The 44905-nt window shown below is 69.3% G+C and carries 40 protein-coding genes and 2 pseudogenes; 14 read left to right on the top strand and 28 right to left on the bottom strand.

The window, feature by feature from the left end:
• Positions 1-290 precede the first annotated feature (290 nt).
• A complete protein-coding gene (locus tag RIF68_RS01210) occupies positions 291-1115 on the bottom strand; it encodes an IS5 family transposase (protein WP_309049214.1) in 825 nt (274 codons plus the stop codon).
• A gap of 472 nt (positions 1116-1587) precedes the next feature.
• On the opposite strand from RIF68_RS01210, the gene RIF68_RS01205 reads away from it, so the two are divergent.
• Positions 1588-2427, top strand: a complete 840-nt coding sequence (locus RIF68_RS01205) for an IS5 family transposase (protein ID WP_309049213.1) — start codon at positions 1588-1590, stop codon at positions 2425-2427.
• A 51-nt stretch (positions 2428-2478) separates the two neighbouring features.
• On the opposite strand, the gene RIF68_RS01200 is transcribed toward RIF68_RS01205, so the two are convergent.
• Together RIF68_RS01200 and RIF68_RS01195 are read right to left on the bottom strand one after the other, a co-directional pair.
• Positions 2479-3287, bottom strand: a protein-coding gene (locus RIF68_RS01200) for an IS5 family transposase (RefSeq protein WP_375165656.1) whose coding sequence is annotated in 2 segments (ribosomal slippage) — positions 2479-2945 and positions 2945-3287 — 810 coding nt in all. Because the reading frame shifts where the segments join, the coding sequence is not laid out codon by codon here.
• A 665-nt stretch (positions 3288-3952) separates the two neighbouring features.
• Positions 3953-5761 (bottom strand): NAD(P)/FAD-dependent oxidoreductase, encoded by a 1809-nt coding sequence (locus RIF68_RS01195; RefSeq protein ID WP_309049211.1) that lies wholly within the window; start codon positions 5759-5761, stop codon positions 3953-3955.
• Positions 5762-5935: 174 nt separating this feature from the next.
• On the opposite strand from RIF68_RS01195, the gene RIF68_RS01190 reads away from it, so the two are divergent.
• Positions 5936-6958 (top strand): SMP-30/gluconolactonase/LRE family protein, encoded by a 1023-nt coding sequence (locus RIF68_RS01190; RefSeq protein ID WP_309049210.1) that lies wholly within the window; start codon positions 5936-5938, stop codon positions 6956-6958.
• Between the two features lie 6 nt (positions 6959-6964).
• Here RIF68_RS01190 and RIF68_RS01185 read toward each other — a convergent pair whose 3' ends face one another.
• The 7 genes from RIF68_RS01185 to RIF68_RS01155 all read right to left on the bottom strand — a co-directional run bounded on the left by RIF68_RS01185 (position 6965) and on the right by RIF68_RS01155 (position 17137).
• Positions 6965-7555, bottom strand: a complete 591-nt coding sequence (locus RIF68_RS01185; protein ID WP_309049209.1) for a helix-turn-helix domain-containing protein — start codon at positions 7553-7555, stop codon at positions 6965-6967.
• Positions 7556-8535: 980 nt separating this feature from the next.
• Positions 8536-9213, bottom strand: a complete 678-nt coding sequence (locus tag RIF68_RS01180) for a response regulator transcription factor (RefSeq protein ID WP_309049208.1) — start codon at positions 9211-9213, stop codon at positions 8536-8538.
• Complete coding sequence (locus RIF68_RS01175; RefSeq protein WP_375165657.1) at positions 9210-10394, bottom strand: sensor histidine kinase; 1185 nt, start codon at positions 10392-10394, stop codon at positions 9210-9212. The genes RIF68_RS01180 and RIF68_RS01175 overlap by 4 nt, the downstream gene beginning before the upstream one ends.
• 95 nt (positions 10395-10489) lie before the next feature.
• Positions 10490-12727, bottom strand: a complete 2238-nt coding sequence (locus tag RIF68_RS01170) for an MMPL family transporter (protein WP_309049206.1) — start codon at positions 12725-12727, stop codon at positions 10490-10492.
• Between the two features lie 919 nt (positions 12728-13646).
• A complete protein-coding gene (locus RIF68_RS01165; protein WP_309049205.1) occupies positions 13647-14972 on the bottom strand; it encodes a glycosyl hydrolase in 1326 nt (441 codons plus the stop codon).
• Between the two features lie 529 nt (positions 14973-15501).
• A complete protein-coding gene (locus RIF68_RS01160; protein WP_309049204.1) occupies positions 15502-15831 on the bottom strand; it encodes a hypothetical protein in 330 nt (109 codons plus the stop codon).
• Between the two features lie 19 nt (positions 15832-15850).
• Positions 15851-17137, bottom strand: coding sequence for an aromatic ring-hydroxylating dioxygenase subunit alpha (locus RIF68_RS01155; protein WP_279562157.1), 1287 nt, complete (start codon positions 17135-17137; stop codon positions 15851-15853).
• A gap of 213 nt (positions 17138-17350) precedes the next feature.
• Here RIF68_RS01155 and RIF68_RS01150 point away from each other — a divergent pair, with 213 nt between their 5' ends.
• Genes RIF68_RS01150 through RIF68_RS01140 form a run of 3 tightly spaced genes read left to right on the top strand, consistent with a single transcriptional unit; the run spans position 17351 to position 19177 of the window.
• Positions 17351-18661, top strand: a complete 1311-nt coding sequence (locus RIF68_RS01150; RefSeq protein WP_309049203.1) for a cytochrome P450 — start codon at positions 17351-17353, stop codon at positions 18659-18661.
• Positions 18658-18849, top strand: coding sequence for a ferredoxin (locus RIF68_RS01145; protein ID WP_279562159.1), 192 nt, complete (start codon positions 18658-18660; stop codon positions 18847-18849). Before RIF68_RS01150 ends, RIF68_RS01145 begins: the two co-directional genes overlap by 4 nt.
• A gap of 22 nt (positions 18850-18871) precedes the next feature.
• Positions 18872-19177, top strand: a complete 306-nt coding sequence (locus RIF68_RS01140; protein ID WP_279562160.1) for a DUF1330 domain-containing protein — start codon at positions 18872-18874, stop codon at positions 19175-19177.
• 64 nt (positions 19178-19241) lie between these two features.
• On the opposite strand, the gene RIF68_RS01135 is transcribed toward RIF68_RS01140, so the two are convergent.
• Complete coding sequence (locus RIF68_RS01135) at positions 19242-20693, bottom strand: MFS transporter (protein ID WP_309049202.1); 1452 nt, start codon at positions 20691-20693, stop codon at positions 19242-19244.
• A gap of 198 nt (positions 20694-20891) precedes the next feature.
• Here RIF68_RS01135 and RIF68_RS01130 point away from each other — a divergent pair, with 198 nt between their 5' ends.
• A complete protein-coding gene (locus RIF68_RS01130; RefSeq protein WP_279562273.1) occupies positions 20892-21323 on the top strand; it encodes a MarR family winged helix-turn-helix transcriptional regulator in 432 nt (143 codons plus the stop codon).
• A gap of 103 nt (positions 21324-21426) precedes the next feature.
• Here RIF68_RS01130 and RIF68_RS01125 read toward each other — a convergent pair whose 3' ends face one another.
• From RIF68_RS01125 to RIF68_RS01100, 6 genes are read right to left on the bottom strand one after another with little or no spacing between them, the layout of a single operon-like run.
• Entirely contained in the window at positions 21427-22728 is a 1302-nt protein-coding gene (locus tag RIF68_RS01125) for an amidohydrolase family protein (protein WP_191887587.1), read from the bottom strand.
• 29 nt (positions 22729-22757) lie between these two features.
• Entirely contained in the window at positions 22758-23075 is a 318-nt protein-coding gene (locus RIF68_RS01120; protein ID WP_309049201.1) for a hypothetical protein, read from the bottom strand.
• A complete protein-coding gene (locus tag RIF68_RS01115) occupies positions 23041-23460 on the bottom strand; it encodes a hypothetical protein (RefSeq protein ID WP_309049200.1) in 420 nt (139 codons plus the stop codon). Before RIF68_RS01115 ends, RIF68_RS01120 begins: the two co-directional genes overlap by 35 nt.
• Positions 23457-24176, bottom strand: coding sequence for an ABC transporter ATP-binding protein (locus RIF68_RS01110; protein ID WP_279562164.1), 720 nt, complete (start codon positions 24174-24176; stop codon positions 23457-23459). Before RIF68_RS01110 ends, RIF68_RS01115 begins: the two co-directional genes overlap by 4 nt.
• Before the next feature lie 2 nt (positions 24177-24178).
• On the bottom strand, positions 24179-24889 hold the full coding sequence (locus RIF68_RS01105) for an ABC transporter ATP-binding protein (RefSeq protein ID WP_279562165.1): 711 nt from the start codon (positions 24887-24889) through the stop codon (positions 24179-24181).
• Complete coding sequence (locus tag RIF68_RS01100) at positions 24870-26978, bottom strand: ABC transporter permease (RefSeq protein WP_309049199.1); 2109 nt, start codon at positions 26976-26978, stop codon at positions 24870-24872. Before RIF68_RS01100 ends, RIF68_RS01105 begins: the two co-directional genes overlap by 20 nt.
• Positions 26979-27085: 107 nt before the next feature.
• On the opposite strand from RIF68_RS01100, the gene RIF68_RS01095 reads away from it, so the two are divergent.
• From RIF68_RS01095 to RIF68_RS01080, 4 genes are read left to right on the top strand one after another with little or no spacing between them, the layout of a single operon-like run.
• The gene (locus tag RIF68_RS01095) at positions 27086-27502 is read left to right on the top strand and encodes a nuclear transport factor 2 family protein (protein ID WP_279562167.1); all 417 of its coding nucleotides are present in this window, start codon (positions 27086-27088) and stop codon (positions 27500-27502) included.
• Positions 27499-28593, top strand: coding sequence for an acyl-CoA dehydrogenase family protein (locus RIF68_RS01090; RefSeq protein ID WP_309049198.1), 1095 nt, complete (start codon positions 27499-27501; stop codon positions 28591-28593). The genes RIF68_RS01095 and RIF68_RS01090 overlap by 4 nt, the downstream gene beginning before the upstream one ends.
• Before the next feature lie 6 nt (positions 28594-28599).
• Positions 28600-29388, top strand: a complete 789-nt coding sequence (locus tag RIF68_RS01085) for an acyl-CoA dehydrogenase family protein (RefSeq protein WP_309049197.1) — start codon at positions 28600-28602, stop codon at positions 29386-29388.
• A gap of 10 nt (positions 29389-29398) precedes the next feature.
• Positions 29399-30196, top strand: coding sequence for an acyl-CoA thioesterase domain-containing protein (locus RIF68_RS01080; RefSeq protein WP_309049196.1), 798 nt, complete (start codon positions 29399-29401; stop codon positions 30194-30196).
• 54 nt (positions 30197-30250) lie between these two features.
• Here RIF68_RS01080 and RIF68_RS01075 read toward each other — a convergent pair whose 3' ends face one another.
• Positions 30251-31384: a thiolase family protein gene (locus tag RIF68_RS01075; RefSeq protein WP_309049195.1), complete on the bottom strand. Its 1134-nt coding sequence runs from the start codon at positions 31382-31384 to the stop codon at positions 30251-30253.
• The gene (locus tag RIF68_RS01070; RefSeq protein WP_309049194.1) at positions 31377-32819 is read right to left on the bottom strand and encodes an AMP-binding protein; all 1443 of its coding nucleotides are present in this window, start codon (positions 32817-32819) and stop codon (positions 31377-31379) included. The genes RIF68_RS01075 and RIF68_RS01070 overlap by 8 nt, the downstream gene beginning before the upstream one ends.
• A 53-nt stretch (positions 32820-32872) precedes the next feature.
• On the opposite strand from RIF68_RS01070, the gene RIF68_RS01065 reads away from it, so the two are divergent.
• Positions 32873-33640, top strand: a complete 768-nt coding sequence (locus RIF68_RS01065) for an SDR family oxidoreductase (RefSeq protein WP_309049193.1) — start codon at positions 32873-32875, stop codon at positions 33638-33640.
• Positions 33641-33836: 196 nt separating this feature from the next.
• On the opposite strand, the gene RIF68_RS36370 is transcribed toward RIF68_RS01065, so the two are convergent.
• A complete protein-coding gene (locus tag RIF68_RS36370) occupies positions 33837-34139 on the bottom strand; it encodes a peptidase inhibitor family I36 protein (protein WP_375165655.1) in 303 nt (100 codons plus the stop codon).
• 117 nt (positions 34140-34256) lie between these two features.
• Positions 34257-34640: a helix-turn-helix domain-containing protein gene (locus tag RIF68_RS01060; protein ID WP_279562174.1), complete on the bottom strand. Its 384-nt coding sequence runs from the start codon at positions 34638-34640 to the stop codon at positions 34257-34259.
• Between the two features lie 84 nt (positions 34641-34724).
• Here RIF68_RS01060 and RIF68_RS01055 point away from each other — a divergent pair.
• Both RIF68_RS01055 and RIF68_RS01050 read left to right on the top strand, forming a co-directional pair.
• Positions 34725-35375 (top strand): annotated as a pseudogene (locus RIF68_RS01055) (NADPH-dependent F420 reductase); the annotation flags it as partial.
• A gap of 7 nt (positions 35376-35382) precedes the next feature.
• Positions 35383-35670 (top strand): annotated as a pseudogene (locus tag RIF68_RS01050) (ISL3 family transposase); the annotation flags it as partial.
• 140 nt (positions 35671-35810) lie between these two features.
• Here the strand turns inward: RIF68_RS01050 and RIF68_RS01045 are convergent.
• Genes RIF68_RS01045 through RIF68_RS01015 form a run of 7 tightly spaced genes read right to left on the bottom strand, consistent with a single transcriptional unit; the run spans position 35811 to position 44078 of the window.
• A complete protein-coding gene (locus RIF68_RS01045) occupies positions 35811-36854 on the bottom strand; it encodes a CoA transferase (RefSeq protein ID WP_309049192.1) in 1044 nt (347 codons plus the stop codon).
• Positions 36851-37807 carry a TIGR03564 family F420-dependent LLM class oxidoreductase gene (locus tag RIF68_RS01040; protein ID WP_279562176.1) on the bottom strand — a complete coding sequence of 319 codons (957 nt, stop codon included), beginning with the start codon at positions 37805-37807 and terminating at the stop codon, positions 36851-36853. The genes RIF68_RS01045 and RIF68_RS01040 overlap by 4 nt, the downstream gene beginning before the upstream one ends.
• A 1-nt stretch (position 37808) precedes the next feature.
• Positions 37809-38231 (bottom strand): cobalamin B12-binding domain-containing protein, encoded by a 423-nt coding sequence (locus RIF68_RS01035; RefSeq protein ID WP_279562177.1) that lies wholly within the window; start codon positions 38229-38231, stop codon positions 37809-37811.
• Positions 38231-39808, bottom strand: coding sequence for a methylmalonyl-CoA mutase family protein (locus RIF68_RS01030; protein WP_279562178.1), 1578 nt, complete (start codon positions 39806-39808; stop codon positions 38231-38233). Before RIF68_RS01030 ends, RIF68_RS01035 begins: the two co-directional genes overlap by 1 nt.
• Before the next feature lie 51 nt (positions 39809-39859).
• On the bottom strand, positions 39860-41305 hold the full coding sequence (locus tag RIF68_RS01025) for a FadD3 family acyl-CoA ligase (protein WP_309049191.1): 1446 nt from the start codon (positions 41303-41305) through the stop codon (positions 39860-39862).
• A complete protein-coding gene (locus RIF68_RS01020; RefSeq protein WP_309049190.1) occupies positions 41302-42480 on the bottom strand; it encodes an amidohydrolase family protein in 1179 nt (392 codons plus the stop codon). Before RIF68_RS01020 ends, RIF68_RS01025 begins: the two co-directional genes overlap by 4 nt.
• Positions 42481-42515: 35 nt before the next feature.
• Positions 42516-44078: an AMP-binding protein gene (locus RIF68_RS01015; protein WP_279562181.1), complete on the bottom strand. Its 1563-nt coding sequence runs from the start codon at positions 44076-44078 to the stop codon at positions 42516-42518.
• A gap of 76 nt (positions 44079-44154) precedes the next feature.
• Between RIF68_RS01015 and RIF68_RS01010 the strand changes: the two genes are divergently transcribed.
• The coding region (locus RIF68_RS01010) for an FAD-binding oxidoreductase (RefSeq protein WP_375165654.1) at positions 44155-44905 on the top strand (751 nt) is incomplete at its 3' end.

Below are 44905 nucleotides of genomic sequence, written 5' to 3'. Positions count from 1 at the left end.
CGCCCCATCCGCGACGAGATCCGGACCCGCATCGAGGCCCTCGTCGCCGAGATCGACGCGCAGCGGGAGGCATGACCTCAGCGACCGACGGGACACCGCACCCGGGACGGTGACAGCCTCTCGGGGCGCGGCCCGGCGTACGACAGTTCCGAGGCTCGGCCGCATCTGCCAGGTCGGTGCTTCCCCGCCTCTCCGGACGTCGCCTCGCGTGACCTTCGCGGTCGCAAGGCCGATACTGCCCCTGCAGGACTAAGTGAGCGTTTGGTTCTCGGTTGTCTGTTTCATTTGGTTTAGCTGTCGCGCCAGTTGTGGGTGGTTTCGTGGGTGAGGCGGCGGGTCATGAGGTTGATGGCGGCGAGTTGGATCATGGCTGCGGATCGGTGGGGGTGGGTTTCGTAGTCGCGGGCCAGGCGGCGGTGGTGCATGAGCCAGCCGAGGGTGCGTTCGACGACCCAGCGGCGGGGTTGGACGTGGAAGCCGCGGGTGGTGGGGTCGCGTTGGACGATCTCGAGGTCGATTCCGAGGTGGGCGGCGTGTTCGACGGCTTTGGTCTTGTAGCCGTTGTCGGCCCAGGCTTTGGTGACGGTCGGGTGGAGTGCGGCGACCTTGGTCAGGAGCTGAGTGCCGGCCGCGGAGTCGTGGACGCTGGCGGCGGTGACGGTGACGGCCAGGAGGAGGCCGAGGGTGTCGGTGACGATGTGCCGTTTGCGTCCGATGATCTTTTTGGCTGGGTCGACGCCTTGGCTGGTCAGGGGGACGGTGGCGGAGGTTTTGATGCTCTGGCTGTCGATCAGGCAGGCGCTGGGTTCGCTGGTGCGGCCTTCGACCTGGCGGACTTTGCCGCGGAGCAGGCCGGTGAGCTGGTCGAAGATGCCGTCGGCTTCCCAGCGGGCGAAGTAGCCGTAGACGGTCTGGTGGGGTGGGAAGTCGTGGGGCAGGTAGCGCCAGGGAATGCCGGTGCGGTCGACGTAGAGGATGGCGTTCATGAGGGCGCGCAGGTCGTGGGTGGGTTTGCGGATGCCGTTGCGGGCCTGGCGCCAGGCTTCGAGGGTGGGGCGGATGAGTTCCCAGCGGGCGTCGGACAGGTCGCTGGGGTAGGGCCGTGAGGGCTGCATAAGGTCTGCGTACGTGGCGGCGGCTGGCTTGGGCAGGGCGTGTGCGGGGGTGCTGGTTGCGGGGGGCGTGCGCTCTCAACTCGGCGTGAACCGGTAGGTTTCTGAATGAGACAAGAGCTCTTGGAAGGAAACCGGCGCATTACTGCTTCGCTGATTGCTGCATAAGCCGTGTTTCCGGCGAATCGCTTCGCTGAGCTCTCAAACGGCTCCTGGAATTCCCCCTGAAACATCCAATATCAGAATCAAACGCTCACTAAAAGAGCGTTTTGTCCCGGCAAGGTTGTTTGGTGGCCCTTAGGTCGCGGACCGCCGTGGGGTCGTTGAGACGCTAGGGTCCTGCGAAGGCTGTGTGACTACAGAGGCGAGACCTCGGCCCGTTTCGATGTACTCGCTCCTGTCTGATCCCAACACGCCCCTGGTTGACGCCGTTTGCGCCCTGGGCCGGTGCCGCTCCTGACGCTACTACCGAAACATGACGCGACAGCGCCCGTATCCCAGCGACCTGTCCGACGCCCGCTGGGAACTGATCGGACCCACGCTCACCGCCTGGCGGGCCGAGCGCAGGGGCAAGGGCCTGGACATTGGCCGTCCATCCGAGCACGACCTGCGCCGCATCATGGACGCCATCCTCTACGTCGACCGCACCGGCATCCCATGGCGGTACCTGCCGCACGACTTCGCCCCCTGGGAAACCGTCTACGGCTACTTCGCCGCATGGCAGAAGGAAGGTGTCTTCGACCGGCTCAACGGCCTGCTGCGGCGCCTGGTCCGTCAGGCCGAGGGGCGGGACGCCGAACCAAGTGCCTGTGTGCTGGACGCGCAGAGCATCAAGACCTCCGCCAACGTGCCCGCAGCCGGCCAGGGCATTGACGCAGGCAAGAAGATTGCAGGTCGTAAGCGTCACCTCGGGGTCGACGCCCTCGGGCTGCTCCTGGCCGTCTGGGTGAGCGCGGCCAGCGTCTCCGACAATGCCGGCGGCATCCACCTGCTCTCCCAGATCGCCGGCACAAGCCCCCACGTGACCAAGGCATGGGCCGACACCGGATACCGCACGAAGGTGATCGACCACGGCGCCCGCCTCGGCATCGACGTCGAAGTCGTCCAGCGCAACCCTGGAACCAAAGGCTTCAAGGTGATTCCCCGGCGATGGGTGGTCGAGCGGACCTTCGGCTGGCTCATGCACCACCGCCGACTGGCCCGCGACTACGAAACCCACGCCCACCGGTCCGAAGCCATGATTCACATCGCGATGATCGACCTCATAAGCCGACGACTCACCCGCGAATCGACCCCGAACTGGCGCGATACCTGAACCTCGAACCAAACAACCTTGCCGGGACAAAACGCTCTTTAAGACGTCGTTTCACTTGGCGAGTCGACGGTGGGCGATGAGGGCTGCGGCTATGCCGACGAAGGCGAGGAAGTGTTCGGCCTTGCGTTCGTAGCGGCGGTGCAGGCGGCGGCAGCCGGCCAGCCAGGAGACCGTTCTCTCGACGACCCAGCGGTGTCGGCCCAGCCGGGTGGAAGACTCGATGCCCTTGCGGGCGATGCGGTGGCGGATGCGACGCTCGCGAAGCCATTTCCGCAGGCGGTTGTAGTCGTAGCCCTTGTCGGCGTGGAGCTTGGCAGGACGCCGGCGGCGCGGTCCGCGGCGGGATCGGATGGGCGGGATCCCGCGCACGAGCGGCTGCAGGCCGAGGCTGTCGTGCATGTTCGCGCCGGAGATGCCCAGCGACAGCGGCACGCCGTTCCGGTCGGTGATGAGGTGGATTTTCGATCCGCTCTTGCCACGGTCGGTCGGATTCGGTCCGGTCAGAGGCCCCCTTTTGCCGCCCGGACGCTGACCGAATCGATCGCGCACCGCGACCAGTCCAGCTCGCCCCGCGCACCGAGTTCGTCGAGGACGACCCGGTGGAGCCTGGCCCACACCCTGGCCTGGCTCCACTGGGCGAAGCGCCGGTAGACGGTGGGCCAGGCCGGCCCGAACACCGGCGGCAGCTGCCGCCAGGTGCAGCCCGAGGTGGCCACGAAGATGATCGCTGCCAGGCATTCGCGGTCACCGGCCCTCCGTTTGCCGCCGCCCTGCGGACGTATGACCTCCGTCGGCGGGACCACCCGCCGGAACAGCGTCCACAACTCGTCCGGCACCAACCGCTCAACCAGATCCGTCATGCACTGCTCAACGAATGATCACGCCATCAGAAACGGCCTCTAAGCGCCTGCTCTACAAACCCGAGCGTGACTGTCGTTGCTGATACCGGCAGTGACATTGGCTAGGGACGAAGCATGCAGTCGGCATCACGTTGACGTCTCCAAACCCTGCGGCGTGCGTGGCTCCACGAAGGCCCACGGTGGCTGGCGTCATCCGGGCTGACGAACCGGCCGACCATCTGGCCAGGGCGATGTTGGCGCTCCTGGACGGCCTACAGCTTCGGTGAATGCACGAACCCACCGTAGACATCGTCGCCATCGCCGAGACATTCACGCGGATACTCGCACCATCATCCGGCGTCCAGCAGGAAGAGGAGACAGCCGAATGACGCCGCCCCCCTGCGAGGATGACCGATTCGTTCGCGCTCCAAGGACCGTCCTCGGTGTGGGTGCTGGTTCCGCCCCCACATTGCCTGTTGTGTCACTGGGGTGGCTGGGGTCGCCTCAGTTCGGTGGTGCAGCCCGCTAACCGCGGCGGTGGACCGGTTCGCCACCCTCGACCGTGTGTCACAACCGGAGGAGCTGGTCGCAGCGATCCTGCTCCTTACCTTCGGCGTCACCCCGTGCCGCTCACCGGCAGCCCGGTGAGCGGCGCACCTAGACGGACGGTGGTCCGAAGACCTTCCCTACAGCTGGACAGTCCTCCTGGTCTGCAGCGCTTCGCCCATGGACTGTGCACGCCACTGCTTCAGGAGCGCGTGGAAGGCGAAGGCTCCGTGGGGGTAGGCGGTGGGGCCGTTCGGCCGGCCGCGTCCCTCGCCGTTGTAGTAGCCGGGGGTGCACTCGGCGTGGAACCACGCGTGGTCGGGGGCGTCCTCGGCCAGGGTGGCGAGCCAGGCGTCCTCGGCCTCGCGGGAGGGTTCGATGAGGGCGCCCTTCGCCTCGGCGGCCGCGACGAGTGCCGCGGCGTGGACAGCGTGCTCGTCCAGGACATGCGTGAAGTTGACGCTTGCCGCGCTCTGCGTCCCTCCCAGCTGGATCAGGTTCGGGAAGCCGTTGCTGGTGAAACCGTGCAGCGTGCGCGGTCCTCGCGCGGCCCACGCGTCCCGCAACCGGGTGCCGTCCCGGCCGCGCACGGGCAGCCGGCCCGAGTGGATGCCGGAGACGCCGACGGAGAAGCCGGTGGCGAAGATCAGGCAGTCCAGTTCGTACTCGCTTCCGCCGACCACGACGCCGCGCTCGGTCATCCGCTCGATGCCGTGGGTGTCGGCGGTGTCGACGAGGGTGACGTTGTCCCGGTTGAACGCCTGGAGGTACAGGTCGGAGAAGGTGGGGCGCTTGCACGCGTACCGGTACCAGGGCTTGAGCCTGTCCGCGGTCTCCGCATCGGCGACGATCTCCTCGACACGGGCACGGATCTCGTTCATCTTGGCGGCGTCCGCGACCTCGTAGGCCGCTTCGAAGGCTGCCCGGTCGCCAGGACGGCGGAAACTCGGCAGGAGCTTCTCCAGGAGACCGGCCGACCGGGTCCACCGGTCCGCCACCAGATCCTCCTCCGCGCTCTCGCCCGAGACGATGCGCAGGAAGTTGTCACGGCGCTCGGTCGCCCAGCCGGGTCGGTCGGCGCCGACGTCCTGGGCGGTTGTGCGGCGGTTGGCGCGCACGTCCACCGTGGAGGGAGTGCGCTGAAATACGTAGAGGTGCCGAGCGTCCTCGGCCAGTTTCGGGACGACCTGGATGCCGGTGGCGCCGGTGCCCACGATGCCCACGCGCTTGTCCGTGAGGCCGGTCAGGCCGCCGTCCGGAGTGCCGCCGGTGTAGGCGTAGTCCCAGCGCGAGGTGTGGAAGGTGTGGCCCTCGAACTTCTCGATGCTGGGGATGCCGGGCAGCTTCAGCTCGGTCAGGGTGCCGGTGGCCGTGACGACGTACGTCGCCCGGAACTTGTCACCCCGGTCGGTCGTGACGATCCACGCCTCGGACGTGTCGTCCCAGGTCAGTGACGTGACCGCCGTGGAGAACAGGGTGTCCGCGTAGAGGTCGAACTTCTCCGCGATCCGCACCGCGTGCCGACGGATCTCCTCGCCGGGCGCGTACTTCCACTCCGGCACGTAACCGGTCTCGTCGAGCAGCGGCAGGTACACGTGTGACTCGATGTCGCAGTGGATGCCCGGGTAGCGGTTCCAGTACCAGGTGCCGCCGAAGTCACCACCCTTCTCGATCACGCGGACGCTGCCGATGCCCCGCTGCCGCAACCGTGCCCCTGCGAGGATGCCGCCGAAGCCGCCGCCGACGACCGCGACGTCCACCCGGTCCCGTACCGGTTCGCGTTCGGTCGGCTCTTCCGTGTAGGGGTCGGCGGCGTAGTAGCCGAACTCGGCGTCGGCACCGAGATACTGCCGGGTGCCGTCGGGGCGCACACGCCGCTCCCGCTCGACCCGGTACCGCTCTCTGAGCTCAGCGAGTACCTCGGGAGTCAGCTCCTGTGAACGTGCCATGTGGGGGGACCTCGTTCCTTCCGGTTCGCTGGCAAGAAGCCACCTCGTCCATGAACTGAGATGCAGGGCATAGGACTTGAGCAGCCATGCACTACGGTAACAAGGACCGGACAGTGTTGTCCGGTTGGCCCTCAGGTTGCTTCCGCATACTTTCGGACAGGAAAAGTGATTCGCATGCGACGACTCCCGATCCGCCCGCTCGCCGGGCTCGCCGGCCTCGCTGTACTGGCCCTCACCGGATGCGGTACGCAGACGGCCGACGCCACGGCGGACCCGGGCGCCATCGGAGGGGACCGGACCCTCCGCGCGCAGCAGGTCATGCGCCTGACCGAGGTGCACGAGCAGACCGGGATGACCCTGCTGGAGGGCCCGGTCTTCGACAAGGACGGCAGGCTGCTCGTCGTCGACGTCACCGCGCCGGCCGGCGCGCCGAAGGTGCTGCGCGTGAATGTCCGGAAGAACACGTCCGAGCAGTTCCACACCGACGACCGAGGAAACTACACCTCGGCCCAGTTCAGCCCGTACGACGGACGGATCTACCTGACCGACTTCTCCAGCGGCGACATCGTCAGTCTCGCCCCGGACGGCGGTGATCCGCGGACCTTCTTCTCCGGCGGGGTCGACGGAGCGCCGATGAATCCCGACGACCTCGCCTTCGATCGGGAGGGAAACCTGTACGTCAGTGACTCGCGCGGCATGTCGGAGGGCGAGGCGAAGGGACGCGTGGTGCGCATCGACCGCTCGGGGAAGGACGCCACAGTCCTGGCAGACGGCCTCGCCGCGCCGAACGGCATCTCCTTCGACGCGGACTACCGAGGGCTGTGGTTCAGCGAGCTGACGCAGAACCGCATCTCCTACCTTCTCCTGGACAAGGAGGGTGCCGTGGCCTCCCGGCACACCGCGATCCGGGTCGACGGCGGCATCGCGCAGACCGACTCCATCGCCGTGGACGCCGACGGCAACCTCTACCAGGGACTGCACGGCCGGCCAGCGATGGCGGTCTACAGTAAGAACGGTGAGCGCGTGGCGACCGTGGAGGTCCCGGGCCGTGCCGCCGATGGGCTGGAGTCGGCGACCAACGTGGCCATCACGCCCGGCGGGACCCGGGCCTACATGACCGTCAGCGGGCCGGACGGGGGCTACCTGTACGCCTTCGACGCGCTCGCGGAGGGAGTACGGCAGTCCAATGGCGGCTGACGTCGGTCACTCTTCGTAAGGCCGCACCGGCCCCACCTCGACGCCCAGCAACCGCCAGGCCGCCTGTGCCCGGCGTTCCCGGTGCTCGCGGGTGGGGCCGGTGGCAGCCCCGGATACCATGGCGATGGCGATCATCAGGTCATCAGGATGGCCAGCAAGCCGGTGACCGCCCGGCAGGCGTGCCCGCACAGCCTGTTCAACACGCTTCGACAGCGCGGCGGCATACGCGAGGGCACTAGAGCGGCTGGATGCACCATGCGTGTGGAGAATGCCCAGGAAGGCCGTCGACTCGGTCACATGCCAGGTGAGCACACCCAGAATTCTCACGATGTCCGAGGCGTCCGCCGCCGCAACCTGCTCGATCTGCCTGACATTCTCTTCCAGCACCGCGGTGCCTATGGCGGCCCGGTCGGGGAAGTGCCGGTACAGCACTCCCTGACCAACGCCGGCACGGCGCGCGATCGCGGACAACGGTGCGTCCAGACCGTGCTCCGCGTAAATTTCCCGGGCGGCGGCGATGAGAGCAACGCGGTTGCGAGCGGCGACCTTACGTCCCTGATTGCCGGAAGGCTGTTCGTCAGACAGAGGTCGTGTCACGCGAAGAGGGTACTCCCGCAAGGCGCCGCATCGCGCCCGCACCAGAAGCACCAGGAGGCACGCCGACTCCAAGCTGCTGCCATGGTCAGCGCCCCCCTCCCCTGCCACCGCACCAGCACCAGCACCGAGTGCCGCGTCACCATCGCGGTCCGTCCAGGACAGCCCCGGCGCCGATCGAGACCAGGCGTGAGGACCGGCTCCTGCTTCAACTCCGGAGCCTACGTACAGCAACGGCGAAGAAGTGGGCTTGTTCGCGGACAACCCGCCGGCCTCGAGCGATCCACTCCCGGCGCCTGCGCAACGGGCGGTCCTCGCGGCCCTGGTCTCCGTCCTCATCATCGCCAGCCGGCCCCAGAACTCGAACGACCAGCCCGAGACCGCGACCCCGCGGGCAAGTCCGGCAGAGCGCGGCACCCGGGGGACCGAGTTCCCCGCACACCGGTCCGATGGCTCGGGTGGAAGTCCGGCACACGCCGCGGTCATCACCTGCCCCGGCATCGACCGCACCCGCATCGAGCAAGCCCGAGGTAGCACAGCCCTGGGGCGGTGGAGCCGGCATCGTGGTCCCAACCGCCAGCCACCTCTACCGCATCAACGCCGATAGGCAGGCACAGGAGTACACCGGCAAAGCCAGCGTCTGGACCGTGCTGCGCAAATATACCGAGCGGGTCTTCACCAGCCCCACGAAGCCCAACACCACCGACACCATCAGCGGGAACTCCAGGAACAGAACGGTCCACAAAGACCTGGACCGTCATCGGTGACCCCGCCGATCGGGGTGAACGAGGGTGATGGCCAGAACGTTGTGCGCACCCCACCGGCAGTGCACGTGCACCCCGTCCACGGATGCCCGCCCACCGCTGGCACCAGCACCCCCGCGAACGCGGCGGCCGAGGCCCGGGCGAGCGGGACAGTACGGCCCATGTAGCGCAGCACGGCCGTGTCATCGGGGCGACCGGGCAACAACGCTCGGGAGGTGGTCAACCGCCGAGGTCCGGTCGGACAAGGCCGCTCTGGTAGGCGATCACGACCAGTTGAGCCCGGTCGCGTGCGTCGAGCTTGGTCATCGCGCGGGAGATGTGGGTGCGTACCGTCAGATGGCTGAGGACCAGCTGGTCGGCGATCTCATGGTTCGACTTGCCCAGCGCGGCCAGTGCCATGACCTCACGTTCACGCTCGGTGAGCAGGGTGAGACGCTCTGGCGCGGCGAGGGGCACGTGGTCGGCCGGGGAGGCCAGGAAGCGGGTGATCAATGCCCGGGTGGCCGTAGGGGAGAGCAGGGAGTCTCCCGCCGCCACGGTACGGATGCCCGCCAACAGGACGTCGGGGCCGACGTCCTTGCCGAGGAATCCGCTCGCCCCGGACCGCAGGGCGAGGGCGACATTCTCGTCGTTCTCGAAGGTGGTGAGGATCAGGACCCGGGTGCTCGACAGCTCGGTCCGGGCGCAGATGTCCGCAGTGGCGGCCAGTCCGTCGGTGCCCGGCATGCGGATGTCCATGAGGACGACGTCGGGGTGGTGCTCGAGGGTCAGTTGCACGGCCTGCTGCCCGTCAGTTGCCTCTGCTACGACCGTCATGTCCGGGTCGGAGTCGATAAGGATGCGGAAGGTGGCCCGGAGCAGCGCCTGATCGTCGGCGAGCAGAACGCGGATGGTCATGAGGTGCTCTCCTCGGAGCTGGGAAGGGGAAGCGCGCAGGCGACTTCGAAACCGCCTCCGGGCCGCGGGCCGGCGTGGAACGTTCCCCCTGCCGACAAGGCACGTTCGCGCATGCCGAGCAGTCCGAAGCCACGAGAGGCGGCAGCAGCCGAGGGAGGTGAGCCGGCTTCGTTGGTGATGGTGAGTGTCAGGTAGTGAGCGGTGTAGTCCAGCCGCACCCGCGCGGAGGGTGTGGCGGCGTGCTTGGTGACATTGGTCAGTGCTTCCTGGACGATCCGGTATGCCGTGAGGTCCAGGCCGGGCGTGAGTGCTTGTGGCTGGCCCTCGGTGCTGACGGATACGTCCAGGCCCGCTGACGCGCACGTTTCGACGAGCTGCGGCAGCTGGTCGAGGCCCGGTGCGGGAGCCAGCTCCTGGGAGTCGGTGTCCTGACGCAGCAGGCCGACGGTGGCCTTGAGCTCACGGAGGGCCGCGGCGGTCACTTCCGGCAACTTCTCGATCATGGCGATGGCCTGGTCGGGACGGGTCCGGGCCAGATGGGCGGCGGTGCCGGCCTGGGCATTGGCGAGCGCGAGGTGGTGGGCGACCACGTCGTGCAGTTCGCGTGCGATGCGCATGCGCTCCTGAATCACCCGCCGGCGTGCCTCCTCGTCCCGCTCCTGGGCGGCATGGTCGGCGCGGGCGACGGCGTACTCGCGGCGCACGCGCACGTAGCTGCCGAAGGAGGCGACCATCAGGACCCAGGCCGCCGGATTGACCAAGCCGATGATCCACTCGTGCGGAAAGTCTGTGGTAATGAAGCCGACGAGCGCGATACCGGCGGCGGCTGCCAGGGCGGTGTACCAGGTGGTCCTACGATCAGGACGCAGACTCACGGTGTACTGCGCGAGCAGCATCGGCCCCATGAGCAACGGCGTCATGAGGTACCCCAGGAACCCCTCGGTCATGATGCATACCGTGGTCACCAGAAGTACGAGAAGCGGGTGGCTGCGGCGGCGCAGCAATGCCGCACAGGCCAGGACGGACAGCATCAGGCCGGGCCAGAGGACGAGCGGCTCCTCGGCCGCGACCGCCCGGGTGAGGAAGACACCGCCTACGGTGAAGGCGAGCAGCAAGCCCGTAGTCGCCACTTGAACCGTGTAGGGACGGTCAGCGGCGCGGCTTTTCCATCGTGCACTCATCGTCATACTCCGAGGTGAGACCAGCCGGTTCAGGGTGACAGAAGCGCCGCGGCACCGATGCATCGGCACCGCGGCGCGTCTGCGCCTGATTCGTCTCAGAACGTGCGGGCCGACTCCCGCGGGTGAGCCTCAGGGCCCGTCGGGGCCGGCGCCTGAGCCTGTGAGGTGAGTCCGGTGCCCTCGACGTCGACCCGGGGGAGCGCCTTGTCGAGCCACCCGGGCAGCCACCATGCCTTGTCGCCCAGCAGGGTGAGTACGGCGGGCACCAGGGCCATGCGAACGACGAAGGCGTCGAAGAAGACCGCGACAGCGAGGCCGAACCCGATCGTCTTGATCATGGACTCTCCGGATCCGATGAAGCCGGAGAACACCGCCATCATGATCACGGCCGCGGCGACGACCACGCGGGCGCTGTGCCTGAAGCCGCTCACCACGGCCTGGCCGGGGCGCTCACCGTGGACGTACGCCTCGCGCATGCGGGAGACGAGGAAGACCTCGTAGTCCATGGCCAGGCCGAACACGATGCCCACCAGGAAGATCGGCATGAGGCTCATGATCGGGCCGGTCTGCTCCACGCCCAACAGTTCGGCACCCCAGCCCCACTGAAAGACCGCGACGACCGAGCCGAGCGAGGCGAGTACCGACAGCAGGAACCCGAGAGCCGCCTTGACGGGCACGAGTATGGACCGGAAGACCACCAGGAGCAGCAGCAGGGACAACAGCACGATGACGGCCAGGTAGGGCACGAGAGCGTTCTGCAGGGCCTGGGCGACGTCGATGTCCATCGCGGTGCTGCCGGTGACCTCGAAGGTCGCACCGGTGTCCCCCTCCAGACCGGGACGCTCCGCCCGGATGGTCTGGACGATGTCCTTCGTGGCCTCCTCGTTCGGTCCGGTGGCGGGCACAGCGGAGAAGAGTGCGGTGTCCCCGGTCTCGTTGAACCGCGGGGGCGTGACGGACACGACGCCGTCGGTGCCCTTGATCTGCTCGGCCATCGCGGTTGCGGCCCTCTGTGGGTCGGTGGCTCCCCTGACGTCGGCGACGATGGTCAGCGGTCCGTTGAAGCCCGCACCGAAGCCGTCGGCCAGCGCGTCGTAGGCACGTCGCTCCGTCGTCGACGTGGGCTTCGCCTCATCGCCGGGCATGCCCATCTCCAGCTGAGCGACGGGCAGGGCCAAGACTCCCAGACCGGCTACACCCAGCACAAGGACCGCCACGGGACGCCTCATCACAAAGCGAGCCCAACGGGTGCCGCCGTTGACAGCGGACCCGAAACGGGATCCGGTGCCGCCGCCCCGCTTCCCTGTCTTGCGGACCTTCCGGGAAAGGACGGCGTTCGGCCACATGCCGAGCAGCGCGGGTACAAGGGTCAGGGCGACCAGGACGCCGATGGCGACCGCTCCGGCGGCGCACAGGCCCATCTTGGTCAGCATTGGCACGCCGACCACGGACAGGCCGGCGAGCGCGATGATCACGGTCAGACCGGCGAAGACCACGGCGGAACCGGCCGTGCCGACCGCGAGGCCCGCCGCTTCCCGCGGGTCGTGTCCGTTTGCGCGCTCCTCCCGGTAGCGGGAAACGACGAAGAGGGCGTAGTCGATACCGACCGCAAGCCCGAGCATCGAGGCGAGCGTGCCGGTGGTCATGGACAGGCCAAGGGCGCTGCCGAGAGCGAGGATCGCGCACATGCTGACACCGACGCCGATGACGGCGGTGAGCAGCGGCAGCCCGGCCGCGGCCAGAGAGCCGAAGGTGATCAACAGGACGACGGCAGCGAGGGCGATGCCGATCGCCTCGGCAGAGCCTCCCGCGGCAGGCTGTGAGGCAAGAGCCGTGCCGCCCACCTCCACGGTGAGCCCCGAGCCGCGAGCCTTCTCGATGACCCTCTCGAGGCTGTCCTTGCTGGTGTCGGTCAGGTCGCCGGACTTGACCTTGTAATTGACCGTTGCGTACGCGGTCGAGGCGTCCTTGCTGACCGCGCCGGCCTTGAAGGGATCGACGGCGCTGTCCACCTGAGAGCCCTCGGCCGCCGTGGACACCAGCTCCTCGATGGCAGCGCGTTTGTCCTCGGTGGTCACCTTCTCCCCGCCGGGGGCGATGAAGACGATGCGGGCGTTGGCGCCGTTGGCGTCCGAGCCGGGGAATCGCTCCCCAATCAGATCGAACGCCTTCTGGGCCTCGATGCCGGGCATGAACGACGTGCCGTCATCGCCCGCGGCCGGGGCCTTGGCGGCGCCGAGACCGACACCGCCGAGGACCACCGCCCAGAGCAAGGTCACCAGCCAACGCCGCCTGAAGGCGGTGCGGCCCAGTCTGTACAGGAAGGTAGCCACGAGAAGGGTCTCTCCAAAGTCTGTTCTCAGGTAGGTACCAAGGCTCTCCTTCCAAGTGCTGCCGGGGCATCGTGTCAGTGCAGTGACCTGGTCCTCGTGGCTACGCAGCAGGCGCGGGCCATCCTCGTGCAGAACGACGACGTGGTTCTCCTACCTGAGGATGACCACTGGGGTGAAAAGGCCTAATGGGCCGGATTCCACCGGCCGCGGCACCGGGGTTGCTTCAGGCCAGGACGAGCTGGCGCGGCAAGGGCGGAGCGCAGAAGTCCACCGCGCGCCTGACACAGACCATCGAGCTTTCAGGCTCGATGCACGAGGACGTAGGCGGCGGGGACCGCTTCGCGCTGGCCGTACTGCGCCGTGGCTGAAGGCGACGACCCGAGAGATGTATCTGCTGATCGCCCCAGGGGTATGGAGCGAGCAGACACAGCGGCGCCTGGCCAAGCTCCGCGAGGAGGGGTGGTGGACCGGGTTACGCTGCCCCAGGCCAGTCGCATGCGCTGCCGGTTCCTCGCCAGTACGGGACGCAGATCGCCTCCGAATGGCCCGAACTGGGCAGCTGGCGACCATCGCGGACAGTGTCCGACCGCACCGCCGCCCGGCTGCGCGTCGCACATACCCTGACGGTGGCCCGTGCCGGGCTCGCGTTCGTCCAGGGCTCCCGGGAACGGGGAGACGAGCCAGCCCCTGGACTGGATCCCCGAGGTTCACTCCCCTCGGAGGGGGTGAGGCCGTCATCCCCGACGCCCTCCTCTACTACCGGCACCGCGCCGACGACGGTGGTGGGGGCAGTTCGATGCTGCGAGCCTTCGTCGAAGTCGACCGGGCCGCCATGGGCGCCCCGAATGCCTCGCCGCCAAACTCGGCGCATACGCCCGCCTCCACCACGCTGAGCGGCCCGTCCCGCCCGCCGGTTTGTCTACACGCGCTCCAGGACGATCAGATAGATCGCGTTGGGTGGCAAGTCGACGATCTCGGTGTGGGTCCTGCCGGGTCTGATGACCCTCTTGTCGACCAGCTGGAGCTCTGCCTTGACCGGATCGGCGAAGTAGTTGCTCGTCGACTGGTCGATCCGGTACATGAGCCGACGGACCGGACCGTGCCTGAGGTCCGACGGCATCCGGGACATGTCAATGGTGGCCCGGTAACTACGGTCGTTCACGTGCTGCCAGTTCCAGACCATGAGGGACGCGCCGGTCCGGTCCTTCGACGCCAGCGCGTAGACACCGTTGTCCCCTTCGAGGCTGTCCTTCGGGACGGCGGACACCCGGGTGTCCTTCATCCTCGACTGCATCAGCAGCATGTTCCCATATGGAGTGAAGGTGTCGGTGGCCGGTCCGTAGGGCGTGCGGGTCACCAACTGGTCCTTGCGTTCCTCGACACGGTGCCGGACACACCAGTTGAACATGTAGGTGTCCGGCTGGTTCGCGAACAGGTAGCCGTAAGTGGCCATGCCGGCCGCCTGCCGAATGTAGTCCTTCTTGGGATCGGTGTCGTCGTAGGCCGGACCGGGATAGATGCCCGTCTCGGTGACATAGCTCGGGATGTCCCGGCGGATGCGGCGCTCCTCCAGCCATCCGCGCAGGGTCTCCCGCTGCGACGCCACCACTCTCAGGTCACCGTTGTACATCGTCGGTACCTGGTAGTCGTCGTCCCAAGCGAGGTAGGCGTGGTACGAGAGGAAGTCCAGACGCTTGCGCGGGTCCTTGTCGGCTGCGAAGTCGTCGAGGAAGGGCTTCATCCACTTCGGGTCCATGTACATCAGCGCCGGTCCGCCGAGCTGGAGCCGGTCCGCACGCCGGAGGTGCCTGTTGACCTGATGGACGGCCTCGTAGTACGGCTCGTAAAAGCGGTACAGATCGCCGGGTTGCAACGTCGTTTGGTCCGCCGGGCGTCCCTGCTGGCGCTGCTGTCCGTGGAACTGCCAGTCCGGCTCGTTGAACGCCTCGACGTACTTGACGCGGGGGTACTTCTCCTTGATCCTCTGCAGGATCAGTTTGAGCATCGCCTCCAGGTCCTGCATCGGCCGCTTGCCCTCGACGAAGTCCGTCGGGTTCAGGTTGATCAACAGCGAGTCGGACACCGTGCTCGCCTCGGTGAGATAGGCGTCTAGCCTGGAGAAGTCGCAGGTCCGGGTCTTGAGATCGCACTGGTTGAAGACGTTGTCCGCGGCGGAGGCATTGGGACTGCTGACCCACACGCGATAGACGTCGCCGTGCAACCCCTGCTTGTTCAGGTACTCCACATCGCCGGCACGTTGCTTGGGCCATGCCGTGACGTTGCCGAAGTTGTTCAGCCGCTCTGGACGCGGCAGTTCGCCCTGCTGCGAGCCGAAATCGACTGATACCTTCGCTGAGGAGATGGACGCGTGCGGCTCATCGGCCTGCGCCGCGACGGACTGAACCGACGTAGTGACGAGGAGTGCGGCGATCGCTGTCGCTGTCGACCCCAGCCTGATGGGGCGCCTTCTGGTTGTCCGCATCTGGACGCAACCTCACTTCCGGGAGCCATAAGGACCATTGAGGCAGGTGGGTAAGGCTGATCGGTGATGGCCGAGTACGCCGCGGGTGACACGCTAGCCATGTCACGTTCATGTCATCCCCCCTGGAGCGCACCAGAGGCCGCTCAGCCGTCAGCATACGGGCCCCCATACACCTTGAGAAGGCTGATTGCAAACTGCGAGAATAGCACTCTGCACTGTGGCAAGTGACACGCTCAGGTGTGAGCTCGTCGTTGAAGCCGGGCGAACGGTCAACTCGGAGTCTGTCGGTGCTTCAGACCGTCGGCTCGAGGACCGCGTCGATGCTGGAGGCGCCCGAGTCGGGCACCCTGGGCTGGCGCCACGCTTCCACGGAGAAGGCGACGGTCACCAGCGAGCAGAACAGCCACAGCAGGCGCTTGTCGGGCTCGGAGATGCCCTCCATCGGGGTCTTCTCCAGGTAGGCGGTGCCGGACTTCAGGAGCGGGAAGGCAACGTCGTAGAACGCGTCGAGCTCGTCCATCGTGCTGGAGATCCGCTTGGCGTAGCGGGCCTTCTCCGTCGGGATCGCCCAGTCGACGAACGGGTCCAGGGCCTCGAAGCCCTCGGGGAATGCACTGGCCATGGTGGGGTCCTCCTCGGGGTCAGGACGCTGCCGGGGCGCCGGACGTACGGCGCTGGTGCTCGCGGACGTGCTCCTCGGCGGAGCGGTGGAGGTGCCGCAGGAGTACTTCCTGGTCGTTCAGCGGGAAACGGTCGACCGTGCCCGACTCGAGCATGGTCTGGGTCGCTTCCAGCGTGTTGCCGTCCTGGAGGCCGTACTCCTTGAACGACACGGCGGCCAGTTCCTGCTGGAGCCGCTCGAAGGCGTTCTTGGGCGGGACGAAGTAGCACGTCCCCTCGAAGATGTGGGTGTTGTACGAGGTCGGCCAGTAGTGGTACGTGAGCACCCAGTTCGGCCGCCAGACGAGCAGCATGAAGTTGGGGAAGAAGACGAAGGAGTCCATGCCCCAGCGCGGGTCGCGTGTGGGGTTGATGGCCGGCGGCAGCTCCTCGGTGGTCATTCCGATGTCCGGCGCGTCCCACGGGCCGAACAGACCACTGCGCAGCGCCGCCTCGATGGGCTTGACCATCTCGCGGTCGTGCGGCGGGGCGATGCCGCCCCAGGACGACACCATGCTGTGCGGGCCGTCGATGTCGTAGTGGAGCCCTTCGTACCCGTACTTGGCGATCCGGCGGGCCTGGTCGGGCGTGTACTGGCCGGAGTGCAGGATCGGCGCGTGGTAGAACTCGGCGAACGCGTCGATGAAGAGCTTCCAGTTGCTGCCGATCTCGGCGCGGTACTTGTGCACCTGGGTCAGCTTGTGGAACGGGTACCCCTCGATGCCCTTGGCCAGCTCGCCCAGGTACTCCCGAAGTGGCGTGGTGTTCTCGGTGTCGAGGTTGACGAAGATGAACCCTTCCCACACCTCGGCCCGGACCTGCTTGAGACCGTAATCCGACTTGTCCAGATCGAAGAACTCGCCCTCCTGCTGGACGAAGGCGAGCTTGCCGTCCAGGTCGTAGCGCCAGGCGTGGTACTTGCACGTGAACTGGCGGCAGACGCCGCTGGTCTCCTCCCGCGGGAAGTCGTTCCAGACGAGCTTGTTGCCGCGGTGCCGGCACACGTTGTGGAAGGCGCGCACCTCTCCGTCGGTGCCGCGCACCACGATGACGGAGGTCCGAGCGGCGTCCAGCTCCTTGGTGAAGTAGCTGCCCTTGCGCGGGAGCTGCTCGACGCGTCCGACGTTGAGCCAGGTGCGCTTGAAGATCGCCTCCCGCTCCAGTTCGTAGTGCTCGGGCGAGGTCGAGTCCGCGTAGGAGACCGGCTCGGTGTCGACCTTGAGATGCTCGGTCCAACTACCCTCTTCGGGCTTCTTGAAATGCGCCATGGGGTCGGGTCCTCCAGTTGACGACGCCGCTCGTACAGCTCGCTCGGTAACTGTGATCTCGATCTGTGAGAACGGTATTCTCCTTTTTGCGTAACCGTCAAGGACGCGAGGTCGACTCGAAGGAGGGTTTCCTCGATAACTCCCTTCTCCGTAGCAGATATGCAAGCTATCGTCCCCGTTCAACGGGCAAGACGAAGGAGGCGTTCTCACTCCATGACGGACCATGACGCGATCGACTTCTTCCGGGACGACGCGCTCGTCACGGATCCCTACCCCTACTTCGAGCACCTGCGGGCGCGATGCCCTCTGCAGCGCGAACCGCACCACGACGTGGTCATGGTGACGGGCTATGAAGAGGCGGTGCAGATCTACAACGACCACGAGACGTTCTCGTCGTGCACGTCGGTCACTGGCCCGTTCCCCGGGTTCCCAGTCCCCCTGGAAGGGGACGACGTCAGTGAGCTGATCGCACGGCACCGCGACGAGCTGCCCATGAGCGACCAGCTGCCCACCCTCGATCCGCCCGTGCACACCGCCCATCGCGCCCTGCTGATGCGCCTGATCACGCCCAAGCGCCTCAAGGAGAACGAGGCCGCCATGTGGCGCATCGCCGACGGGGTCCTGGAAGACTACCTGCCCCGGGGTGAGGGGGACCTCGTCCGCGACTTCGCGGGCCCCTTCACCATGCTCGTCATCGCCGACCTGCTCGGCGTGCCCGAGGAGGATCGCGCGGAGTTCCGGGCCAGGCTCCAGCGCCCGGAGGCGCACGGGGCCGGCATCGGCAGCACCGGCGAAGAGGTCCTGGAGCAGTCACCCTTGGAGTTCCTCTACGCGCGGTTCACGACGTACATCGAGCAGCGCCGCCGCGAGCCACGCGAGGACGTCCTGACGGGTCTGGCCACCGCGACCTTCCCCGACGGCTCGATCCCCGAGGTCGCCGACGTCGTCCGTGTCGCCGCCAACCTGTTCGCGGCCGGCCAGGAGACGACCGTCCGCCTGCTCGGCTCAGCGCTGCGGACCCTCGCCGAGCGTCCCGAGCTGCAACGGCTGCTGCGGGCCGAACGCCGGCGCGTCCCCGCGTTCATCGAGGAGTCACTGCGCACGGAAAGCCCGGTCAAAGGCGACTTCCGACTGGCGCGGACAGCCACGACGGTGGGCGGGGTCGATCTCCCGGCCGGCACCACGGTGATGCTCGTCAACAGCGCCGCGAACCGCGATCCGCGCCAGTTCACCGATCCCGAAATCTTCGACCTCGAGCGGGCCAACGCCCGGCGGCACATCGCCTTCGGTCGCGGCATCCACAGCTGTCCGGGCGCGCCGCTGGCCCGGGCCGAGGCGCGGGTGGCGATCGAACGCCTGCTGGACCGCACGACGGACATCAGGATCTCCGAGCGGGCGCACGGGCCGGCCAGCAACCGCCGCTACAGCTACGTCCCGACGTTCATCCTGCGCGGACTGACCCAACTGCACCTCGAGTTCGACACCGTCAAGACCGCCGACAGCACCGGGAGCGAGGCGCGATGAAGGTCACGGTCGACGACGACCGCTGCCGCGGGCACGGGGTTTGCTGTGGCATCTGTCCCGAGGTCTTCGACCTGAGCGACGACGGGTACTCCATGGTCCTGCTGTCCGAGGTCCCCACCGAGCACGAGCAGTCCGTGCGCAGGGCCGCCGCCCTGTGCCCCGAGCGCGCCATCACGACCACGGGCTGACGACCCGGGCGAAGGAGATCCGATGCCCAAGGCGTACCTCATCATGACCGAAGCCATCAGGGACGAGGAGGGCATGGCCGCCTACGGCAAGGCATCCGCAGCGTCGATGACCGGTGCCGGCGCCCGAGTCCGGGCCGTCGACCACCGCCCCCAGGTCCTGGAGGGCGAGTGGCACGGCGACCGAACGGTCATCGTCGAGTTCGACTCGGTGGAAGCGGCACGAGCCTGGTACGAGTCGGCCGGTTACCAGGAGGCAATACCGCTCCGCCAGGCCGCGGCCGTCACCAACGCCGTCCTCGTCGCCGGCCTGTCACCGCGGCACGAGTGACCCCCCGTACACGTCAGGGCCGGGTGATCGCAGCCGGACGCTGCGCACCGGGCCCTGTACCGGCTCAGACGCGAGCCGGAGACTGCTCCGCGGAGGCCGGCTCCTCACCGGCACGGCCTCCCTCGCCGCGGACGGCGGGGATCATGACCGCGACGGCGGCCGACACGAGCGCCACACCGCAGCCGATCAGCAGACCCGTGCGGAAGCCGTCCTCGGAGGCGAGCGTCTGGCCCCCCATCGTGATGGTCATCTGCGCCAGGACCACACCGATCACCGCCGAGCCGATCGTCGTGCCGAGCGAACGCATGAGGGTGTTGAAGCCGTTGGCCGCCGCCGTCTCGGAGACCGGGACGGCACTCATGATCAGGGCGGGCATCGCGCCGTAGGCGAGGCCGACACCGCTGTTGATGACGATACCGACGACCATCAGGCCCCAGGCGGACCCCATCAGCACGAGCGCGAGCCCGTAGCCGGCGGCCATCACCAGCGCTCCGAGGACCAGAGCGACCTTCGGACCGCGCGCGTTGATCAGCTTCCCGCCGAGCGGGGAGACGATCATCATCATCACGCCTCCGGGCGCCATCCACAGACCCGTCGCCAGGATCGACTCACCCAGCCCGTAGCCGGTGGCCTCGGGGAACTGGAGCAGCTGCGGCGCGATCAGCATGAAGGCGTACATCCCGACGCCGATCAGGATGGAGGCACCGTTGGTGAGCAGCACGCGCGGGCGGGCGGTGGTGCGCAGGTCGACCAGCGGGTCACGGGTACGCAGCTCGTAGAAGCCCCAGACGAGCAGGGCCACGACCGCCAGGGCGAACAGGCCCAGCGTGGTGCCCGAGGTCCAGCCCCAGTCGCCGCCCTTGGAGATCGCCAGGAGCAGGGAGACCAGGCCGATGGCGAGACCGATGGCTCCGGGGGCGTCGAAACGCTGGCCCTTGGCGGCGGCGGGCACGTCCGGGACGACGAAGTAGATCAGCGCACCGATCAGCAGGGCCAGCCCGGCCGAACCCCAGAACAGCACACGCCAGTTGGCGTACTGCGCGACGGCGGCGGCGATGGGCAGGCCGAGGGCACCGCCGATCCCCATGGAGGCGCTGACCAGGGCGATGGAGCCGCTCAGCTTCTCCTGCGGGACGACATCGCGCAGGAGGGCGATTCCCAGCGGCACCATACCCATGCCCATGCCCTGCAGACCACGTCCGACGATCATCGGCACGACGGTCGAGGAGAGCGCGCAGACCACCGAGCCGATGACCAGGGGCACGCCACAGACCAGCAGCATCCGCCGCTTGCCGATCAGATCACCGAGGCGCCCGGAGACCGGGACGCACACGCCCGCGACGAGGAGCGTGACCGTGATCACCCACGCCGCGTTGGAGGGCGTCGTGTCCAGTATCTGTGGCAGATCCGCGATCAGCGGGGTCACCAAGGTCTGCATGATCGCGGCGACGGTGCCCGCCAGGGCGAGTGTGGCGACGACGCCGTTCGAGCGGGCGGTCGGCTGAGGGCCGTCCATGGTGGAGCTCCTCTGAGAAACGTCAACGGGGGCACCTCGCATCGGGTGCAATATGCATCATACACATCTTGTGTATCCGCCATATTGCATGTGCGATGCATATGATGGACGGGAAGCGAACTCTCGGGAGTCGCGGCACGAAGGGAGACGGCAGTGGACACGGCAGGCGGGGCCACGGACCGAGTCGAGTTCGAGCAGATGCTGCTGGGCCGGTACATGCACCTGCACAAGGGCAAGGGCCGCCGTACCGGTGGTGTCCTGGACCGCAGCGCCTACATTCTGCTCAGCCGCATCCGCGTGGAGGGTCCGATGTCGATCGGGCAGCTCGGCGACGCCTTCGGACTGGACGTCTCCACGCTCAACCGGCAGACCGCGGCAGCGATGCGCGCGGGCCTCGTCGAGCGCATCCCCGACCCCGACGGAGGCATGGCCCGCAAGTTCCGCATCACCGAGGAGGGCGAACGGCGCCTCGACGAGGAACGAACGGGAGTCGTCGCCAGTCTGAACCGCATCATGGCCGACTGGCCGGAGGAGGACATCGCGGCGTTCGCCGACTACCTCCAGCGGTTCAACTCCGACATCGAGCGGCTGCACGGGATGCCCTGGCCCCGTCCGCAGAAGGTGGTCTGAGGCTCCCCGCGCGCCGCCGGGCCGGCACGGCCCGCCGCTACGAGCACACACGAAACCGGCCCGGCGCCCTCGGGGCACCGGACCGGTCCGTTCGGCTCGGAACTCAGTCGCGCGCCGCCGCCAGGGCCGCCTCCGCCTTCCTGCGGTAGTTGGCCAGCTTCTCCAGCGGAGCGACGGCCGCCTGCTTGCTGCGGGGCTGGACGGACACGTCGTGTCCCTCGGCGGCCTTGCGCAGGGCACCCACCGTGGCCTGCTCGCGCGGCACGTGCGCGAACGGGTCGAAGGAGTACCAGCGCATCGCGTTCTCGTGGGTCATCTTGTTGATCTCGTCGTCCGGCACGTTGTTCGCCGTGAGCACCTCGTGCAGCTCTTCCGGGGCGTTGGGCCACATGGAGTCGCTGTGCGGGTAGTCCGCCTCCCAGCAGATGTTGTCGACGCCGATGTCGTGCCGGAGCTTCACACCGACGGGGTCGGAGATGAAGCAGGTCAGGAAGTGCTCGCGAAACACCTCCGACGGCAGCTTGCCGCCGAAGTCCTGGAGGGTCCAGGTGGCGTGCATCTCGAAGGTGCGGTCGATCCGGTCCAGGAAGTACGGGATCCAGCCGGTGCCGCCCTCGGACAGCGCGATCCTGACGCTCGGGTACTCCTTCAGGACGCGGGACCAGATCAGGTCGGCCGCCGCCTGGACCAGGTTGATCGGCTGGAGGGTGATCATGACGTCCGGCGGGGCGTCGGGAGCGGTGATGGCGAGGCGCCCCGAGGAGCCGATGTGCAGGTTCATCACCGTGCCGCAGTCGGTCAGCGCCCGCCACACCGGGTCCCAGTACTCGGTGTGGAAACTCGGGTAGCCGAGCGGGACCGGGTTCTCCGGGAAGGTCAGCGCGTGGCAGCCCTTCTCCGCGACCCTCCGGATCTCCTGGGCGCACAGCTCGGCGTCCCAGATCGCCGGCAGCGCCATGGGGATGAACCGTCCGGGGTGGGCGCCGCACCACTCGTCGATGTGCCAGTCGTTGTAGGCGCGCACCAGGGCGAGGGAGAAGTCGGAATCCTCGGTGGCGAACATCCGGGCGGAGAAGCCGGGGAAGGAGGGGAAGTTCATCTGGGCCAGGACGCCGCCTGCGTTCATGTCGGCGACCCGCTCGTCGACGTCGTAGCAGCCGGGCCTGATCTCGGCCAGGCCCTGCGGCTCCATGCCGTACTCCTCCTTGGGACGCCCGGCGACCGCGTTGAGCGCGACGTTGCCGACGGAGTTGTCCCGGAACTGCCAGACGTCGGTGCCGTCGTCTCGGTGGACCAGGCGCGGGGCGTCCTTCTTGTAGCGGGCCGGCAGGTGGTTGGCGAAGATGTCGGGCGGCTCGATGATGTGGTCGTCGACGCTGATCAGGATCATGTCGTCGCGGTCCATGAGGACCCTCCTCGGGGCTCGGTCTCGGTTCAGTCGGAGGCGGGCAGCGCCTTGGGCGCTTTGATGGTCAGCGGTTCCCCTGCGTAGGCGAGGTGGCCGGGGCCCGACGCGGTACAGAGGAGTTCGAGGGTGTCGGCCGGGTCCACGTACCGTTTGCCGATCAAGGTGCCCGTGGCCTCCCCGGCCGGGGCCGGGGCGGGTGCCTGATCGGCGGGGACCATCGGGCTGCCGCCGCACTCGATGGGGCCGGCGGCCTGCTGCGGGGCCCGGATGACGATCACCCGTGTGGTGCCGGTGGCCGAGGCGAGCTGGTCACCGGGGCGCGGGGTCGGTGCGGGGGACGCCATGGTGTGGATCTCCTTCCGGGAGAGGGTGGGTCGGGAGTGTCGTGGTGAGCCGCTCCCCCAGCAGCTCCAGGTCGTAGGACTGGCGAGCCAGCCAGAAACGCAGGAAACCGGTGAGCGAGTAGCGCAGGAAGAGGGCCGCGCCCACCACCGCGGCGGCGATCCCGCCGAGGCCGACGGCGAGGGCGTCGCCCTGGGCGAGCGAGTTGTCCGTGCCGTGGGCGAGAGGGAAGGCGACCGCGCCGAGCACGAGCCCCACGGCCATCAGCAGACCGCCGAGGCGGAGCCACAGGGCGGCGCGCGCGGTGGCGGGGTCCGGGATCTTCAGCTCGGCGAGTTCGCGGGCGAACCGTTCCGCGCGTGGTCGCGGTGCGGGGCTGGACGTCATGGGGCGCTCCCCAGGTAGTAGGAGGAGAGTTCGGCGTGCAGGGACCTGTCGGGAGGTCCCTGCCACGGGATCCGGCCGCGGGCCAGGACGGCGGCGTGGTCGGCGATCTTCAGTACGGCGGCGGCGAACTGTTCGACGATCAGGACCGCGACACCCTCCCGGGCGATGTCCGCGACCCGTTCGTACAGGTCCGCCACGACCAGCGGGGCCAGGCCCATGGAGAGTTCATCGAGCAGGAGGACGGCGGGGTCGGTGGTGAGTCCGCGGGCGAGGGCGAGCATCTGCTGCTCGCCGCCGGACAGAGTGCCGGCCGCCTGGGTGCGGCGGTCGCCGAGGACGGGGAAGCGGGCGTAGGCGGCGTCCTCGATCTCTTCCCGGGCGCGGCCCGTGAAGGTCATCATCCAGAGGTTGTCCCGCACCGAGAGATTGGGGAAGACTCCGCGCCCCTCGGGGATGAGGCAGACGCCGGCGCGGGCGAGGTCCCCGGCGCGGGCCCCGGAGACGTCTCGGCCGCCGAGGAGCAGCCGGCCGCCGCTGGGCGGGTGGACTCCGGAGGCCACGTTCAGGGTGGTGGTCTTGCCCGCCCCGTTGGGGCCGAGCAGCGCCACGACCTGGCCGGCGTCGACCGTGAGGTCCACGCCGTGCAGGACGGTGATGCCGTCGTACGCGGCGCGCACACCGCTCAGTTCGAGGAGCGGCCCCCCGACGGCGCCCATGGTCATTCCTCCCCCAGGTAGGCCGCGAGTACCGTTTTGTCGTGCCGGATCCGCGCGGGCGGGCCGCTGGCGACGACGGTGCCGAGGTCGAGGACGTGGACCTCGTCGCAGACGGTCATCACCAGGCTCATGTCGTGTTCGACGAGGAGTACGGCGGTGCCCTCGGCGGCGAGGGAGCGGAGCAGGTCGGCGAAGCGGCCGGTCTCCTCGGTATCCTGGCCCGCGGCGGGTTCGTCGAGGAGCAGGACCTTCGGTTCCAGGACAAGCGCGCGGGCGACCTCGACGAGCCGGGCCACGCCGGTGGGCAGGGCGTCTGCGGGCGCGTCGGCCTGGTCCGTCAGTCCCAGGCGGTCCAGTACCCGGTCCGCCGTACGGGCCGCCTGGCGTCGGCCGGGGCCGAGTTCGGCGGCGACGAGGAGGTTGTCGCGGACGGTGAGGCGTCCGAACAGCTCCAGGTGCTGGAAGGTGCGGGAGAGTCCGCGTCGGGCTCGGCGGGCCGGGCCCTCCCGGGTGATGTCGTGTCCGTCGAGCAGGACCCGGCCGGTGAGCGGCCGGCGCAGTCCGGAGATGACGTCGAACAGGGTGCTCTTCCCGGCTCCGTTGGGTCCGATGAGCCCGGTGACGCGGCCCGCTTCCGCGGCCACGGTCACCGTGTCCAGGGCGCGGCGCCCTCCGAAGGAGACGCTCACCTCCTCAGCTCGCAGCAGTGGCACGGCTCAGCACCTCCCCGTCCTCGGGCTTCCACGGTCGGCGCAGGCCCCACCACTCCACGGGGATGTCCGGGGCCGGTTGTCGCCGCGCGGACGCGCGGGCGTTGAGCGACAGAGCTGCCACGAGGGCCGCCACGAGGACCAGGCCGCCGCTCACCGAGTCGGTGGCGGCGAGCAGCCAGCACAGGGCGAGCACACCGAGCAGTACGGGGAACAGAGTCCGGTCGCGGGCGAGTTTCGCCCACTCGGCGTGCATCCGCGGGACCACTCCGGCCGGACTGTGCGCGAGGCCCATCCCGGCGAGTGCGATGAGCAGCGTCGAGAGGTCGTGTGCCCAGCTGCCGAGTTCCGCGAACAGTTGCGTGGGGACGACGAAGGCGAGCCCGGCGAACAGGCCCGTTCCCACGGCTCCGAGCCCTCCGATGACAGCGATGAGGAAGATCGGCAGGCCGGCGACGAGGTTGAACTGCTCGGCGGTGACGGTCTGCAACTGCATGCCGTAGAGGGCCCCGCCGAGGCCGGCGAGCCCGGCCGACAGGGCGAAGACGGCGACCTTGGCGCCGAGCAGGCGCCCGCCGAGGGTGGCGAAGGCGGCCTCGCTGTCGCGCAGGGCGATCAGCCGACGGCCGAAGCGGCCTCGGCGCAGCGCGGCCACGGCGAGCGAGGCGAGCGCGAGGAGGACGGCGGCCAGCAGCAGCAGTTGGGTGGGCGAGGTGAGGTGCCAGCCGAACAGGTCGGGGCCGGTGACCGGCACGGAGCCCTGGTCGAACAGGGCGATGCGCACGCCGAACACGTCGAAGGCGGGGAGGGTGAAGACCCAGCGGTCGAGGATGACGGCGAAGGCGGCGGTGCCGAGCGCCAGATAGACGCCGGAAAGACGCAGCGCGGGAAGGGCGACGAGTGCTCCCACGCCTGCCGCGATCAGCACGGCGACGGGCAGCGCCCACAGCTCGCCGTGCGCGCCGAGGTGGCCCCACACCACCGCGCCGATGCCCGCGATGGACAGCTGGCACAGCGAGATCTGTCCCGTGAAGCCGGCCAGCGGCACAAAGGACAGGGCGATGACGCCGAGGGAGAAGACCGTGCCGTAGGAGATGATCGCGTCCTCGGTCAGGACGGTGACCAGGACGACCGCGAGGAGCACGACGCTGCCCGCGAAGACGAGGCTGCCGCGTGCGGTGGGCAGCGGTACGCGGACCAGTCGGCGGTCGCGGCCGCGCAGCCGGCGGTGCGGGAAGGCGAGCAGCGCCAGGAGGAGAAGCAGGGCGGGGGCGGCCAGGCGCAGGCCGGGCAGGAAGTCGTTCCGCGGCAGGTAGCCGGCGAGGTAGGCCTCCAGCAGGCCGACCACGACCGCGCCGAGGAAGGTGAGCGGCAGGCTGCGCAGCCTGCCGAAGACGGCGGCGGTGTAGGCGCTGACGATCAGCAGGGAGAGCTGCTGGGCGTCGAGGGCGACGGTGGGCGCGATGAGGATTCCGCCGACGGCGGCGAGCTGGATGCCGAGTATCCAGGCGAGGCGGCCGGCCCGCAGCGGGTCGGCGCCGGTCAGGCCGGCCAGGGCGCGGTCGTCGACCGAGGCGCGCATCTCCGTGCCGGCCCGGGTGCGGTGCAGCAGGAACCACAGTGCCGCGGCCACGGCGACCGCGACGGCCATGGTGACGGCCTGGTGCCAGGTCATGGAGGCGGGGCCGAGCCGGATGGCGGACCGGTCGGCGAAGAACGGGGCGAGAGGCCGGGCGGTGTTGGGGTCCCAGACCCAGCGGGCCAGCGCGATGCATCCGGTGAGCAGGGCCACCGTCATGACGAGGCGTTCGGCCTCTCCGAGGGCCTGGACCGGGCGCATCAGCACCCGCTCGACGAAGAGGCCGAAGGCCGGCGCGAGGACGAGCAGCACGGTGGCGAGGGCGAGCGGCACCGGCCATCCCCAGCCGACGGCGAGCTGCCAGTAGGAGAAGGCCGCGAGCATGCCGGCCGCGCCGTGGGCGAAGTTGAAGACGCCCGCCGTGGTGTGGGTGAGTACCAGGCCGCTGCCGATCACGGCGTAGATCGCGGCGGTGCTCAGGCCCACCACCGTGAAGGCCAGGAATTGATCCATGGCTTGGAAACTAGCTTCTCCCTATTGGAGAATCAACCATCCGTACATGATACTCATCAGCGAGAATCCCATTCTCATTCCGAGCGGACGACGAGAGAGGCGGCCCCGTGAGCCCTACCGACGACCTGGTGGAGATCGAACAACTCCTCGCCCGCTACGCGGTCGCCATGACCCGCGGTGACGTGGACAGGGTGCTCGGCGTGTTCACCGCGGGCGGCAGTTACAGCGCGTTCGGCGACACCTATCCGCTCGACGAGTTCCCCGCGTTGATCGCCGCGGCCCCCAAGGGGCTGTTCCTCGTGGGGACCCCGGCGATCGAGCTGGACGGCGACACGGCCACCGGCACCCAGCCGCTGTGCTTCGTCGAGCACTCGGAGCACGCCCTGCGCATCGGCTACTACAACGACACGTATGTGCGGACGGCCGAGGGGTGGCGGTTGCGCACCCGTGCCATGACCTTCATCCGGCGCAGCGGCGACCACGACTCGGGCCGCCCGCACGCCTTCGAGCGCACGCGCTCATGAACACCGCCGATTTCAGGCGGGAGTTGCGGGCCTGGCTCGACGGCCACGATCTGGCCCCCGGCGACGATCACGGCCTCGACGCCCAGGTGGCCCAGCTCGCCCGGGTCCGCCGGGCGCTGTGGGAGGCGGGGTGGATGCGCCACGGCTGGCCCCGCGAGGTCGGCGGGCTGGGCGGCCCCGGTGTCCTGCGGGCGGTGCTCGGCGAGGAGATCGCCACGCGCGACCTGGCCGAACCCGGCATCTGGTCGATGGTCGAGGTCCTGGTACCCACGTTGATCGACTACGCGCCGCCGGCGCTGGCCGCCGACATGGTGCCCCGGCTGCTGAGCGGCCGGGAGCAGTGGTGCCAGGGCTTCTCCGAGCCGGGCTCGGGCAGCGACCTGGCCTCGCTGAGCACCCGGGCCACGCGCGACGCGGACGGCTGGGTGGTGTCCGGGCAGAAGGTGTGGACGAGCCTCGCCCAGTACGCCGCCCGCTGCGTCCTGCTGGCCCGCACCGGCGGACCAGGCCACGACGGCATCAGCGCCTTCCTCATCGACATGGACTCCCCCGGCATCACCGTCCGCCCGCTGCGCACCATGCACGGCGTCGACGAGTTCGCCGAGGTCTTCCTCGACGACGTCCGCGTCCCGGGCGACCGTCTGCTCGGCGTGCCGGGTGACGGCTGGAAGCTGGCCATGGACCTCCTGCCGCACGAGCGCTCCACCTGCTTCTGGCACCGGATCGCTCATCTGCACAGCCGTCTGGACCGGCTGCTGACGGACGGCTGCGAACCGGACGCCGACTCCCTCGGCGCCGTCTGGCTCGACCTGCACACGGCACGCTGCCGCTCGGCGCACACCCAGCGGGCACTGGCCGAGGAGGGGAGGCTGGGGCCGGAGACGTCCGTGGACAAGATCCTCCTGGCCACCGCCGAGCAGCGGCTCTTCGACACCGCGCGCGACCTGCTGCCCGGCACCGTCGAGCTGACGGACGCGGGAACTTGGCGCACCGAGTACCTCTACTCGCGTGCAGCCACCATCTACGGCGGCACCGCGGAGATCCAGCGCAACATCGTCGCCCGCCGCCTGCTGGGCCTCGGAAAGGAGTGACCGCTCGTGGACGCCGACGAACGCGAACTGCTGGAGCAGACCTTGCGCAAGACGATGACGGGCACCTCGGGCACCGGCCTCGACACCGCCCTCGCCGACCTCGGCTGGACCCAGATGCTCGCCGAGGAACCGGACACGGCGGTCGCCCTGGTCTTCCGCCTGCTCGGCGAGACCGGTGCGCACGCCTCCGTCCTCAACGATGTGGTCCTGCGTGAGACGGGAGGTCCGCCGGGCCGGACACCGGCGCTGCCGTACACGGGCGGGCTGTGGGTGGAGTGGGTACGGGACGGTGACGCGGGCGACACCGCGCTGGACCCCGGGCTGCCGCTGCGGCGCGTCGCCGAGGGCGGTCCCGTTCCCCTGGCCGGCGGGCGCCGGGCGCTGGGCTGGTGGCTGCTCGGGACCGGGCGGACGATGCTCGCGCTGGCCCGCCGCCACGTCCTGGACCGGCACCAGTTCGGACGCCCGCTCGCCTCGTTCCAGGCGCTGCGTCACCGTCTGGCCGAGACACACGTCGCCCTGGAGGGCGCCGAGGCGGTCCTGACGGCCGCCGGGGACGACGACACGTCCGCCCTCCTCGCCAAGGCGGCGGCAGGCCGGGCCGCGCTCACTGCCGCCCGCCACTGCCAGCAGGCGCTCGGCGGAATCGGCTTCACCGCCGAACACCAGCTGCACCTCCACGTCAAACGCGCTCTGGTCCTGGACGGGCTGCTGGGCTCCGCCCGCGACCTCACGCGCGAGGCGGGGACGCTGCTGCTGCGCGAGGGCCGCACCCCGCGCCTCGTCGAACTGTGAGGAGAGCCAGGTGCCCGCCGACCTCTGGCACGACCTGCTCGGCTGCCTCGATCTGACGGCCGTGGACGAGCACACCTACGAGGGCCCCTCGCAGCGGCTGGAGTACCGCCGGCTGTTCGGCGGACAACTGCTGGCTCAGTTCGCCCGCGCGGCGGCCCGGTCCGTGACCGGCAAGGAGCTCAAGTCCCTGCACACCCAGTTCCTGCGCGAGGGCCGTACGGGCGAGCCGGTGCGCTACGAGACCGACGTACCGCAGCAGGGCCGCACGTTCGCGACCGTGCGGCTCGTCGCACGCCAGCGGCACGGGGTGATCGCGGTGGCGAACGCCGCCCTCCACGCGTGGGAGGAGGGCCCGGAACGCCAGACGACCGACCCGCCCCCCGCACTCCCCGGCCCGGAACGCCGGGTGGACCTCGCCCTGCTGCCCTGGGAGTCACGAGCGGCGACCGACCTCGACACCGAAAAGGCCGAACCACCCGTCCACGAGCTGTGGACCCGTGTCCCGGGAGCACCGAGGGTCGCCGCGCCCGCGCTCCTCGCGTACGCGACCGACCTCACGCCGATCGGCACCGCGCTGCGGCCGGTGCCCGGCGTGACGCAGACGGACTCCGGTACGGCGTTCGTCTCGGCCGTGACGGCGCACACCGTGTGGTTCCACCGGCCGTTCGACACGGGACGGTGGCTGCTACTGCGCCAGCACAGTCCGCTGGCCGCACACGGGCGGTGTTTCGGACGCGGGGACGTGCTGACGGAGGAGGGAGCACTGATCGCCTCCTTCGCCCAGGAGGCGCTGTTGCGGTTCGTCTGAACGTGCCCGCGAGGGTGCCCGGACCTCGGGGTCCGGGCACCCTCGTGCGCGCCTTCAGGGTGCGGGAACCTCCAGGACCAGCGCGGATCCCATCCCCCCGCCCGCGCACATGGCCGCGACACCCACTCCCCCGCCCCTGCGGCGCAGTTCGTGGACGAGGGTGACGATCATGCGGGTGCCGGTGGCCGCGACAGGGTGCCCGAGGGAGCAGCCGCTGCCGTTGACGTTCACGGTGTCCGGATCGAGGCCGAGGCGGTGGACGGCGGCGACGGCCACGGACGCGAAAGCCTCGTTGATCTCGAAGAGGTCGACGTCGGACACGGTGAGGCCCGCCCGTCCCAGTGCCTTCGGGATGGCCTGCACGGGGGTGAGGCCGGTCTCTGCGGGGTCGAGGGCGACGGAGGCCCAGGCGCGTACGGTGGCCAGGGCCGGCAGCCCGAGACCCGCGTCCGCCACCGCTACGGCGGCCGCCGCGTCGTTGGCGCCGCAGGCGTTTCCGGCGGTGATGGAGAAACCCTCGATCTCGGGGTGGAGCGGTTTGAGGGCGGCGAGGCGTTCCGCGCTGGTGTCGCGGCGCGGGTGTTCGTCCGCCTCGAAGGGGCCGTGTGCGGTGTCGACGGGCACGGTCTCGTCCTTGAAGCGCCCTTCGTCGAGGGCGCGCACGGCATTGCGGTGCGAGCGCAGCGCCCACGCGTCCATCTCCTCGCGGCTGATCCCGGCTCGCACCGCGGTGTTCCAGCCCACCGTGATCGACATGTCGAGGTTGGGCGCGTCGGCCCGGTCCGGGTGGGACGGCGGCACCCACGGGCCCTCGACACCGCGGAAGGACAGCTTGGGGGCGGTGGACGCGGAGTTGACGCCGCCGGCGAGGACCAGCCGGTCCATGCCGGCCCGTACCGAGGCGGCGGCGGTCTGCACCGCCGCCAGCCCTGCCGCGCAGTGCCGGTTGAGGGCGAGTCCGGGTACGTGCGGCAGTCCGGCGGTCAGCGCGGCGTGACGGGCGACGACTCCGCCTCCGTAATGCGACTCGGCGAGGACCACGTCGTCCACCAGACCGGGATCGAGGCCCTCCGCCACCGTCGCGACGATGCGGTCGGCGAGTTCGTGGGCTGTCGTGTCGCGCAGGCTGCCCTTGAAGGCGGTGCCGATGGGGGTGCGCAGGGCGGCGACGAGCACGGCGTCAGGCATCGGTGATCTCCTCCGGTTCGGCGAGCTCGGCCACGAGGGTGCGGCGCAGCAGCTTGCCCGTGGCGGTGCGGGGCAGTTCGGAGCGGAAGACGACGGTGTCCGGGGTCTTCGAGGAACGCAGGCGGCGCTTGGCGAAGGACCGGATCTCATCCGGGTCGCCCGCACCGACGAGGACGGCGACCAGCCGCTGCCCCCACTCGGGATCCGGCAGGCCAAGCACGGCGGCCTCCTCAATGCCCGGGTGCTGAAGCAGGACGTCCTCGATCTCGGCGGGGGCGATGTTCTCGCCACCCCGGATGATCGTGTCGTCCGCGCGGCCCTCGAGGAACAGGTAACCGTCCTCGTCCAGCCGCCCGCGGTCCCGGGTGGCGAACCATCCGTCTCCGTCACCGGAGTCATCCGTGCCCGCGTACTCGCCGGAGATCTGGGCGCCGCGCACGAAGACGAGCCCGGTGCCCCCCGGCTCCAGCGTCTTACCGTCCTCGTCACGGATCTCGACCTCGACGCCGGGCAGTGGCCGCCCCACCGAGCCCAGTCGTGCGAGGACCGCCGGGTTCTCGGACGCTACCGCCCCCCAGTGGTCGTCGGGACCCAGCACACAGATCGATGAGGCGGTCTCCGTCAGCCCGTAGGCGTTGACGAAGCCGGTGTCCGGGAACTGACGCAGGGCCCGCTCGACCACGGGACGCGGGCAACGCGCGCCGCCGTAGGCGAGATTGCGCAGGGTCGGGGTCTCGGCCCGTGCTTCACCCAGTTCGACGGTCAGACGGGCCAGCATGGTCGGGACCACCATGGCGTGGGTGATGCCCTCGCGGCGTACCGTGGCCAGCCAGTCGGCCGGCTGGAAGACGCCTTGGTAGACGACGCGGCGTCCCGCGTACAGGTTCGTGAGCAGGTTCATCAGGCCGGCGACGTGGTACGGCGGCAGCGCCACCAGACTGGCGTCGCTCGGTTCCGCCGATCCGAAGTCCTGGGTGTTTAAGACGTAGGCGAGCAGGTGGCGGTGGCGGAGCAGGGCCGCCTTGGGGGCCGCCGTGGTGCCGCTGGTGTAGAGAACGACCGCGACGGCTTCCTGGTCCTGCGGAGCCGGCAGCCACTCGGCCTCCCCGGAAGCGGCCAGCAGCGCGTCGAGGTCGGCCGGGTTCAGCACCTCGGCACCGGGATGCCGGGCTATCAGCGCGCCCAGTTGCTCCTCACCGAGGCGGTAGTTGAGGGGGACGAAGGGAATTCCCGCCAGTGCGGCGCCGAACAGGGCGACCGGGTAAGCGAGGTGGTTGGGCCCCAGGTAGAGGACTGCGGTGCGGCCACGGAAGCGGTCGGCCGCGTGGCGCGCCAGGCGCTGGAGTTCGGCGGCGGAGAGCGTGCGGCCGCCTTCGGTGACGGCTGGCCGATCCTCCGCCGAGGCGGCCATTTCCAGGATCACGGCTATATTCATGAGAACGTGATTCTCCTACACTCAGATCCACAGTCGCAAGAGGGGTGAATCCGATGCACATCGACGGTTGCGCAGCCTTGGTGGTGGGTGGAGCGGGAGGGCTGGGCGAGGCCACGGTCCGGCGGCTGTGTGCCGCGGGCTCCCGGGTAGTGGTCGCCGACCTCGCCGACGACAGAGGCAAGGCCCTGGAGGCGGAACTGGGGGTGCGTTACGTCCGTACCGACGCCACCGACGAGGACTCGGTCCGGGCCGCGGTCGACGAGGCCGAACGGGCGGGCACGTTCCGGATCGCGGTCGACTGCCACGGGGGGCCCGCAAGCGGCGGACGGCTCATCGGTAAGGACGGCTCACCGATGGCCCTCGAGGGATTCCGCACGACCGTCGACGTCTATCTGACCGGAGTCTTCAACGTGCTGCGACTGGCCGCCGCGGCCATCGGCCGCACCGAGCCCGTCGACGGGGACGGCGGACGCGGGGTTATCGTCACCACTTCGTCCATCGCCGCGTACGAAGGACAGATCGGCCAACTGCCGTACGCGGCGGCGAAGGGCGGCGTATCGGCGATGACCCTGGTCGCCGCCCGTGATTTGTCACCGCTCGGCATCCGCGTGGCAACCGTCGCTCCCGGCACCGTCCTCACGCCCGCATACGGAAAAGCCGCCGAGAAACTGGAGGAGTACTGGGGGCCCCAGGTACCGCACCCTCGACGAATGGGTCGGCCCGAGGAGTACGCCGCGCTGGTGCAGCACCTATGCGAGAACAATTACCTCAACGGTGAAGTGGTACGCCTGGACGGTGCGTTGCGGTTCCCACCCAGATAGTTGCCAAGGATCACTAGTCGCAGACCTGACGGAAAAAAGTGGCCGCAAGCCACAGTCATCTGAAGGGTAATACGGGGCGGCCACGGCGGAGAAGCCCGTGGCCGCCTTGGTTGCATCAAAGCCGTTGTGGTTTTTCACGGCGAGTTTCATCGACTGAAGCAGACCAGTGCCTCACTCGCAGGGACGGCAAGACGTCTCAGCAAGCCGCGTCGACGGAGCTCAACCTGTTGTCATGGGTGGGGTTGAGGTCGCCCTGGAACCACCCCGGCATGGTTCCCAGTCGCCCAGTGTAGGTGCCGTCGTAGAGGATGATGGGGATCGGCGTCCTGTTCCAGGCGGAAGTCGATTTACCGTCGAGGTAATCGGGGAGATGGTGTCGTCCGCAGCTAGGAACGACCCAGAAGAGTCCTTCGCCCTGGTAGTGCTGGAAAAAGCACGCGCCGGCCCCACAACGGTCGTAGGCAGCCTGTGCAATGCTGTCACCACTGGTTCCAGTCACCCGGTACAGTTCCGTGTGCCCTTCGGTCAAGGGCGCGCGCCACACTGGTGCTGATGCGGACAAGTCGACGGTCGCTTGGTCAACAGCTCTGTCAGGACCTGTGGTCCGCCCGGCCTTTTAACTGGCCGCTGCTCCGTTGCGGATGCCAGTGCTGTGGTGCTCTTGAGCGGCGAGGACCTGATCGGCGTGATCGATCGCCCACTGGCCAAGGCTTGCCAGCGGTCCGTCAGCGAGGCTGTGGCCCAATTCGGACAGCTCATACGCCACGGAGCGGTCGGCCGGCGTGGTGATCCGTATGATCAAGCCGTTGGCATGCAGACGGCGAAGCGTCTGGGTCAGGACCTTGTCGCTGACGCCGGCAATGCCGCTCAGAAGGTCGATCCGGCGGCGTCTGCCCGTTCGCAGCGCCATCAGCACCACTGGGTCCCAGGTATGGGCGATCAGGTCGGCGGCCAGTCGCACCGCACAGTCTGCGGCGAAGGGCGAGCAGTAGTCGTTCACACGTCTCTTCCTACTGAATTCGGGCCTACCGATTGGTAGGCCCGAGGTTCCTACCGTAGCGAGACATCAGGCTCCGAGGAACGGGAGAGTGACGTGCGTATCGGAATTCTGGGCACCGGCGTGATGGCCTCGGCACTGGCGGAGGCGTGGATGCGAAGTGGGCACCACGTCCTCGTCGGAGGCCGTTCACAGGACAAGGCTCGGGCGATCGCCGAGCGGCTCGGTGACACGGTCGAGGCGGCCGACCCCGTGCAGGTGGCCAGGGCAAGCGATGCCGTGGTCTTGGCAGTGGCGTGGGAGGGGCTCGACCAGGCGCTCGCTCTCGCCGAGGCCGACGAGGGATCATTGGCGGGCAAAGCCGTGATCGACTGCACCAACGCGGTCGACTACGCCTCCGGCCTGCTCAAGCCACCCACCGGGTCGGTAGTACAGCACGTCGCCAAGCAAGCCGTAGGCAGCCGCGTGGTCAAGGCGCTGCACCTGTTCGCAGGGACGAGTTGGCTGGCGCCGACGCCGGACCAACCGAGGCGGACCGTGGCGATGTGCGGCAATGACAAAGCGGCACTCGACATCGCCGGCGAGCTGATCCGCGACCTCGGTGGCGTGCCCGCCGTGATAGGTGGACTGGAGCACGCCCGGCAGCTTGAAGAGGTGGCGGGTTTCGTCATGCGGCTGGTCGCCACAGGCCATAACCCCGTCACCGCCGTGCCCGTCGTCGATCGGCCACAGGACTGACGATCTCCGGATGCTCATGACCAGGCCCGCCAACCTCAAGGCCGAGCATCGAAACCTCCTGGCCCGGCTTACCGCGGCCTGCTTCAATTCGGCTCAGCTAACTGCCTGTGTCGGGAAGTTCGCCCAGCCTCCGAAGCCCACTCCGAGAGATGACGACACGCTCGACCTCTGGATCGTCCAGGTCCGCGTAGCCGGTCTGCCGCGTCTGCGCACCTTTACCCTGGGCTTGGAGCGAGACCGCAATGCTCTCATCGCCGCGCTCACCCTCCCGTACAGCAACGCACTCACCGAGGGACGTGAACACCAGGATCAAGCTCCCGCGAACCTCATCGGAGACGCTTACACCGCAACAACGAGCCACATCATGGGACGTGACCTCGTAAATAGCGGGAAGACCGCCAACGGGAAGCCACCGGGTGCGCTACAGACCTCGGATCAGACGGCATCCCCATGTTCACCCAGCCGCGGCGGCGCCCCGTATACAGGCCCGTAGCCGGCTATGCGGAACGGGCTTCCCACCAACCGGTGACCGCCCGCCTCCACGATCGTGTCGCTTGCCTCGGTGAGGGCCTCGGGCAGGCTCCGCACGGCGGCAGCTGGTACGTGCAGGGGGCGCAGCCGGGCCTCCCAGCCCGCCGCCGTGTCCGTGGCGAGAGCCTCCGTCACGGCGGCGACGACCTCCTCACGGTGGGCCGCCCGTTCAGCCATCGTGGTGTAGCCGTCGATGCCCGCCTCGGTGGCGAAGACGCGCCAAAAGGCGTCGTGGGTGATGAACAGCGCCAGGTGTCCGTCCGCGGTCGGGAAGAGCTGTGCGGGGACGTAGTAGGCGTGGGCACCGCCGAGGCGGCGCGGGGTTGCGCCGTCGTTGAGCCAGGCGGCCGCGTGGTAGTTGAGCTGGGAGAGCATCACGTCGCGCAGGGAGACGTCGACCTGTCCGCCGCGCCCCGAGACGACCTGCGCCAGTAGGCCGAGCGCGGCGGCGAGGCCCGCCGAGTTGTCCGCGGAGGAGTAGCCGGGCAGCTGGGGCGGGCCCTCGGGCTCGCCGGTGAGCGCCGCGATGCCGACGGCGGCCTGGATGACGTAGTCGAACGCGGGCTGGTCACCGGCATCCATGCCCCAGCCGGTGAGAGCGACGCACACCAGCCTCTCGTTCCAGTGCTTCAGCGCCTCGTAGGTGAGGCCGTAGCGGTGGACGGCCGACGGCTTGAGGTTGACCAGGAGGGCGTCGGCGCCCCTCACCAGCTCGTGCAGCCGCTCCTGCCCCTCCGGGGCGGCCAAGTCCAGGCGGACGGAGCGTTTGCCCCGGTTGAGGCTGGCGAAGTAGGCGTCGGAGACCTGACGGGACAGGTCTCCGCCGGGCGGTTCGACCTTGGTGACCTGTGCGCCCAGGTCAGCCAGCAGCATGGTGGCGTACGGCCCGGCCAGGATGTGTCCGACCTCCAGGACGCGCAGCCCGGACAGGGGCCCCGGACCACTCACCGGAAGTCCGCGGCGATCGCCGCCACCGCGTCCCGGGTGCGGAGCTTGGAGGCGACCAGCTCCTCGCGTCCGCTGCCGATGGGCAGCAGGCGTACGGACAGGTCGGTCACGCCCGCGTCCGCGAACCGCCGGAATCGCGCCCTGATGGCGGCTTCGTCGCCGGCCGCGCACAGATCGCCGACGTCACGGGCGTCGCCGTGTTCCATCAGGCGCTGGTAGTTGGGTGACACCTCGGCCTCACCGAGGATGCGGTTCGCTCGCTCTCGGGCCGCGTCGACCTCGTGCGGCGCGCACAGGCAGACCGGGATGCCGGCGACGACGCGGGGTGCCGCGCGTCCCGCTTCCTGTGCCGCCTTGGTGATCGCCGGGACGACGTGGTCGGCCACCGTCCGCTCGTCCGCCAGCCAGAGCACGGTCCCGTCGGTGAGCGCTCCCGCGATCCGCAGCATCACCGGGCCCAGCGCGGCCACCAGGACCGGCAGCGGGGAGACCGGGCCCACGGTGAGGGGGTTGTGCACGCGGAAGACGTCGTTCTCGACGTCCACGGACGCCGCCCCGCCGACCGCCGCGCTCAGGACCTCCAGGTAGGCGCGGGTGTACGCGGCCGGTTTCTCGTAGGGGAGGCCGAGCATGTCGCGGACGATCCAGTGGTGGGAGGCGCCTACGCCGAGGGCCAGGCGTCCACCGGCCGCCGCGTGCGCGGACAGGGCCTGTCGGGCCAGGGCGACGGGGTGCTGGGCGTGCACCGGCACGACCGCCGTGCCCAGTTCGATGCGGGAGGTGACGCGCCCCATCAGGGTCACGGCCGTCAGCGCGTCGAAGTCGGTGGGCACCTGCGGTACCCACACCGTGTCGAATCCGGCCTCCTCGGCCGAGCGGGCGTCGTCGATCATACGGTCCGCCTTGTGGGCGGCGTCGCCCCGCTCGGGGCCGCTCATCACTCCGACTCGCATGTCATTCCTCAGAGGTCGAAAGGGCTTCGGATGCGGCGGTCAGGGCGCGGATCTCGGCCACGAGGACGTCCAGGGCCGTTCCCGTGGGAAACACGGCGGCGGCCCCGGCCTCGTACAGCCGGTCCACGTCCCCACTGGGGATGGTGCCGCCGACCACGACGGGGATGTCGTCCGCGCCGGCCGCGCGCAGGGCCTCCAGCGTGCGGCGGGTCAGCGCGAGGTGGGCGCCGGACAGGATGGACAGGCCGACCAGGGCCACGTCCTCCTGTACGGCGGTGGCCGCGATGTCGTCGACACGGCGGCGGATGCCGGTGAACACCACCTCGAACCCGGCGTCCCGCAGCGCGCGGGCGACGAGTTTCGCACCGCGGTCGTGCCCGTCGAGTCCGGGCTTGGCGACGAGGACGCGTACCGGCGGCGCCATCAGAACACCACCGGCTGCCGGAACTCGCCCCACACCTCGCGCAGGGCGCCCGCCATCTCGCCCACGGTGCAGTAGGCGTTGGCGCAGTCAATCAAGGGGCCCATCAGGTTGGTGTCTCCTTCGGCGGCGTGTTTCAGGGCGTCGAGGCGGGCGCGGACGTCGGCGTTGCCGCGTTCCGCCTTGACCCGCGCGAGCCGTTTGAGCTGCCGCTCCCGGCCCTCGGCGTCCAGTTCGTAGGTGGCGAGGTCGGGCGGGGGCTCCTCGGCGGTGAAGCGGTTGACGCCAACCACCGGCCGTGCGCCGGAGTCGACCTCCTGGTGCAGCCGCCACGCCTCGTCGGCGATCAGGGTCTGCAGATAGCCGTCCTCGATGCAGCGCACCATGCCGCCGTGCGCCTCCAGGTCGGCCATGATCCGTTCGATGCGCTCCTCGGTGACGTCGGTCAGTGCCTCAACGAAGTACGAGCCGCCCAGCGGGTCGGCGACGCTCGTCACGCCCGTCTCGTGCGCCAGGATCTGCTGGGTGCGCAGGGCGAGGGTGGCCGACTCCTCGCTGGGCAGGGCGAACGGTTCGTCCCAGGCGGCGGTGAACATCGACTGGACGCCGCCGAGGACGGAGGCGAGCGCCTCGTAGGCGACGCGGACGGTGTTGTTGCGGGCCTGCGGCGCGTACAGCGAGGCGCCGCCGGCCACGCAGCCGAAGCGGAACATGCACGCCTTGTCGGTCTTCGCCCCGAACCGCTCCCGGACCAGCGTGGCCCAACGCCGCCGTCCAGCGCGGTATTTGGCGACCTCCTCGAAGAAGTCGCCGTGGGTGTAGAAGAAAAAGGAGATCTGCGGGGCGAACTGGTCGATGGTCATGCGACCGCGTTCGAGGACGGTCTCGCAGTACGTCACTCCGTCGGCGAGGGTGAACGCCATCTCCTGCACGGCGTTGGCGCCCGCGTCCCGGAAGTGCGCCCCGGCGACCGAGATGGCGTTGAAGCGGGGCACCTCGGCGGCGCAGAACTCGATGGTGTCCGCGATGAGCCGCAGGGACGGCTCGGGCGGCCAGATCCAGGTGCCGCGGGAGGCGTACTCCTTGAGCACGTCGTTCTGGATGGTGCCGGTCAGCTTCTCGCGAGGGATGCCGCGCTTCTCGGCGGCGGCGACGTAGAAGGCGAGCAGGACGGCGGCAGTGCCGTTGATGGTGAAGCTGGTGCTGATGCGGTCCAGGGGGATGGAGTCGAAGAGGATCTCGGCGTCGGCGAGGGTGTCGAGGGCCACGCCGACGCGTCCGACCTCGTCCGTGTACTCGGGGTCGTCGGAGTCGTACCCGCACTGCGTGGGCAGGTCGAGCGCGACCGACAGTCCGGTGCCTCCCTGGTCCAGGAGGTAGCGGTAGCGGCGGTTGGACTCCTCGGCGGTGCCGAAGCCGGAGTACTGGCGCAGGGTCCAGGTGCGACCCCGGTAGCCCGTGGGGTAGTTGCCTCGGGTGAAGGGGAAGGCACCGGGGGGCGGAGGATCGGCGGGCCGGTCCTCCGGGCCGTACAGGGGTTTCAGCGGAATGCCGGAGGCGGTGCGGGCGTCGTCGGTCATGACGGGGCGTCGTCCTTGTGTGAGGTGGGGCGTGCCCGGGCTTCCCCGTGGTCAGCGCAGTTGGTCCTTGAGCACCTTGCCGGTGGCGGTGAGCGGCAGCGAGGTGCGGAACTCGACGTGGCGTGGCACCTTGAACCCGGCCATCCGTTCCTTGGCCCACGCGATCAGCTCGGGCTCGGTCACCTCGCCGCGCCGCACCACGAACGCCTTGCCGACCTGTCCCATGCGTGCGTCGGGCACGCCGACGACGGCGACTTGGGCGACGGCGGGGTGCTCCAGCAGGAAGCCCTCGATCTCGGCCGGGTAGGCGTTGAAGCCCCCCACGATGAACATGTCCTTCTTGCGGCCGACGATTCTGAGCCGGCCCTCCTCGTCCAGTTCCCCCAGGTCCCCGGTGTGCAGCCAGCCGTCCGCGTCGATCGCCTCGGCGGTGGCCTCCGGGTCGTCGAGATAGCCGCGCATCACGGAGTAGCCGCGGACCAGGACTTCCTTGTCCTCGGCGACGCGCACCTCGAAGCCCCGGCAGGGTTTGCCGACGGTCGTCGCGACGGCCTCGTACGGGTCGCCCGGGCGGGAGGCGGTGACGGTACCGGCCTCGGTGAGCCCGTAGCCGGTCATGAGGTGGCTGAAGGGCAGCTCCGTGGTGATCCGGCGCACCAGTTCGACGGGAATGTCGGCGGAACCGGTGACCGCCACGCGCAGTGAGGACAGGTCCCGTCCGCCGTCCGCCTCCAGGAGGGAGTGGTAGAGGGTGGGCGGGCCGGGCAGGACGGTCACCCGTTCCTTCTCCACCAGCTCCAGCACGCGGCCGACGTCGAAGACCGCGAGGGGCAGCGCGGTCGCGCCCCGGATCAGGGAGGCGACCAGTCCCGCCTTGTAGCCGAAGATGTGGAAGAACGGGTTGACCATCAGGTAACGGTCGCCCTGGCGGAGCTGTGCGAGGTCGCACCACTCCGAGTAGAGCCGCAGGGTCTGCCCGTGGGTGCTCATCACCCCTTTGGGGCGGCCCGTCGTGCCGGAGGTGTAGACGATGTCGGCCAGGTCGTCCTCGCCGACCTCGCGTTCCAGCGGCCGGCCGGAGGCGAGGAAGCCGTCGTTCCTCAGGTCGATGACGGGCACGCCGGGCGGGCCGGTGAACGTCCGGTCCAGGAAGCCGTTCTGGATCAGCAGCGCCTTGGCACCGCTGCGTACGACGATGTCGTGCGCCTCGTCCTCGAGGAACCGTGTGTTCACCGGCACGAGTACCCCGCCGGCGGTCAGCAGCCCGAAGGCGGCGACGATCCACTCCGCCGAGTTGGGTGCCCACAGGGCGACCCGGTCCCCCGGGCCGACGCCCGCCGAGGCGAACGCCCCCGCGGTGCGCCGGACCCGGTCGGCCAGCTCCGTGAAGGTCAGGCGCTGTTCGCCGTCGACCACGGCTTCGGCGTCCCCGAAGCGGTCGGCCGCGCTCCGTACCAGCTCGGGGATGCTGCGCCACCGCGCCGTCGTCGGTGTCATGCGTCGATCAGCCGGGCCAGGTTGCCGCCCATCACCTTGGCCTTGTCCTCCTCGCTGAGCTTGGTGAGGTGGTCGACATAGGTGACGGGGTCGGCGAGGCCCTCCGGGTGGGGGTAGTCGGAGCCGAACAGGACGCGCTCGATGCCGATGAGTCCGCCGAGCTGGGCCATGTCCTCCTCCCAGAAGGGGCTGATGTGGATGTTGCGCCGGAAGACCTGGACCGGGTCCTCCTGGAACTCGTGCGGCATCTTCTTGTGCACGTCGGCGAGCCGGTTGAGTACCGGCTCCACCCACGAGGCACCGTTCTCGATCACCGCGATCTTCAGCTCGGGGAAGCGGGAGAGCGCCCCGTGGCAGATCAGGGAGGTGACCGCGTCCTCGATGGGCCGCCACTCGTTGACCTGGCGGAAGGCGTTGGGCTTGAACGGCAGGAACTCACGCCGCTGGCCCTCCCAGTCGTTGGCGTAGTTCGCGTAACCGGAGTCGGAGGAGTGCAGGGCGACCAGGACGCCGGTCTCGACGACCCGCTTCCAGAAGGGGTCGAACTCCGGCAGGGCGAAGGACCGTGTGCCGCCGTAGCCGGGAACGGGGGCGGGCCGGATCAGGATGGCCCGGGCGCCCCGCTCCACCACCCAGTTCAGCTCCTCGATGGCCTTCTCGACGACCGGGAGGGTGATGACGGGAACGGTGAAGATGCGGTCCTTGTAGGTGAAGCCCCACGTCTCGTGCAGCCACTGGTTGAGGGAGTGGATGACCGCGTGGATGAGCTCCGGGTCGTCCTTCATCCGTTCCTCGATGAGGCTCGCCAGCGTCGGGAACATCAGGCTGCGGTCCACACCGAGCTGGTCCATCAGCTCCAGGCGCGGTCCCGGTTCGCGGAACGCGGGGACGGAGCGCATCGGCTCGCCGAAGATCTCCCGGCGGGTCTTGCCGTCGGGGTTGCCGACCTTGAAGTACTCCTCCATGGCACCGGGGCGGGCCACGACGTCGAAGGTCGGGTTGGGGATGTACTCGCTGATCTGCCCGCGTATCGCGATCTTGGTGCGGCCGCGGACGTTCACGTACTGGATGGCCCCGTCGTACTCCTTCGGAAGGTACTTGGTCAGTGCCTCCTGGGTCTCGTAGAGGTGGTTGTCCGCGTCGAAGAGCGGATACGTGAGCTCGCGAGACGGCATGAGATCCTCCTTCACCGATTGCGAGAATCGTATTCTCATCCAGCGGGAGTGGCAATGCGGTTGCGAAGGACGAACTTCTTCACCTTGCCGCTGGGCGTGCGCGGGAAGTCGTCCACGTCATGGATCTGCTCGGGCCACTTCTGCCGCGCCAGGCCGGCCCGTTCTAGGTGCAGCCGCAGTTCGGCCAGGCCGGGGGCCTGCCACCCTGACCGCATACGCAGTACGGCGGCGGCGCGTTCCCCGAGGCGCGGATCGGGCACGCCGACCACGGCGGCTTCCGACACCCCGGGCAGGCCGAGCAGTATCTCCTCGACCTCGAGGGCGCTGATGTTCTCCCCGCCCCGGATGATGATGTCCGCCTTGCGGTCGGTGACGGAGAGCCAGCCGTCCTCGTCGAGGGAACCGATGTCACCGGTGCGGTACCAGCCCTCCGCGTCGAACGCCGCACGGGTCAGCCCGGGATCGGTGTAACCGAGACACAGGTCGGGACCGCGGGTGAGGATCTCACCGTCCGCGGCCAGGCGCAGTTCGACACCGGGCAACGCCACGCCGTCGGTGTGCAGACGTTTGCCGGCCGGGCCGTCGTACGGGGTGCAGGTGACGGACGGGTGCTCGGTCGAGCCGTACGCGCGGAACACCGTGATCCCGAGGTTCTCCAGCCGGGTCGTCACCGCCGAGGGTACGGCCGCGCCGCCGAGGCCCGCGTACTTGAGCCCGGCGATGTGCGCCGGCGTGCAGTCGGGGTGGTCGACGAGGCTCGTCATGTAGTACGCCGCCCCTCCCCCGACGGCCAGCCCCTCGCCGCGGATCAGAGCGAGCGCCTGGCCGGGGTTCCAGGTGTCGCCCAGGTTGACGGGGGTGCCGTCGAGAACGGGGATGAGGAAGGCGTTCACCATGCCGATGAAGTGGCCGACCGGAGCGACGGTGAACTGCCGGCCCCGGTCGGGCGGGTAGGAGGCGGCCAGCTGCCGCGTCTCGTAACCGAGGGTCTGATGACTGTGGATGACGCCCTTGGGATCGCGGGTGGTGCCGGAGGTGAAGGCGATCAGCGCGGGCGCGCCCGCGTCCACCGGGACCACGCCGGGCATCGGCTCCTCGGCCAGCAGCTCGTCGAAGTCGTGGCCCACCACGCCGACGACCGGGACCGACGCGCACAGGTCCGGGCGGAACCGCTGCCTACCGAAGCACTCGGCCGCGAAGAACGCCTTCGGGCGGGTGACCTCGAGTATGTACGCGACTTCCTTCGGCCCGTAGAAGTGCACGACGGGGACCACCACGGCACCGAGCAGGGCCGAGGCCCAGAAGACGGCGGCGGCCTCCATCCAGTTGGGCAGCTGCATGACCACCACGTCACCCGGCCCGACTCCGCGTTCCCACAGTCCCGCGGCCAGACGGCGGGCGACCAGCTCCACGTCGGCGAACGTCCCGGCCCACGGCCGGACGTCCGAGTGCACGCGGAACTCCACACCCCCCGACCTGGCCAGGCCGCTCGCCAGCAGGTCCCCGAGGGTCTCACGGGTCCACCAGCCCGACTCCTCGTAGCGGGCGGCCAGTTCGGCCGGGACGGTCCGCAGCGCGGCGGGAGAAAACGTCGACATGTCTCGGGCACCTCTCTTACGCGTGATGGGCGTATGAGAATTGCACTCTCCCACGGCGAGAAGGTAAGTTCCATACATGGCACGCGACCACGGCTTCCATCCGGCGAGGATCACCCGGGTCATCGAAGAGGCGCCGGACGTCCGCACCTTCGTCCTCGACGTCTCCTTCCCCTACCGCGCCGGGCAGTTCCTCACGTTCCGGGCCTGCGGGGCTCTGCGCAGCTACTCGATGTCGAGCTCTCCCGACACCGACGGCGAGGTGTGCGTGACCGTCAAGCGCGTGCCCGGCGGCCTCGTCTCGCAGTGGATGCACCGGGAACTCCGGGCAGGTGACACGCTGCACGTGTCCCGGCCCGCCGGCTCCTTCTGTCTGCGCGAGGGAAGGGGCGGGCGTCCGCTCGTCGCCTTCGCGGGCGGCAGCGGGATCACACCCGTGTTCTCGCTCGTCAAGAGCGCCCTGGCCACCACGACCCGGCCGATCCGTCTGCTGACGGCGCATCAGAACCACCGGTCCGCGATCTTCGCCACCGCCCTGGACACACTCGTCGTCCGGCATACCGGGCGCTTCGACGTACGGCATCACCTCGACGACCGGGACGGCCTGGTCACCGAGGACGAGATCCGCGCCGTGGTGGGGGACGAGCCGCAGGACACCGACTTCTACGTGTGCGGGCCGGCACCTTTCATGGATCTGGTGGAGCGCACACTGTCCGGCGCGGGGCATCGACATCACCGTCCGCGATCTGACCGGCACGCGCGTCGTCGTCACCGGCGGCAGCGACGGCATCGGTCTCGGCATCGCCTCGAGGCTCGCGGCGGCTGGCGGC

This window comes from Streptomyces sp., from assembly GCF_031178505.1.
Classification (GTDB): domain Bacteria; phylum Actinomycetota; class Actinomycetes; order Streptomycetales; family Streptomycetaceae; genus Streptomyces; species Streptomyces gulbargensis.
This window is presented reverse-complemented; position numbering and strand designations above follow the sequence as displayed.

Coding starts and splice junctions, on each gene's coding strand:
- RIF68_RS01210 (WP_309049214.1), bottom strand. CDS start 1,115: ATGCAGCCCTCACGGCCCTACCCCAGCGACCTGTCCGACGCCCGCTGG.
- RIF68_RS01205 (WP_309049213.1), top strand. CDS start 1,588: ATGACGCGACAGCGCCCGTATCCCAGCGACCTGTCCGACGCCCGCTGG.
- RIF68_RS01195 (WP_309049211.1), bottom strand. CDS start 5,761: ATGGCACGTTCACAGGAGCTGACTCCCGAGGTACTCGCTGAGCTCAGA.
- RIF68_RS01190 (WP_309049210.1), top strand. CDS start 5,936: ATGCGACGACTCCCGATCCGCCCGCTCGCCGGGCTCGCCGGCCTCGCT.
- RIF68_RS01180 (WP_309049208.1), bottom strand. CDS start 9,213: ATGACCATCCGCGTTCTGCTCGCCGACGATCAGGCGCTGCTCCGGGCC.
- RIF68_RS01175 (WP_375165657.1), bottom strand. CDS start 10,394: ATGAGTGCACGATGGAAAAGCCGCGCCGCTGACCGTCCCTACACGGTT.
- RIF68_RS01160 (WP_309049204.1), bottom strand. CDS start 15,831: ATGGCCAGTGCATTCCCCGAGGGCTTCGAGGCCCTGGACCCGTTCGTC.
- RIF68_RS01155 (WP_279562157.1), bottom strand. CDS start 17,137: ATGGCGCATTTCAAGAAGCCCGAAGAGGGTAGTTGGACCGAGCATCTC.
- RIF68_RS01150 (WP_309049203.1), top strand. CDS start 17,351: ATGACGGACCATGACGCGATCGACTTCTTCCGGGACGACGCGCTCGTC.
- RIF68_RS01145 (WP_279562159.1), top strand. CDS start 18,658: ATGAAGGTCACGGTCGACGACGACCGCTGCCGCGGGCACGGGGTTTGC.
- RIF68_RS01140 (WP_279562160.1), top strand. CDS start 18,872: ATGCCCAAGGCGTACCTCATCATGACCGAAGCCATCAGGGACGAGGAG.
- RIF68_RS01135 (WP_309049202.1), bottom strand. CDS start 20,693: ATGGACGGCCCTCAGCCGACCGCCCGCTCGAACGGCGTCGTCGCCACA.
- RIF68_RS01130 (WP_279562273.1), top strand. CDS start 20,892: ATGCTGCTGGGCCGGTACATGCACCTGCACAAGGGCAAGGGCCGCCGT.
- RIF68_RS01125 (WP_191887587.1), bottom strand. CDS start 22,728: ATGGACCGCGACGACATGATCCTGATCAGCGTCGACGACCACATCATC.
- RIF68_RS01120 (WP_309049201.1), bottom strand. CDS start 23,075: ATGGCGTCCCCCGCACCGACCCCGCGCCCCGGTGACCAGCTCGCCTCG.
- RIF68_RS01115 (WP_309049200.1), bottom strand. CDS start 23,460: ATGACGTCCAGCCCCGCACCGCGACCACGCGCGGAACGGTTCGCCCGC.
- RIF68_RS01110 (WP_279562164.1), bottom strand. CDS start 24,176: ATGGGCGCCGTCGGGGGGCCGCTCCTCGAACTGAGCGGTGTGCGCGCC.
- RIF68_RS01100 (WP_309049199.1), bottom strand. CDS start 26,978: ATGGATCAATTCCTGGCCTTCACGGTGGTGGGCCTGAGCACCGCCGCG.
- RIF68_RS01090 (WP_309049198.1), top strand. CDS start 27,499: ATGAACACCGCCGATTTCAGGCGGGAGTTGCGGGCCTGGCTCGACGGC.
- RIF68_RS01075 (WP_309049195.1), bottom strand. CDS start 31,384: ATGCCTGACGCCGTGCTCGTCGCCGCCCTGCGCACCCCCATCGGCACC.
- RIF68_RS01070 (WP_309049194.1), bottom strand. CDS start 32,819: ATGAATATAGCCGTGATCCTGGAAATGGCCGCCTCGGCGGAGGATCGG.
- RIF68_RS01065 (WP_309049193.1), top strand. CDS start 32,873: ATGCACATCGACGGTTGCGCAGCCTTGGTGGTGGGTGGAGCGGGAGGG.
- RIF68_RS01040 (WP_279562176.1), bottom strand. CDS start 37,807: ATGCGAGTCGGAGTGATGAGCGGCCCCGAGCGGGGCGACGCCGCCCAC.
- RIF68_RS01035 (WP_279562177.1), bottom strand. CDS start 38,231: ATGGCGCCGCCGGTACGCGTCCTCGTCGCCAAGCCCGGACTCGACGGG.
- RIF68_RS01030 (WP_279562178.1), bottom strand. CDS start 39,808: ATGACCGACGACGCCCGCACCGCCTCCGGCATTCCGCTGAAACCCCTG.
- RIF68_RS01025 (WP_309049191.1), bottom strand. CDS start 41,305: ATGACACCGACGACGGCGCGGTGGCGCAGCATCCCCGAGCTGGTACGG.
- RIF68_RS01020 (WP_309049190.1), bottom strand. CDS start 42,480: ATGCCGTCTCGCGAGCTCACGTATCCGCTCTTCGACGCGGACAACCAC.
- RIF68_RS01015 (WP_279562181.1), bottom strand. CDS start 44,078: ATGTCGACGTTTTCTCCCGCCGCGCTGCGGACCGTCCCGGCCGAACTG.